Here is a 55484-nt window from a genome sequence, read left to right as displayed (position 1 = left end):
CCTGGTTCGGCTGCATGTCCGAATTGAGGAAGTTCTGGAAGTACGGCAGCCCGTAGCGCGCGGTCATCTCGAACAGGCGCTCGGCGTTCTCGCTGTCCCAGGGGAAGTCGTGGGTGATGTTGTAGGTCGGGATCGGGAAGGTGAACACCCGGCCGAGGCCGTCACCGGCCTGCATCACTTCTATATAGGCGCGGTTGATCAGCTCCATCTCGGCCTGCAGCTCGCCGTAGGCGAAGGGCATTTCCTCGCCGCCGATATAGGGGATCTGCTCGCGCAGGTCTTCCGGGCAAACCCAGTCGAAGGTCAGGTTGGTGAAAGGAGTCTGCGTGCCCCAGCGCGACGGCACGTTGAGGTTATAGATGAACTCCTGGATCGCCTGACGCACCTCATCGAAACCGAGCTGGTCCTTGCGCACGAACGGCGCGAGATAGGTATCGAAGCTGCTGAACGCCTGGGCGCCGGCCCACTCGTTCTGCAGCGTGCCGAGAAAGTTGACCATCTGCCCCAGGGCGCTGGACAGGTGCTTGGGCGGGCCCGCTTCGACCCGTCCGGGAATGCCGTTGAAGCCTTCATTGAGCAGCGTGCGCAGCGACCAGCCGGCACAGTAGCCGGCGAGCATGTCCAGGTCATGGATATGCAGATCGCCTTCGCGATGCGCGGTGCCGATCTCAGGACTGTAGACCTCGTCCAGCCAGTAGTTGGCGGTGACCTTGCCCGACACGTTGAGGATCAGCCCGCCCAGTGAATAGCCCTGGTTGGCGTTGGCGCGTACCCGCCAGTCCTCGCGCGACAGGTATTCGTTCATCGAGGCCGCCACGTCCACCACCGCCTTGCGATCGCGGCGCAGCCGCGCATGCCGTTCGCGGTAGACGATGTAGGCACGCGCGGTATCGAAGTAGCCGGCTGCCATCAGCGCGCGCTCTACGCCATCCTGCACCTGCTCGACCTCAACTGCCGTGCGATGCGCCAGTTGCTGACGAACGGCCTCGGCCAGCGCCTGCGCCATTTCGGCCTCGAATTCGCCAGTCGCCGCGCCTGCGGCGGCGATCGCACGCGCGATCTTGTCCACTTCGAACGTTGCCAACCGTCCGTCACGCTTGCGCAGCGAAACCGGTTTTGCCACTTCTGCCTGCCTGGGCATCGACGCCTCCATAACCATATGTAGTGTATTTTTTCTCAGGAAACACAATATGGTGTGACTTTAGAGGCGTAACGCCGTTACCGAATTGACCAGCGTCAAGCCTGTCCGAGCGACCGCCAAACGGCCTCCACGTGCCATGAGGGGCAGACTTGTCTCTGATCAAGGAAGCGCCGGATGCCTGCCTCCTAGGATGCAGGCTGATAAACCCGGTTCAGTCCGGGGGAGGACACATGCTCACCGAAAAAACCCTGGTGGCCGAGCTGCGCCGCCACCATCTGTTCAGCCGACTGCCCGAGGCCGCGCTACAGGAGGTGTGTACCTCTGCCAACCTGAAGCGCCTGCCGGCGGGGGCGTCGCTGTTTCATCAGGGCGACAAGGCCGATCGCTTCTATTTTCTCTTCAGCGGGCAGATCAAGCTGCACCGCGTCGTCTGCGACGGCCAGGAAAAGCTGGTCGAAGTGATGCGCGCCGGAGAATCCTTTGCCGAAGCCCTGCTGTTCAAGGGCACGCCAAGCTATCCGGTCAGCGCCACCGCGCTAAAGGCCAGCCTGGTGGCGAGCCTGAACGGCCCGCATTACCGGCGCATTCTCGAACAGCATCCGGACATCTGCCTGGACATCCTCGCCACCCTGAGCATCCGCCTGCATCAGCGCATGACCGAGATCGACACGCTCACCTTGGCCAATGCCAGCCATCGCGTGGTGCGTTTTCTCGCTCAATCGCAGCAGGACGACAGCGGCGTGGTGATGCTCGACGTACCGAAGCGGCTGATCGCCTCGAAGCTCGGCATCCAGCCGGAAACCTTCTCGCGCATCCTGCATCGGCTGATCGATGCCGGAACCATTTCGGTCCAGCGCCGGCGCATCGAAATTCTCGACAACCGCAAACTCGCTGCCTATGACGAGTGAGTTGCGGCACAGTTGTTCGTCATTCTTGATGGCTGTCCAAGCCTGTTGCCCGCGCGCCTCCAATGGCCCGCGTCACGCCACTGCCAGGAGAACGCGATGATCACCAGCACGCCCCTGCCCTTGGTCTATTCCTGCTCCGGTTGTTCGAATGTCGCTCAGCTGGCCAACACCCTGGCGGTGCGCCTCGATCGCGCCGGGCTCGCGGAAATGTCCTGCATCGCCGGGGTGGGCGGTCGCGTCGCCGCGCTGGTGAAGAAAGCCAACTCCGGCCGCCCTATTCTCGCCATCGACGGCTGCCCGATGCACTGCGCCCGCGCCTGTCTGGCGCAGCATGGCGTCACGCCGGACGTGCACATCACCCTCAGCAGCTACGGGCTGCGCAAACGCTATCGGGAAGACTGCAGCGAGGAAGAAATCACCGCGCTGTTCGAGGACATGAAGGACATCATTGCCAGCGACCGCATGCAAATGCACGCATTCTGAAGTGGTCGGGAAAACGCCAGCGCGCGACGCGCCTGGCCCGGCGTAACGAGATGCAGGGTTTGCCGCTGGCCACCACGCATCCACATGGAAACTCCAACCTCAGCGCTCTGCCCTGAAGCGTAGCGCGAGGTTCGACCAGGAAGAAAAGCAGCAGCTTTACCTCGGCAGCGGCAAACCGTGTATCAGGCGCCTGCTGCTTGCGCCCGACCGGCTGCAGCAACTTCCTCGCCGGCCCCCTGCAGCAGCTTCCACAGCCAGCTCGGCAGGGTATCGGGATCGAGGCTGTCGATCAGGTTCTTGATCGCCAGGCCCAGCTCGGTGTCGCCCTCGATGACCAGCCGGCGACGGAAGAACAGTGTGTCCGGGTCCTCCTGACGACTGGCCAGCAGCAGGAACTCGCGCCAGTTGCCGCGAATGGTCACCTCCACTGGCGCCTGCGCGGCAATGCGCAACTGCTCGCGCTCGCAGGTCAGGCACCAGGCCAGCCCAAGGTCGGCAACCTCGAGCCGCATCCAGTGGCCATCGAGCACATCGAAGGCACCGTCGCTCAGCGCTTCGGCGAAAACCTGATTCAGGCTGCGCTCCAGCGCCAGGCGCTGCAGGAGGAATGGTGTCTTGGCCGCCAGCGGCAGCAACCGGCCGCCGAGGTTCACCAGATGGGCACGCGGGTTCAGCATAATCCGGCCTCCTCGGCACGCAGCATGCCCGGCTGGCCATGCCAATAACCATTGCACCCATCCACCGCCAGGGGCGGCAGCGCGCCCTTGCGCACCGCGTCGAAGGCGCCGATCACCTCCTCCATGCCGGCGGCCCGCGGGCTCAGGCGCAGCAGGTCGGCGCCGCTGTCCACCAGCCCCTGATAGTCGGCGAGCAGGTTGCTGACCGAAGCGGACATGGTCTGGATGCCATTGATGGTGAACAGCGCCTCGCCCTCCTGGCTCAGCAACGCAATACCCTCGGGGTAGTTCTGGCAGCAGAACTGGCAGTCATCCTTTGGCCGGTTCTCGGCACGGGCGGTAAAGCAGCGCGCCGAATAGGCCAGCGGCAAGTGGCCGTAGGCGAAGATCTCGATTTCCGGCAACGGGATGCCCAGCTCCAGCATCTGCGTCCGAGCACTCCTGATCAGCTTGCCGGACGCTTCCACCGGCGGTACCCAGCGGCTCATCCCACTGGCCACCAGCTCGGCCAGCGCATGGCCGTTGTAGAGATTCAGCGCCGGCCCGCCGACGAAGGGCAGCTTGCGCTCGGACATCAGCTGCACTGCGCCCATGTCGTTGGCTTCGACCAGCAGTTCGCCGTTGTCGCACAGACGACGCAGGCTGGACAGCTCGGACGCCGCCTCGACCAGCGTCAGGCCGGACAAGACCAGCTGTGCCGACGAGGCTTCCGCGAGATCCCGGGCCAGCCCCAGCCAGTCATCGAGCATCAGCGCACGGCGCTTGGAGCACACCGTTTCACCAAGGTAGATCACATCCAGCGGCTGCTCCGCCATGTTGGCGTAGAAATCCAGCGTCTGCTGGCGATCCCAGTAGAACAGCACCGGGCCCAGAGAGAGTTTCATGCGTGGCTCCTCGTTCATTGCCAGGCCCGGTGGTAGGCACCCAGTGTGGTCTGCGAGCCTTCGGAAAGGCCATCGAGCACCTGCCGCCAGCCGGGTTCGACCGCATAGCGCTGCGGCGCCTTTAGGTAGCTGTCGAGCGCCGCGCGCCAGACCCGCGTGACCTGCTCGACGTAGGCCGGGCTGCGCTGGCGACCCTCGATCTTCATCGCGGTGACGCCGATGGCGGACAGTTCAGGAATCAGGTCCAGGGTGTTCAGGCTGGTCGGCTCCTCCAGCGCATGAAAGCGTTGGCCGTTGACCATGAAGCGGCCCTTGCACAGCGTCGGGTAACCGGCCGACTCGCCTTCGGCGTAGCGGTCGATCAGCACGTTGTTCAGGCGTGACGTGAGCCCTTCCGGCTCCTCGCTCCAGCGCACCGCCTTGGCCGGTGAACAGACGCCGCAGAGGTTGGGTGATTCGCCGGTGAGATAGGAGGACAGGTGGCAACGCCCCTCGGCCATGATGCACAGGCTGCCGAAGGCAAACACTTCGATCGGCACCGGGCTGCTTGCCGCAACCTGCTTGACCTGCTTGAGCGAGAGCACCCGCGGCAGCACCGCGCGGCTGATGCCGTAACGCTCCTGATAGAAGGCCAGCGCCGCGGCGTTGGTCGCCGAGCCTTGCACCGACAGGTGCAGCTTGAGCTTGGGATGGCGCTTGCTGGCATAACCGAGTACGCCGGGGTCCGCCGCGATCAGCGCATCGACGCCCAGGTCGGCGGCCTGATCGACGGCGCGCTGCCAGCGATTCCAGCCTTCCGGCTGGGCATAGGTGTTGACGGCGATATACAGCTGCCGGCCTTTCTCGCGAATCAGCTGCAGCCCCTTGTCGAGCTGCTTTTCATCAAGGTTGAGACCGGCGAAATGGCGGGCATTGGTGTCGTCGCGAAATCCGACGTAGATGGCATCGGCGCCCTGCTGGACGGCGGCCTTGAGCGCGGGCAGGCTTCCTGCCGGGCAGACCAGGTGCATGACAACTCCTAGACATTCGGGTACATGCGCGCCACGCGCCAATGGCGTGGCGGTCGTTCGGCTGAACGGAAAACAGCCGGCAGTCTAGGCAGCTGACCAGTGGCCAGCATTGATAGGGGTCAAGATTGGTCGGACGTCGCGACTGCGACGAAACGCAGCAGCGAGGCCTGCCTCGGCAGCGCCATTGCTGGCGCAGCGGCGGGTTCAGATGCCCTCGTCGCCCTCGAACTCCTCGGTGGCGCGGGCGACCATCTGGCGCCACGCACCGGACTCTTCACCCAGCAGGCGTATCGCCTTGAGGCTCGCCGCGAAGGCGTCGCGGTAGTGCAGCGGATTATTTTCGCTGGCGGCGCGTTCGGCGAAGGTCTGCGCCTCGCTGAGCAGCGCTTCGAATTGGTTCTGGTCCAGGGCCATTGGGCTCTCCTCGGGTGGTGATGTGAGGTTAGACCATGGCGCGGCGCCCGCGACTCTCGCGGGCCGACGGGCGCTACTTGAGCTTCAGTCGTCGCGCCAGTTTGTGCAGGTTGCTCGGGTCGACATCCAGCAGACGGGCGGCCTGCGCCCAGTTCTCGCCGCTGGCCTCCAGCGCCCGGACGATGGCCTGGCGCTGGGCAGCATCGACGGTGTGACGCAGCGGCAGCACCTCGTCGGTGGCCACCGGCTCGGCGGCCACCTGCGGCACGGTCACGCCGACGGCATGACTGTCCAGGTCCAGCAGATCGGGCTCGAGCGTGAGGATTTCGCTGCGCGACGCGCCGCGACTCAGCAGGCGCAGCGCCGCACGGCTGACCACGTGTTCCAGTTCGCGCACGTTGCCCGGCCAGGAATAACCGAGCAAGGCGCGCTCGGCGGCCGGCGACAGACGCATGCTGCGCAGCCCGAGGCGTGCGCGATTGAGCTCGAGGAAGTGCCCGGCGAGGATCAGCACGTCGTTGCCCCGCTCACGCAAGGGTGGAATCGGTGCCGGATAAACCGACAGCCGATGATAGAGATCGGCCCGGAAATGGCCGTCGCGCACGCTTTCGCGCAGGTTGCGGTTGGTCGCGGCGATGATGCGCACGTCGACCTGGCGCGGCTTGTCCGCGCCCAGGCGCTGAATCTCACCGTTCTGCAGCGTGCGCAGCAGCTTGGCCTGCACCGTCAGCGGCAGCTCACCGACCTCATCGAGCAGCAGCGTGCCGCCGTTGGCGGCATCGAAACGACCGGGCCGATCGGTGGTGGCACCGGAGAACGCGCCTTTGACGTGGCCGAACAGCTCGCTCTCGGCCAGGGATTCGGGCAGTGCCGCGCAGTTGACGTGCACCAGCGGCTTGTTGCGGCGCCGCGAATGCCGGTGCAGCCAGCGCGCGAAAAGCTCCTTGCCGACACCGGTCTCGCCGAGCAGCAGCACCGGCAGCTCGGAGTCGGCCACCACCTGCAATTCACGCAGCAGCTCGCGGATGACGTCGCTCTGGCCGAGGATTTCGCCGTCGCCGTGATCCAGCGCGGTTTCCATCACATCGCTGCGCGCCAGGCGCAGGCCGCGATTCTCGTGCTCCAGACGGGTCACGCGAACGGCAGCCTCGATCACCAGGGTGTAGCGCTGCAGGTCGCGCCGGGCATCGTCATCGAAGGTGCCGGCGTGCAGCGCATCCAGGGTCAGTGCGCCCCACAGCTTGCCCTCGACATAGAGGCTGACCCCCATGCAGTCGTGCACCGGCAGCGGCTCGCCGATATGAGCGTCGAGCAGGCCGTCGTACGGGTCCGGCAGGCGGCTGTCCGGCTCGAACCAGGTCGGCTCGCGCTGCGAGAGAATCGCGGCCAGCCGCGGGTGCTGGGCAATGACGAAACGCCGACCGAGCGCTTCCTGCACCAACCCCACCGCCGCCAACGGACGCAGGCTGTCCTCGTCGAGCCGCAGCAGCACCACGGCACCGCAACGAAAGCGCTGTTGCAGCGTATGAACCAGGCGCTGCAGGCGCACGGCGTTGGGTAGCTCAGTGGTCAGGTCGGCAAGCAGTGCGTCAGCCAGCATCATGGTTCCAGTTACCCTCCGGGTTTTCCTCACCATAACCGTTTCGGGTGTTTTTCACCACCAACCTGCCACAGTCGGCAGTTTTCGCCACATTCCGCCTGGCACGTCTGTTGCGATGGTCCTGACAAATTCACCAGGACTGTTGCGCATGACTACCGCACTTATCGACCAGACCCTCGGCAACCTCGCATGCTCCGTGCCAGGCGCGACACGGGTATTCCGTCAATATCGCCTGGATTTCTGCTGCGGCGGAGAGCTACCGCTGCGCGAGGCGGCACAGCGGATCGGCGTCGATCCGGAGACCATCGCCGCTGCGCTGCTCGCCCTCGAGCCGAACGCCGAGGAACAGGACTGGCGGACCGCGTCGGCCGGCCAGCTGATCGAGTACATCCTGGCGCGCTTCCACGAGCGCCATCGCGACCAGTTCCCCGAGCTGATTCGCCTGGCCAGCCGCGTCGAGCAGGTCCATGGCAGCCGTCCGGAATGCCCTAATGGTCTCGCCGAACACCTGTGGAACATGCAGCAGGAGCTGGAGAGCCATATGCTCAAGGAAGAACAGATCCTCTTCCCGATGCTGCAGCGCGGCATGGGCTTCCCACAGGCGCAGGGGCCGATCTCGGTGATGCGCTACGAACATCAGGAGCACGGCAATGCGCTGGAGCGACTGGCGACGCTCACCGATGACATTACCCCGCCGGCCAACGCCTGCAATACCTGGCGCGCCCTGTATCGCGGGCTGGAAGAAATGCGCAGCGACCTGATGCAACACATCCACCTGGAGAACAACGTGCTGTTCCGCAATGCCGAGGCGCCTGCGCGAATACCCATCGTGCAGGCCACCGAAAGCGCCGAGGAGGTCCGTCCATGAAGCAGTACCTGCAACCGATCGCCTGGGGCGTGGCAATGGCCTCCATCGTTGCCCTGGCCAGTAATTTCGCACTGAGCATGGTCGTCAGCACGGCCCACGCGGCGACTAGCCACGACCACAGTCAGCATGCCCCGGCCGCTGCGGCTCAAACCAGGCCGGGCGAGCGCTGGGCCACCGATGAGGCTCTGCGCGAAGGCATGACGCGGGTGCATGAATCCGTGCAGCGCAGCACGCCGAGCGACCCCCGCCAGCCGCTCAGCGACGAGTCGGCAGCGGCGCTGCAGCGCGACATCGAAGCGGCTACCAGCTACCTCATCGCCAACTGCCAGTTGCCGGAAGCGGCTGACGCGGCATTGCACGGCCTGCTGATCGATCTGCTCAAGGGTGCCGAAGCCCTGTCGGAAACCGACCAGCGCGAGCAAGGCCTGCAGCGGATCTTCGACGCGCTCGAACGCTATCCACAGACGTTCGCCGAGCCGGTATGGCGTGAGGGCTCCGTCGCCCATTTGCACTGATCTTGTGAAACAGCTCCCACCTGATATCGGTCCGACCTTGATGATCATCAAGGTCTGGCCTGCGCCATCCTCACCACATGCGCTAGGCTGAAGGCCGACGTTTGTTGTCATTGTTCAATTGAAACAGGACGCCTTGCATGGTGCTTCACCGCGTACACCACCAGATCCTCCGCAGCCACCACCTGTTCGAACCACTGAACGAAGAGCAGATGGAAGAGCTGCTCAATGCCAGCCAGCTGCTCAATCTCGACAAGGGCGACAACCTGTTCCACCAGGGCGAGCCGGCGCACAATTTCTACTTCGTCATCTCCGGCGCGGTGAAGGTCTACCGCCTGACGCCGGACGGCCAGGAGAAGGTCTTCGAGGTCATCGGCAACCGCCAGACCTTCGCCGAAGCCATGATGTTGATGGATACCCCCAACTACGTTGCCTCCGCCCAGGCGGTCTGCCCGTCCCAGGTCTATCGCTTCTCCAACGCGGCCTACATGCGCCTGCTGGAAGCCAACCAGCGGCTGACGTTCGCCCTGCTCGGCAAACTCTGCGTGCGGCTGCACCAGCGCATCAACGAGATCGAGACGCTGTCGCTGAAAAACGCCACGCACCGCGTGGTGCGCTATCTACTGACGCAACTGGCGCGGGTAAAGGACGAAAGCAACAGCTTCGAACTGCCGATGGCAAAGCAGCTGGTCGCCGGGCACCTGTCGATCCAGCCGGAAACCTTTTCGCGGATCATCCGGCGGTTGATCGACGAGGGCATCATTACCCAGGAAGGTCGGCAGATCGCCATCCTCGATCGCCAGCGGCTCGAGCAGTTCGAGTGAGTTGATTGTCATCAAAGCCCGCGGTTTTCCCGCCGTGTCAGACTCTACCGACCAAGAGGAAACCGCCATGCCCAGATGCCTGTACTGCCAACAGGACAACCCGCCGAACGAAGCCGAATGCAGCAACTGCGGCATGCCGCTGCCGGCACATGCCGACAGTGCACCCGAGCGCCGGCAACGGCGCTTCCTGTGGTTCTGCATCGGTCTGAGCATCTTCTGCGCGGTGATGATCGTATGGTTGCCGCGCTATCTGTTCTGACGGCCTTCCCGACAAGGCATAGCCCGTAGGGTGGATCACGCTTCACCGATCCACCGAACGGTGTGCACGGTGAAAGGCGACATCCACCCTACACGCCACCCACCTGCCCGACGAACATTCGTCGGTTGTAGGGTGGATCGCGGCTCACCGATCCACAGACCCACCGAACGGTGGGCACGGTGAAAAGCGACATCCACCCTACACGCCCCCCACCTGCCCGACGAACATTCGGCGGTTGTAGGGTGGATCGCGGCGCACCGATCCACAGACCCACCGCACGGTGTGCACGGTGAAAAGCGGCATCCACCCTACACGCCACCCCACCCGCCTACTGCCCCTCCCCGACTCCCGTCGGGTCGTAGGGTGGATCACGCTTCACCGATCCACGGAGTGGCCATCCACCGAGCGGTATGCACGGTGGATGCTGAAAGCGACATCCACCCTACGTGCACCGTCGCGTGTCCGTGGCACAGCGCTTACGACTGGGTCAGCTGCTTGTACAGCTGAGGCAGACGGAACGGCAGTTGCTGCGGTTCCTTGATCAGGGTGTAGCCATTGGCGCCGAACATGTACGGCAGGTAGTCGCCCGCCTCACGGTCGATGGTGATGCAGAACGGCAGCAGGCCCTGCTTGCGTGCTTCCATCACTGCCTGGCGGGTGTCCTCGACACCGTAGCGGCCTTCGTAGAGATCCAGGTCATTCGGCTTGCCGTCGGTCACCAGCAGCAACAGCTTGCGCCGCTGCTTGCAGTTGCCCAGCAGCTCGGTGGCGTGGCGGATGGCGGCGCCCATGCGCGTGTAGTAGCCGGGCTTGAGCGCCTGGATGCGGCCACGGGTTTCGTCGCCGTAGGGCTGGCGGAAGCTCTTCAGCTCCTGCATGCGCACCTGCTGACGACGCAGCGACGAGAAACCGTACAGGGCGAACGGATCGCCTACCGCCGACAGCGCCTCGCCGAACAGCAACAGGCTGTCCATCACCACGTCGATCACCCGGTGCTCGTTGTCCAGGTGCGCGTCGGTGGACATCGACAGATCGGCCAGCAGCAGGCAGGCCAGGTCACGGCGATTCTGCCGCTGCTCCATGAACAGGCCGCGCTCGGCGCACTGGCCGTTCTGCCGCTCGACGTGAAAATCGAGCCAGGCCTGCATGTCCAGCTCCGAACCCTGCGGTTGCTGACGCAGCCACTGGCGGTCGTTGCGCAGGTGCTCGAACTGCCGGCGCAGGCGCCGCGCCAACGGCGACAGATGCAGCGGCAGTGGCTTGGGTTCGGAGCCGCACGGCAGCATCAGCTGCAGGTTGACGAAATCCTTCTGCAGGCACTGCTTGCGATAGTCCCACTCGGGCAGCTTGATGCCCTCACCCAGCGGCACATCGTCGAAGTCCGCGGCCGGCAGGTCCAGATCGAGCTTCAGACCGCCGCCCTGACGCATGCGCTGACGCGACAGGGCCAGCTCGTCGAGATCCTCGGCGACGCGAGCCGCGTCCAGATCCTCGGTGTCGTCGCCGCAGCGATCCAGCTCGATGTGCTCGGACCAGCTGAACAGGTTTTCCAGACGGAACAGCAGCAGGCCGCCCTTGCTCGAGCTTTCATCGACCCGCCGGGCGCGCTTGCGCTGGCGGGATTCGCCGCCGGGTGGGGTTTCCAGATTGCCCTCGCCTTCCTCGGCGCGCTGGGCTGCCTGAGGCTCGCCAAGGTTGTCTGCCGGATAGAGCCACAGCGGCAACGGCCAGGGCGCGCGCTCGCTGCGCGGGAACTGGCTGACGCTACCCGGCTCGCGCAGGGCCTGGCACAGCGCCGTTTCCAGCGCGGCCTCGGCCTTGGGCAGCTGGCTTTGGTCCGGGCGCAACTGCAGATGGGCTTCGACCAGGCGCCGGTAACGCGCACGCATGGCCGGGAACTGCTCGAGGATCGCCTGGGTCCAGCGCTGGTTGTCCCGCGCCCAGTGGCGCATCGGGCCAGCCTGCGCGGCAAGCAGCGCCAGCCAGCGATAGAGATCCTGATTCAGCGATGCTTCCGGGTAGACCGCGAGGCTCTGCGGCAGCCGCAGATTGCTGCTGTCGCACCAGGCTACCGGCAATTGCTTGCAGGTGCCGGCGACCTGTTGCAGCAGGTTGCGCCTGAGCAGCAGATCGCGCGCGCTGGCGGCTTCAACGCCGACCCCGCTGGCGCCACCCATGGCGCGAAACAGCAGCGACAGCGGCCGCTGCATGCTTTCCAGATCGACCCGCGCCTCCGGAAAGTCCGGGCTGGCGCGACGGGTGATGAAGCGGTGCCAGACACTACCGACCCACTCTTCCACTTCGATGGTAAAGGCCATGGCGGTTACTCCGTACTGGCACTGAAAAAGCAAAACGGCCCGCTGTTACCAGCCGGGCCGTCGATACTCATTGCAACTCGTCTCAGGCCGCGGCGACAGCTGCGGCAACCGGTACGCGACCGCGCTGGCGGAAGCTGTACAGGTAGCAGATCAGACCGATCAGGAAGAACACCCCAGCGACCAGACGCAGCCAGAAGAAGATGGCCAGCTGATCCGAAGTCGCCATGAAGGACATGGCGGCCCCGTCGGCAGGGATGCGCTGCAGCCAGACCTGAACCACGCCAGCAGCGGTGAGGAACAGGGTGATGGCAACCATGGACAGGGTCATCAGCCAGAAGCCCCACACTTCGACGCGCTGAGCACGTGCATCCGGCGCTTCACCCAGACCACGCAGACGCGGCATGGCGTAGCTGATCATGGTCATCACGATCATGGCGTAGGCGCCGTAGAAGGCCAGGTGACCGTGGGCAGCAGTGATCTGCGAGCCGTGGGTGTAGTAGTTCACCGGAGCCAGGGTGTGCAGGAAGCCCCACACGCCAGCACCGAGGAAGGCCGTCACGGTGGTACCGATGGCCCACAGCGAAGCGGCCTTGTTCGGATGCTCGCGGCGACGACGGTTAACCATGTTCAGGGCGAACAGCACCATGGCGAAGAACGGCAGCGGTTCCAGGGCGGAGAAGATCGAGCCCAGCCACAGCCATACGGTCGGCGCACCGATCCAGAAGAAGTGGTGACCCGTACCGATGATGCCGGTGATCAGCGCCATGGCGATGATGACGTAGAGCCACTTCTCGACCACTTCGCGGTCCACGCCGGTGATCTTGATCAGGACGAAGGCCAGCATCGCACCCATGATCAGTTCCCACACGCCTTCCACCCACAGGTGCACGACGAACCACCAGTAGTACTTGTCGCGCGCCAGGTTCTCGGGGTTGTAGAAGGAGAACAGGAAGAACACCGCGAGGCCGATCAGACCGGTCATCATCACCGTGCTGACCACGGTCTTGCGACCCTTGAGCATGGTCATGCCGATGTTGTAGAGGAAGCCCAGGGCAACCACCACGATACCGATCTTGGTGATCGTCGGCTGCTCGAGGAACTCACGCCCCATCGTTGGCAGCAGCTCGTTCTTGGTCAGCTCTGCCAGTGCCGCATAAGGCACGAACAGGTAACCGAGAATGGTCAGCACGCCGGCAACGGCAAACACCCAGAACAGGATTATCGCCAGTTTCGGGCTGTGCAGTTCGCGGTCCGACTCCTCGGGGATGAGGTAGTAGGCCGCGCCCATGAAGCCGAACAGCAACCAGACGATCAGCAGGTTGGTGTGAACCATCCGCGCCACGTTGAACGGGATGAGGGGGAACAGGAAGTCACCGACGACATACTGCAGCCCCATGATCAGACCGAAGAGGATCTGACCGACGAACAGGATCAGCGCAAACACGAAGTAGGGTTTGGCAACGGCCTGCGATTGGAATTTGAGATGCGGATTGATACTGCTCATCTCGTGGCCCCTCCAGTGGATTCGGAAACAAAGACGTCCATCACTCAACCCTCCTTGTTTGGCGGCCAGTTGTTGGTATCGATCTTCGAAGTCCACTTGAGGAACTCCGCCATATCGTCAACTTGCTGCTCGGTCAGATTGAACTGCGGCATTGCACGGCGGCCGGGGGCGCCGAGTGGCTGGGCCTTCATCCAGGCATGCAGGAAGGGCTTGAAGGTCTCCTCTCCGCCGCGACGGACGTATACGTTACCCAGCTCCGGCGCGAAGTAGGCGCCTTCACCGAGCAGGCTGTGGCAGCCAACGCAGTTGTTGTTTTCCCAGACTGCCTTACCGCGCACGACCGCTTCGGTCATCTCTGACGCATTGGTTCGCTCGGGGAAAGTCTGCTCTGTGTGGTAAGTAAGACCGAGGAATACCAGGAAGAAGAAGACGCTTCCTCCGAAGTAGATATTCCTGGCCATACCCTTGGTGAAGGTCTCGGACATGGTCGCCTCCTCATGGCTTGGCGTGGCCAGTTTAAGAAGGCGCCTATCGAAACCTGCTTGATGGCAATCAAGAAAAACCCGAACGTGGCAGTAGGGCTTTATGAGGGGATGGAAGGGAGGGCGCAAAGCCTTGCAGGGCAAGGGCTGCAGCGTTCCGGGCGGTTTGCACCGGCCCCTTTTCCGCTGCTGCGATGGGTTTTATCGGCACCCACACCAGGGCGCGCAAGTGCAGCCGGGCGGCTGACGGCAATCAGGCCCGGCGCTGGCCCGCCAGGCGCAGGCCGGTCTTCTTCAGGATGCGGCTGGATACCAGCATCTCGTTCGCCCGGCAGGCACTGCCCAGCAACGCGCGGATCTGGTTGCGGTAGGCCTCGATATCACTGGCGTCGCGCCCGTGCACCATGGCGAACAGGTTGTACGGCCAGCCTTCCTGGCGCGGGCGGCGATAGCAATGGCTGACGAAGGGCTGCGCACCGATCAGCGCCCCCAGGCGCGCGATTTCGCCATCATCGACGTCCCACACGGTCATGCCGTTGTGCCGATAGCCGAGGCGGTAGTGGTTGGGTATCGCTGCAATCCGCCGGATCGCGCCAGCGGCCTGCAGGCGCTGCAGCAGCGCCAGCGTCTCGTCGACATCGATCCCCAGCTCCTCGGCAAGCCAGGCCCACGGATCGGCCACCAGCGGCAATCCGGCCTCGGTCAGCTCGATCAGGCGGCGGGTCAGGCCTTCATCAGACGGGGAAGTGCAAACCGACATGGAAGGTTTCCTCTTTCGGCAGATTCAGCACCGCCAGGCCGGTTTCGGCCTCGATGCGCGCAATGCTCTCGGCAATGCCCTGCGGGGTTTCGCAGCCGAGCACGAACCACATGTTCCAGCAGTGCTCACGGCGATAGTTGTGCGCAACCTCTGGCATCGCCGTGAGTTGCGCGGCGACCTCGTCGAAGCGCTCCTCGGGTACGGATAACGCAGCCAGGGTAAAGGCACCGCCGAGACGGTCGATATCGAACATCGGTCCGAAGCGGGTCAGCGTGCCATCCTCGAGCAAGGCCTGAACCCGCTCGCGCAGGGCCTCGGACGTGCTGCCAAGCTCCTCGGCAAGGGCTTCCCAGGGATGACGCACCAGCGGCAGGCCGTGTTGCAGGCGATTGATCAATTGGCGGTCGAGCTCATCCATTGGCGGTCTCCACCAACGGTGGTGCAAAGCGACCGCCGCACTGCTTGAACGCCCGCGTGCTGAACAGCAGCTGGTGCGGCACATTGCTCAGGCCGTTGTCGGCCAGCAGGCGCCCGATCAGCTGGCAGACCTGCTCGCGCTCGCGCCCATGCACCATGCAGAACAGGTTGTAGGGCCAATGCGGCAAACGCCGCGGGCGCTGATAACAGAGATTGACCCCGGCCGCCTGGCCAAGGCGCCGCCCGACCTCCTCGACCTGCGCATCCGGGATATCCATCACCAGCATGGCGTTGGCGCGAAAACCCAGCGCGCGATGCTTGAGTACCAGGCCGACGCGACGGAACAGTCCTTCCTCCTGCCAGCGCTGGATCTGCTCCAGCACGCGCTCCTCGACGCTGCCGATCTGCTCGGCGAGTCGCTGATACGGGCGTGCAGCCAGCGGCAGGCCGCCCTCGAGCAGCCGACGCAGCTGTAGCGCCTGCAGGTCGTTGAGGCAACCGGTCATGACGGGTCTCCCAGCGGAAAGCCAAGGTCGATACGAAAGGCGTGCAGCATCGGCAGGTCGAGCGGGGTGAGCCCGGTGTCGGCTTCGATCTCGGCCAGCAGCCGGTCGATGTGCGGGCGATCCGGCCCGGTCAGCACGAACCAGAGGTTGTAGCGATGCTCGCGCAGGTAGTTGTGATTGACCTCGGGAAAGCCGTTGATGCGCGCTGCAACCTGCTCCAGGCGCGCCTCGGGCACGGCCAGCGCGACCAGGGTGCTGGCGCCGGCACGGCTGTGTTCGAACACCGGGCCGATGCGCGACAGGCCACCGCCCTCCTGCAGCTGTCCAAGACAGGCGAGCACCTCGTCCTCGCTACAGCCAAGCTCTTCGGCCATAGCGCGGTAGGGTTCGGCACACAGCGGCATGCCATGCTGGTAGCGGTCGATCAGGCGGCGGCTGAGTGCGTCGATATGCATGTCACAACCCCGTCTCGTGGGCGCGGCTGCTGAAGAAGATGCCGCTCGGACTGTGCGCCGGCAGTCGCTTGAGCAGCTTCAGGGTATAGGGATCCCAGACCTGGATTTCCTCGCCATCGCGCACCGACAGCCAGAGCTGGTCGCCGCGGGCGGTGAACTCCATGTGCAGCACGGCCGGGCCCGGTTCCAGATCGGCGATGATCTCGTGGGTCTCGCTGTCGATGACCTGCACCTTGCCGTTGTCGGGATGGGCGAAGTTGACCCAGATCTGCCGCGCGTCCGGTCGCGCCATGACGAAGATCGGCTGACCGGCAACATCGATGGCCGCGGTCTGCTGCCAATTCTGCGAGTCCATCACCAGCACCCGGTGCTGGCCGACCGCGGGCACGAAGGTCTGGTTGCCGGCCACGGTCCAGCCTTCCAGATGCGGCATCTTGTACACCGGCAGTTTCTGCTGGCCGCGACCGTAGCCATCGAGAATGCGCTCGACGCCCCGCTCGGGATGCCAGAGGTCGATCTTGGCCATGCCATCCTCGCCGAACAGGCCGGCGATGTAGTAGCGGCCCTCCGGCGTCAGCAGGGCATCGTAGGGCTGGCGGCCGATACCCTCGAAACGGGTGATCTGCGGCTCGTTGCCCTGGCTGAAATCCAGCAGCCAGGTTTCGTCGGTGTCGAACAGGCTGTAGATGAAGCGCCGACCGGGTACGTCGATCACGCCGACGACGCGGGCATTGCGGCTGCCATCGGCCAGCGGCGTGGCGGGAATGTCGGCCACCAGCTCCAGGGTATTGGCGTCGAACACCTTGACCCCGCCCGGCTCGTAGTTGCCGACCGCGATCAGCGTGCCGTCCTGACTGATTGCGCCGCCGATGCTGTTGCCACCCTGGATCACCCGGCGATCGATGCGCTGGCGCAGCAGGTCGACCTTGGTCAGCCCGCCATCGCGGCCGAACACGTAGGCGTAACGCTGATCACGGGAGAACACCACCGAGGCGTGGGACAGATCGCCCAGTCCGTCGACACGGGCCAGCTGGCTCTGGTTGGTGCTCTCGATGATCTGCAGGCTGCCGGTGGCGCGTTCCACCACCACGCCCAGGTCACCGGTACCGCGCAGCGGTTGCTGTGCGCAGGCCGCAAGCAGGCCGGCCGCAGCCAGCAGCAGGAAAGGACGAATCATGGTTTGGGATATCCTTCGAGAAGGCGGTCGACCAGCCAGGCGATGTCCTGCTCGTCGAGCAGCGCATTCCAGCCAGGCATGGCGGTGCCGGGGCGGCCGTGGGTAACGGTAGCGATCAGGCTGTCACGGGGTTTGCCGGCGAGCGCCTCGCGGGTCAGCGCGGGGCCGAGGCCGCCAGTCATGCGCAGGCCATGGCAGGAGCCACAGTCCTGAAGTAACAGATGGTCGAGCTTCGCCTGGCGCTCGGCAGCGGGCGCTGCGGCCAGGGAAAGAGGAATCAGGAGAAAGGACGCCAGGGCCAGCCCCAGACGTGAAACGGCGTGTCGGGCAACTGTCATGGCGTCCTCCGGGGCGACTTACTTGAGGCTAAGAACCCACTCGGCGAGGGTCTTGGCTTCCTCTTCGGTAACTGGGTTTGGCGGCATCGGGATCGGACCCCAAACGCCTTGGCTGCCATTCTTGATGTGCTGGGCCAGGGTGTCGGCGGCGCCTTCGACGCCCGCGTTCTTGGCTGCGACTTCTTTCAGAGCCGGGCCAACCATCTTGGTGTCGACGCTGTGGCAGGCCGCGCAGGGCTTGCTCTTGAACAGCGCTTCACCGTCCTGAGCCAGGGCCGGCTGCAGGGTCAGCGCGCCACCAAGGGCGAGCATCGGGATAAGGATTTTCTTCATTAGAACTATTCCTCAAGGCTAAAGGGGTGAACGTTACCGCCCACCCAAAGGGTGCTCAGCAAAAACGCACTGAGCAAGTGCACGGTAAATTTACCGCTTGTGCTAGGCAACCTTTTGTCCTTGGTCATTGTTTGTGGGTTCCGGACCTCAAACGGCTGCGTCGCAACCGGTGCGGGCAAGCTCAGGATGAATGAGCCGCTGCAGCGCTTCCTTGACTGCAATCAAATCGTTCCTCCGGCGCGCTGCCGCTGCCTGCCGTTGGTCGGCGGCCGGAACGCACAGGGCCGGCATCATGCCGGCCCGTTGCCTCTCGCCTGGTTACTGCTTGGCGGCAGTGATGTCGCCCTGGGCGTCGATACCCAGCGTGTAGCCGAGCGACACGTGGTGGTAGCGACCAGTGGCACTGTCATCGTGGATGGCAAAGCCGAAGTTGTAGAGGTTGCCCGGAGCCAGCGTCACGTCGCCTTCGCCGCCGGCGAACTTGCGGGTGAACACCACGGACCAGGTATCCCCGTCGAGCTGCCCCTGGGCATCGACCAGCGCCTGACCACCTTCCATCACCCGCTCGGTAGCGACGTAGCCATCGAAGGCCTTGTTCTCGCCGCTGCGCCACTGGTTCAGGTCGTAGTACACGCCGTTGGCCAGCGAACCGTCCTTGACGTACTTGGTCTTGGTGTCCGCGGCACCGGGCATGGTGCGCGCATCGCCATGGCAGCTCCCCCAGCAGCCGCCCGCCTCGGCCAGCTCGACCTTGGAGCCGCCTTCGAGCATGTAGGCGATCTTCACCGGGTTATCGGCGTCCATCGGCGCTGCGCCGGAGGCAGCCGGCTGCTTCCAGGTGAAGCGCAGGTAGAGGTTCTCGCCGTCATTGGCGGCCTGGACCTTGGCATTGATGAACGGCGCCTTGCCGGCGATCGGGCTGGGCTCGAGCTTCTTGCCGCTGGCCATCTTGGCACCCATGTCACCGGCTTCCTCGGAGTGGCAGCCCGCACAGGTCTCGCCTTTCTTCAGGGCGCGCGCACCGCCGTGCTCGGTACCCTTGGTGATCCATTCCACCGGCGATACGCCCGGGTAGAACAGGGTGACATCGGTCGCAGCCACCGAATTCCAGTCGGCAGGCGCGGCGGCCATAGCACTCTGTGCACCGAAGGCGATTACCGCCCCCACTGCACTGGCGATCAGAGTCTTTTTCATAATCGGTTCCTCATCATCGATGGTGTGGCTGGCCCGCCAGGACCGTAGGTCAGTCTTCGTCTTCTTCGGTCATACCTTCGGGCAGATGGTGTGCGATGCCCTTGTGGCAAGCGATGCAGGTCAGGTTGTCTTCGCGCGCCATCTCGTGTTGCTTGCGGGCACGCTGCTTTTGCATATCGGAGCTCATGCTTTCCAGGCTGTGGCAGTTACGGCATTCGCGTGAGTCGGATGCCCTCATCCGCGACCATTCGCGACGCGCCAGGGTCAGGCGCTTGGCTTCGAATTTCTCGGCCGTGTCGATGGTGCCGACGATCTTGCCCCACAGCTCCTTGGAGGCCTCGACCTTGCGCACCATCTTGTGCGTCCAGTCGCGCGGCACATGGCAGTCCGGGCAGGTGGCGCGCACGCCGGTGCGGTTGGCGTAGTGAATGGTTTCCTTGTACTCGGGGTAGACGTTATCGCCCATCTCATGACAGGAAATGCAGAATGTCTCGGTGTTGGTGGCCTCCAGCGCGGTATTGAAGCCGCCCCAGAAGATGATCCCGGTAACAATGCCCACCACCAGAATGCCGCCGAGCGAATAGCGCGTGCTCGGCCGCCGCAGTAGCGCAAGGATGCCGCCCTTCTTTTGCTTGTTGCCGTCTTGATCTGTCATGGAATCTGTTCCCTTGCCAGGCCCACCGCGCCAGGCGCGGTGGGTGTTAACAGGCAATCCTCGGGCGGATTAGTACACGTCGTACATGGTGTTGAAGACGTTGAACTTGCCGGTCGGCGTGACGATTGCCGGGTCGGTGATCACCTTCTTCAGCTTCAGGGTCTTGTCGTCGTAGATCACGATCGCGGACTGGTCGGTCTTGCCACCCCACAGGGAGATCCACACCTCGTTACCCGCCTCGTTGTACTCGGGGTGGGTCGCGCGACGGATCGCCTTGCTTTCCGGCAGACCGGAGTCCTTGGCGACGTCGAGACGCTTGGGCTCCTTGCTCAAATCGGCCAGGTCGTAGACGTAGACGGACTCGGCGACTTCCCGCTCGGGGTTCATCGGCGCATCGGCCCAGAGGTTCTTCGACTTCGGATGGGTCTTGACGAACAGGTTGCCGGCACCCGGCATCTTCAGTTCCTGCACCACCTTCCAGTTGTGCTCCTTGTACTTGGCGTACTTCGGATCATCGGATGCGGTGGAGATCAGCGAGACCACGTCATCACCCAAGTGACCGGTAGTCCAGACCGGACCGAACTGCGGGTGGATGAAGTTGGCGCCGCGACCCGGGTGCGGGATCTTCGCGGTGTCGACCAGTGCGGCCAGCTTGCCGGTCTTGGTATCGACCGCAGCAACCTTGTTGGAGGCGTTGGCAGCAACCATGAAGTAGCGCTTGGAGTAGTCCCAGCCGCCGTCGTGAAGGAACTTGGCCGACTCGATGGTGGTGGTCTTGAGGTTCTTCAGGTCGGTGTAGTCAACCAGGATGATCTGCCCGGTTTCCTTCACGTTGACCACCCACTCCGGCTTGATGTGCGAGGCGACGATGGACGCCACGCGCGGCTCGGGATGGTATTCGCCGTCGACGGTCTGACCGCGGGTAGAAACGACCTTGATCGGCTCCAGGGTCTCGCCATCCATGATCGAGTACTGCGGCGGCCAGTAGGTGCCACCGATCAGGTACTTGTCCTCGTAGCCCTTGAACTTGGAGGTGTCCACGGAACGGGCATCGGAACCCAGGCGCACGGTGGCGACGGTGGTCGGCTCCTCGTACCACATGTCGATGATGGTGGTCAGACCATCTCGGCCCACCGTGTAGACATAACGCCCGGAAGCCGAGAGACGCGAGATGTGCACCGCGTAGCCGGTGTCCAGCACCTTCCAGATGGTATGGGTGTCGCCGTCCACCAGCGCCAGCTTGCCGGCATCGCGCAGGGTGATGGCGAAGACGTTCTTCAGGTTGATCTTGTTCATCTGCTTCTTCGGACGCTGATCAACCGGAACGATGAGTTTCCAGCTGTCCTTCATGTCCTGCAGGGAGAACTCTGGCGGCACATCCGGTGTGTTCTGGATGTAGCGCGCCATCATGTTGATTTCTTCCTTGGTCAGGATGTCGTCATAGTTGACCATCCCGCCCTCGGTGCCATAGGCGATGATGTTCTCCAGGCGCTTGGTGCCCAGATTGAGGGTGCCGCCCTCGGTCTTCTTGCCATCCGCATCGGTCTTGCTCCAGTGCGGTTCGAGATTCTTGCCCGTGGCTCCTTTACGCAGAACGCCGTGGCAACCGGCACAGCGTTCGAAATAGATCTGCTTGGCCGCTTCTTTCTCTTCGGCGGTCATCTCTGGGGCAGCAGCCTGGGCGACTGCCAGACCAAGCAACGATAGGCCGGCGATCAGGCCAGCCAGGATAGGTTTACCAACATTGCTCATCCTTCTCTCCTATGGGAGCGCTTCTGGCGACTCCTGCTAGTTACGGCGGTGTGGCAGTTCCCGGGGACTTCTTCTTTTTGCGATTTGGATGCTATGAGAGCGGCAATCCGAAAGCGCTTGACGGCAATCAAGAGAGCCCCCAGCACCCCCATGGCGTGACGCCTTGTCGCGGAGAGCACTGCCCGGCGGCGGACGAACGCCACCTTTTCGCCACTGATACGCGCCGTATCTCATCCAACTCTTGATCACAATCAAGCTTCGCCGGCGAGCGGCTTGAGACGCCCAGGAGGGATCGGTAGCGTGGCAATCGAAATAACCAACTGTTGCCGTGAGGTACTTGCCTGTGAATGCGTTTGAAATCCCGACTGCTGCCGGCACGCCTGACGCGCCCTTCTATCAACCGCTGGGCAACGAAGAACAGCTGTTCCAGCAGGCCTGGCAACACGGCATGCCGGTGCTGATCAAGGGCCCGACCGGCTGCGGCAAGACCCGCTTCGTGCAGCACATGGCGCATCGCCTGAACCTGCCGCTGTATACCGTGGCCTGCCACGATGATCTGTCCGCCGCCGACCTGGTCGGTCGCCACCTGATCGGTGCCCAGGGCACCTGGTGGCAGGACGGCCCGCTGACCCGCGCGGTGCGCGAAGGCGGCATCTGCTATCTGGACGAAGTGGTGGAAGCGCGGCAGGACACCGCCGTGGTACTGCACCCGCTGGCCGACGATCGTCGCGAACTGTTCATCGAGCGCACCGGCGAGGCGCTCAAGGCGCCGCCGGGCTTCATGCTGGTGGTGTCCTACAACCCCGGCTACCAGAACCTGCTCAAGGGCATGAAGCCGAGCACCCGCCAGCGCTTCGTGGCGATGCGCTTCGACTACCCGCCGGCCACCGAGGAAGAACGCATCGTCGCCAACGAGGCGCAGGTGGATGGCGAACTCGCCGCCCAGGTAGTCAAGCTTGGTCAGGCACTGCGCCGACTGGAGCAGCACGACCTGGAAGAGGTTGCCTCGACCCGCCTGCTGATCTTCACCGCGCGCATGATCCGCTCTGGCATGACGCCGCGTCAGGCCTGCCTGGCCTGCCTGGCCGAACCGCTGTCGGATGACCCGCAGACGGTCGCCGCGTTGATGGATGTGGTCGATGTCCACTTCGGCTGACCCCTTCTCCAGCCCGGCCCGGCGCCTGCCGGGTGATCTGGCGATGTGGTTCTTCATCCTCGCCGAGCTGACCGTCTTCGCCATCCTGATCCTGGCGTTCGCGGTCGCGCAGATGGTCTATGCCGAGCAGTTCGATGAAAGCCGCGCGGCGCTGGACAGCTCCATCGGCCTGGCGCTGACCCTGAGTCTGCTGACCTCGGGTCTGTTCGCCGCGCTGGCGGTGGAGCAGGTACGCCAGGCCCGCTCCGCACGCGCGACGCTGTTGCTGCTTGCCGCGCTGGGGTCTTCCTGCGTCTACGTGGTGCTCAAGCTCAACGAGTACAGCCATCTCGCCGGGCTTGGGCTGGGCATGGAGCACAACACCTTCTTCACCCTGTACTGGATCCTGACCGGCTTTCATTTCCTCCATGTGCTGCTGGGCATGGTGATTCTCGGCTGGCTGGCCGCGCGCTGTCGCCGGGGCGCGTACGGCCCCGACAACCACAGCGGGCTGGAGTCAGGAGTGCTCTACTGGCACATGGTGGATATGGTCTGGGTGCTGCTGTTCCCGCTGGTTTACGTGTTGAGGTAAGTCATGTCCGCTTCGAAGGTTCTGGTGGCCTGCTGGCTCGGCCTGGCCGTGCTGTCGGTATCCACCGTCCTGCTGGGCAACGCCGGCGCCACGCTGGCCTTGACCGCTGCTGTCCTGCTCACCGCTTTCGGCAAGGCCTGGCTGATCACCGACGGGTTCATGGAGCTGCGTCATGCCCCGCGGGCATGGCGTCTGCTGCTGCTCGCCTGGCCGCTGGTACTGGTGCTTGGCGTCCTGCTGACGCTGCTCTGACCAACGGTCTGCCTCCGCAAGAAGCTGACAAAGCGGTCAGCCCGCCCCCCGCGTCTTTTATTGTTTACGATCAAGGCCAGCCCTAACCCGCTCGGTGATCCTGCTGCCCAAGGAGCAGGCGGCCACCACGGCGCGCCCTGCGAAACACGCTGCCGAAGCGGAGCCGCCCCATGTTGAGAATCAGTCATTACCTGCGCGCCCTGGCCCAACCGGCCACACAGGTGCTGGGTGCCCGCAGCACCAGCGGCAAGCGCCCGCCCGTGGTGATCTGGAACCTGCTCAGGCGCTGCAACCTGACCTGCAAGCACTGCTATGCCACCTCCGCCGACAGCGAGTTTCGCGACGAGCTGGATACCGATGAGGCGCTGAAGGTCATCGATGACCTTCATGAAGCCGGCGTGCGGGTGCTGATTCTTTCCGGCGGTGAGCCGCTGTTGCGGCCCGATCTCTTCCTGCTGGCCGACTACGCCCGCGACAAGGGCTTCTTCGTCGCCCTGTCGACCAATGGCACGCTGATCGATGAGAACAACATCGGTCGTATCGCCGCAGCGCAGTTCGACTATGTCGGTATCAGCATCGACGGACTGGAAACGGTGCACGATGAATGGCGTCAGCTCAAAGGCAGCTTCGCTGCCTCCATGCATGCGATCGACCTGTGCCGTCAGCGTGACATCCGTGTCGGCCTGCGCACCACCCTGACCCAGAACAACTACCCGCAACTGCCGGCGCTGCTGGCGCTCATGCGCGAACACGACGTGCAGAAGTTCTACCTCTCGCACCTCAACTACAGCGGCCGCGGCAAGCGCAGCAGCAAGGCCGACGCCCATCATCAGATGACTCGCGACGCCATGCGCCAGCTGTTCGACCAGGCCTGGGATGACGTACAGCACGGCCGCGAGACCGACTTCGTCAGCGGCAACAATGACGCCGACGCGATTCTCCTGCTGCAGTGGGCCGAAGAGCGCCTGCCGGAACATCGCGACCGACTGGAAGGCATGCTGCGCGCCTGGGGCGGTAATGCCTCGGGCAGTGGTATCGCCAACATCGACAACATTGGTGACGTGCATCCCGACACCTACTGGTGGCAGCACACCGTCGGCAATGTGCGCCGGCAGCGCTTCAGCGACATCTGGCTGAACGAGCCGGCCCCACTGCTGCAGGAGCTGCGCCAGCATCCGCGGGCAGTAGGCGGTCGCTGTGCCGACTGCCGCTGGCTGGCGATCTGCAACGGCAACACCCGTACCCGCGCCTGGGCGCAGGGCAATCTCTGGGCCGAAGACCCGGGCTGCTACCTGACCGACGAAGAAATTGGTCGACCAGCCGCCGAGCGCATTCCCAGCATCGCCCTCTGATCAATCGAAGCGGCCAGCAAGCGCCGCAGCAAGCACTCCGTAAAGTCCGATGAGCATTCAGGAGCACCGCATGGACCAGCCATTCACACTTCCCGCTTCGCTGAGCGCCGCGTTCGCCCCCGGCGAAGTCGCCCTGGTCGGTGCCGGTCCGGGCGACCCGGGCCTGCTTACCCTGCGCGCCTGGAGCCTGCTGCAACAGGCCGATGCGGTGGTCTACGACCGTCTGGTCAGCGAGGGCCTGATGGAACTGCTGCCGACCAGCTGCAGCCGCCACTACGTCGGCAAGACCAGCGGTTACCACAGCCTGCCGCAACCGGAAATCAATCAGCTGCTGGCCGATCTGGCGCTGCAGAACAAGCGCGTGGTGCGCCTCAAGGGGGGCGATCCGTTCATCTTCGGCCGCGGCGCCGAAGAGCTGGAATTCCTCCTGCAACGCGGCATCGACTGCCAGGTGGTGCCCGGCATCACCGCCGCGGCCGGCTGCAGCGCCTATGCCGGCATTCCGCTGACCCATCGCGACCTGGCGCATTCCTGCCAGTTCATCACCGGCCACCTGCAGACCAACGGCGAACTGCATTTGCCCTGGGACGCCCTGGCCCAGGGTGGGCAGACGCTGGTGTTCTACATGGGGCTGGCCAGCCTCGGCGAGATCTCGCGCAATCTCATCTCCGCCGGCCTGCCGGTGGATACACCCGCCGCACTGATCGGCAATGGCACCCGTGAGAACCAGCAGGTGGTGCGCTGCACGCTACGGCAACTGCCGAGCATGGCCGACGAGCAGCACCTCACTCCACCGACCCTGACCGTCATCGGCCGGGTGGTCGGTCTGTTCGCAGAACGCCAGGTCCGGCACCCGGCACGCCTGCACGGTGACCCCACCCCGCAAACGGAGGCCTTATGCAACTGATGCCCGCCCTGCTGCTGGCCGCCGCATTGCCAGCAGCCACCTTAGTCGCCCTCGACATGGCCACTGCCGCCAGCCTGCCGGCAGACAGCCAGGCCCTCTACGAACAGCACTGCCAGAGCTGCCACGGCACCAACCGCCTCGGCGGCGCCGGCCCGGCCCTGTTGCCGGAAAGCCTCAGCCGCATCAAGCCGGCCGAAGCCCACGCGGTGATTCGTGACGGCCGCCCGGCGAGCCAGATGGCCGCCTATTCCCACGTGCTGAACGACGCGCAGATCACCGCGCTGGTCGACTATCTGTATCAGCCCTCGGCCGTACCGCCGACCTGGAGCGACGCCGATATCCGCGCCAGCCACCGCATCCTCAAGGACGTCGCCAGCCTGCCGAACACACCGCAACATGGTGCCGCCCCGCGCAATCTGTTCGTCGTGGTGGAAGCCGGCAATCATCACGTGCGGGTGCTGGATGGCGATCGCTTCGAGGAACTGGCCAACTTCCAGTCGCACTTCGCCCTGCACGGCGGGCCGAAGTTCTCGCCGGACGGCCGCTTCGTCTACTTCGCCTCCCGCGACGGCTGGGTCAGCGTCTACGATCTGCACAACCTGACCATGCTCGCCGAGGTCCGCGCCGGGCTGAACACCCGCAACCTGGCGGTCAGCAACGACGGCCGCTGGGTGCTGGTGGGCAACTACCTGCCGGGCAACCTGGTGCTGCTCGATGCCCGCGACCTGTCGCTGGTCAAGCACATCCCCGCCGTCGGCCAGGACGGCACGCCGTCACGGGTCAGCGCCGTGTACACCGCGCCGCCGCGCGACAGCTTCGTGGTCGCCCTGAAAGACGTGCAGGAAGCCTGGGAGCTGTCCTATGCCGGCGAGCCGACCTTCGAACCGCGACGGATCAAGGCAGCCGACTATCTCGACGACTTTTCCTTCACTCCGGATTACCGCTACCTGCTGGCCACCTCGCGCAAGGCACACGGCGGCCAGGTCATCGACCTGGATAGCGGCAAGGCGGTCACCGACATCCCGCTGCCGGGCATGCCGCATCTGGGCTCGGGCATCTACTGGAAGCGCGACGGCAAGTGGGTGTTCGCCACCCCCAACGTCAGCAAGGGACTGATCTCGGTGCTGGACCTGGAAACCTGGAAGCTGATCAAGGAGATCCCCACCGAAGGCCCGGGCTTCTTCATGCGCAGCCAGGCCAACTCGCCCTACGCCTGGACCGACGTATTCTTCGGCCCGAACAACGACGCCGTGCACCTGATCGACAAGCAGACCCTGGAAGTCGCCCACACCCTGCGCCCGATGCCGGGCAAGAACGCCGCCCACGTCGAATTCACCAACGACGGCCGCTACGCCCTGCTCAGCGTCTGGGACACCGACGGCGCACTGATCGTCTACGACGCCAACACGCTGGAGGAGGTCAAACGCATCCCGATGAACAAGCCCTCCGGCAAGTACAATGTCGGCAACAAGATCGAGTTCGCCGAGGGCACTTCGCACTAGAGAAACTGCCCTCTCCCCCAACGCGGACGCCAGTGCTACTGGTGTTCGCGCTGCCGCGCCAGCGCCTCCCCCCTCCCGCAAAACCTTGAACTGCGACACAAAAATTCGGCCTTTGTGACCAATCAGTCTATCTTTGACCGTGATGTCACAATAATATTTGTAAGCCATCACTGATCTGACATCACTTGTCGAAGTCGCGATGGCGGGAGTTCGCGCTCCCGACATGATCGGCCTCTCTTGGAGAAGTGATGTGGCTCGATATAAGGCGCGTGGTTTCACCCTGATCGAAGTGATGATCGTCGTGGTCATCATCGGCATTCTTGCCAGCATTGCGCTGCCGAATTATCGCCAATACGTCATTCGCAGTAACCGCACTGCGGCGCAGGCGCAGATGCTGGATATCGCCAACCGTCAGCAGCATTTTCTGCTCGCCAACCGCGCCTATGCCGATGCCGCGGCACTTACCGCCAGCGGTTTCAGCCTCTCGGGTGAAGTCAGCCCGCATTACAGCTTCGACGTTACCGTCGGCAGCGGTACGGTGCCGTCCTACCTGATCACCTTCACGGCCATTGGCAGCCAAGCCAGCGACGGCGACCTGACCCTGAACAACGAAGGCGTGAAAACGCCTGCAGACAAGTGGTGAGTGTCGTGCGCTCGGCAACCAGTCGGCAAACCGGAATCAGTCTGATCGAAGTGTTGATCACTCTGGTGATCCTGGCCGTTGGACTGCTTGGAGTGATGGCACTGCAGACACGCCTGCAGCAATCGGAGATGGAAACCTACCAGCGTTCCCAGGCACTGCTGCTGCTCGACGATATCGCTGCGCGCATGACGGCCAATCGCACTGCGGCTAGCAGTTATGTAACCGGTAGCGCGAACCCTCTGGGCGCCGGCATGACCTGCCCTACCTCGACCGCCACGCCACAACAACGCGACGCCGCCGCCTGGTGCGCGGCGCTGCAGGGCGCCAGCGAAAGCACCAGCACGGGCCTGGCTGGTGCATTGATTGGCGGACGTGGCTGTATCGAGTCGCTGGGCAGCAATCAGTACCTGCTCACGGTGGCCTGGCAGGGTTTGCTGCCGCTGTCGGCGCCCCCGTCCGATGTTGCCTGCGGCAGAAATGCATTCGATGGCGCGGCCGGCAGCCAGTGCAGCAACGATCGCTGCCGCCGTGTGGTAACCACCCTGGTGCGGGTGGCGCCGCTATGAGACGACCGGGGCCGATTCGCAATCGCACAACCATTGCAGGTTTCGGCCTGATCGAGCTGATGGTGGCAATGACCATCGCGCTGATCCTCAGCGCAGCCACGCTCACCCTTTACCTGAACATGAGTCGCAGCAACAGCGAGCTGGCCAAGACCAGCAGCCAGATGGAACATGGGCGACTGGCGATTCGCCTGCTGCGCGACGACTTGATGCATGCGGGGTTCCTCAACGGCTTCGTGCCGCAGTTCGAGGACCTGACCTACGCGGCCGTACCCGGCGACTATCCGGTAGCGGTACCGACCCCTTGTGCGCCGTATACCGACTGGAATGCCGCGTACAAGACGAACCTGATTGGAGTACCCGTTCAGCTTTACGCTGCCGTACCAGCCAGCTGCAGCGGAGCAATGCCCTCCGCGCTAGCCGGAAGTGACGTGCTGCTGGTACGCCGGGTGGCGAGCTGCGTAACCGGCTCGCCAAACTGCGAAGCCAACGTCAGCGGCAAACTCTATTGGCAAACCGGCTACTGCGACAGCGAACCTCGCTACGTGCTCGACAGCAGCGGTTTCACGCTGCACAAGCGCGACTGCACCACGCAGGCGGAGACGCGGCGTTTCCTCAATAACGCCTACTACATTCGCGACTATGCAGTGACCGCCGGGGATGGCATTCCAACGCTGATGCAATCCACATTCGATCTGGACAGCGGCGCGCTCGACCAGCAGGCAGCGGTCCCGATGGTCGAAGGTATCGAAGCGATGCGTTTCGTCTTTGGCGTAGACGACCTGAGCGACACTGGGATGCCGGTCGACTATGGACAACCCGTGCAATGGGCCAGCGAACTCAATCGCAACTCACCGACCAACCGTGGTGATGGCGCTCCGGACTCGACCTGCACCTCGGCGACACCCTGCGAGCTGGCGCACCTGACCAACACCGTGGTGGTGCAAGTTCATCTGCTGGTACGCAACATCGAGCCGACCCCCGGCTATCAGTCCGGCAAGACCTACAACCTGGGCGGCCAGACCTTCGGGCCGTTCACGGATGCATTCCAGCGCCACGTCTACTCCACGACCGTGCGCCTGACCAACGTTTCGGCTCGCAGGGAAACCCCATGAATGCATCCCGGCACCGGGGCTTCGCCCTCATCACGGCGCTGATCATGCTGCTGCTTCTGACAGTGCTGGTGACGTCGTCTTTCACCCTGAGCAAGGTCAACCTGGACGTGGTGAGCAATCAGCAGTGGCGTAACGAGGCACTGGCAGCAGCCGATGATGCGATCGAGCAGGTGATCCCGTCCCTGACCGGCTCCATTCCGGCCGCCCAGACGATCGGCGTCGATATCAATCGCGACCACATCGATGACTACGAGGTCGCCGTTGCCCAGCCCGAGTGCATCCGCGTCAGCGTCGCCACCCAGGTCGCGCCCAGCAGCCTGACCCTCGAAGGGATGTCCAGCTCCACCTGGAATACCGAATGGGAGCTGGTCGCCAGCGTGCTGGACCCCAGCACCGGCGCCTCGGTGAGGGTGCGCTCCGGCGTGCGCCTGCTGCTCTCCGATGCTCGCAAGAACCAGCTGTGCCCCTGAAGTCGGCCTCACGAGGTAAGCGCATGAAAACATATTTCAACCGGTTCCTGCTGGCGCTGGCCGCGAGTCTGGCCCAGGCCGCCAGCGCCGAGGACATCGACCTGTTCGTTGGCGTGCCGAGCAGTTCGACCGGCGCTCCCAACGTGCTGATCATTCTGGACAACACGGCCAACTGGAACGACGCCTTCTCCAACGAGATGGCGGCGTTGCGTTCGGTAGTCAGCGCACTACCGGAAGACAAATTCCGTCTGGGCATCATGATGTTTACCGAGACGGGAGGAAACAATTCGGGGCCGGACGGTGCCTACGTGCGCGCGGCGCTCCGCCCGATGGACGCTGCCAACAAGACCGCGATGGCAAACCTGGTGACCAGCTTCGACAAGCTCGGCGACAAGTCCAACGGTGGCAAGGTCAGCAAGGCCATGCAGGAGGCGTACCTGTACTTCGCCGGTGCTACGCCGCACGCTGGCAACAACAAGGCCAAGACCGATTTCGCTGGTAACCGCGGCGTATCCACAGCCTCCGATGCCGTCTATGCGTTGCCGAACAATGCCCTGGCCAGCAAGGACGCCACCAGCTATCGCTCCCCCATCGTCTCCGGTTGCGGCAAGAACTACATCATCTACATCAGTAACGGCCCAGCGCAGGACAACAGCTCCGATATCACCCAGGCCACCACGGCGCTTGCCGGTCTCGGCGGCTCGACCACCACCATTCCCATCACGCCCAGCGACTCGCAGGACAACGTGGCCGACGAGTGGGCGCGCTTCATGAAGAAGAGCGGCGAGCAGATCACCACTTACACAATCGATATCAACCGCACCACCAACCGCCAAGGACTCGGCTGGACGGCGTTACTGCAGAGCATGGCCCGTACCAGTGACGGCAAGTATTTCGACGTCACCAGCACCGGCAACCAGATTGTCGATGCGCTTAACGCGATCTTCTCCGAGGTCCAGGCGACCAACAGCGTATTCGCCTCGGTCAGCCTCCCGGTCAGCGTCAATGCCCAGGGCACCTATCTGAACCAGGTGTTTATCGGCATGTTCCGTCCCGACGCGGACGGTTTTCCTCGCTGGTACGGCAACCTCAAGCAGTACAAGCTTGGCTACATCGGCTCTGATCTGCGCCTGCTGGACGCCGATGGGGTCAGTGCGATCAACAGCAACACCGGGTTCATCACCGAGTGCGCGCGCAGCTTCTGGACTCCGACCGCAGCGGACAGCTACTGGAGCTTCAGTGCCCGCGGCAACTGCCTGACGGGCGCGGATTCGAGCGGATCCAACAGCCCGGACGGCAACATCGTCGAAAAGGGCGGCCAGGGCTATCTGCTACGAGCCTCCAGCACTCGCAACATGCTCACCTGTGGTACCGCGGGCGGCTGCACATCGCTGACCAGCTTCTCGACCGCCAACAACGGCATAAGCGCAACAGCCCTGGGTGCCACCAATGAAACCGAGCGCACTGCGCTGATCAACTGGGCCCGCGGTGTCGACCTCAAGGACGAAAATGGCAATGGCAACGTCAGCGAAATGCGCCCCTCGGTGCATGGTGACGTAGTGCATTCCCGCCCCGTGGCAATCAACTACGGCACGGCCGGGAACCCGAACGTCGTGGCGTTCTACGGCGGCAACGATGGTGCATTGCGCGCGGTGGTGGGCAACCGCACCAGCGCACTCGGCACCCACGCCGCAGGCAGCGAGCTGTGGTCGTTCATGCCGCCGGAGTTCTACGGCAAGATCAAGCGCCTCTACGACAACAATGTGCCGATCAGCTTCCCAGGCTATAGCGGAACCTCGACGCCCAAGCCCAAGGATTACGGCATGGACGGCCCGGTAGTGGCCTACCAGGACGAGTCGTCCGCCTGGATCTACGCCACCATGCGCCGTGGCGGTCGGGCTGTGTATGCGTTCAATGTCAACACACCAGCATCGCCGAGCCTGAAGTGGAAACGTGGCTGCCCGAACAACTTCGACGCCAACGGCGGGGTCGTCGACACCAGTTGCAGCGACGGATTTAGCGGCATCGGCCAGACCTGGGCACCGCCCAAACTACTCAAGGCCAGCGGATACGGGAGTGGCACGGCGCCGATGCTGATCATGGGCGGCGGCTACGACACCTGCGAGGATGGCGACCCACACACCTGCACCGACGCCACCAAGGGCAACAAGGTCTACGTGCTCGATGCCGATAGCGGCGAATTGCTCAGAACGTTCGATACCCAGCGCAGCGTGGTTTCAGACGTCACCTTGGTGCGCAATAGTGCCGGCCAGGCCCTCTACGGCTATCTCGCCGACCTCGGCGGTAACGTCTATCGCATCACCATGGGCGCGTCCGCCCCACTACAGTGGACCATGACGCGCATCGCCGCATTGGGCTGCGACACCGCTGGCACCTGCACACGAAACCGCAAGTTCATGTTCGCGCCGGATATCGTTGCCGATGGCGCGGACTACGTGCTCATGCTCGGTTCCGGCGACCGGGAAAAGCCTCTGCTTGACTACGACGACGCGGCGGCCACTACCAACTACTTCTTCATGCTGCGCGACCGTCCGAGTGACTCGACCTGGCTCACCAGCGAGGCAAGCAACTGCGGCGGGAACCTACTCTGCATGAACTCGCTACTGGGTGTGACCACCCAGAGCGCACCGACCACCACCAGCCTCGGACAGAAAAAAGGCTGGTATCTGCAACTGGACGCCACCGAGCAGGTGGTGACCTCGGCGATTACGGTGTTCGGCGATGTCACCTTCAGCACCCATCAGCCCCGCGTACCGACCACTGGGGTGTGTTCCGGACTCGGTGAGACACGCGTCTATACCGTCAACTACCTGACCGGCCAGGGCGTCTATCACGACGTGGTCGGCGATGGTCTGCCGCCCTCACCTGTGGCTGGCATGGTGACGCTGGACGATGGTGTGACCACCGTGCCGTTCGTCATCGGTGCCGATCCGTCCTCGCCACTGCAGGGCAGCCCGCCGATCAACCCCGCCTCGGTCATGCAGCCCACCTCCCGGGTGTTCTGGAACGTTGAGCAGTAGGTAAACGCATGCAGCATTGCAACCGGCTTCAGGTAAGCGCTGGCATTCGCCAGCGCGCTTTCACCCTGATCGAACTGATGGTGGCGCTGGCCGTCCTGGCGATACTGGCAGCGATCGCCGTGCCGGGTTACGACAGCGTCGTGCTCAGCAGTCGGCTGCGCACCTACACCACCGATTTCTCGGCCAGCGCCCAGTTCGCCCGCAGCGAGGCAATGAAACGCAACGCGCCGATCACCCTGTGCAGCTCCAGTGATGGTGCTAGTTGCGACAGCTCTGCCGGCTGGGAGCAGGGCTGGGTGATCCTAGCCGGCAGCACGCTGGTCAAGCACTACCCAGCGGCCAAGACCGGCTATCTGCTGTCCTCCTCGGTGCGTGAGCTGACCTTTCTGCCAAGCGGTTTTGGCTCGACGCCGGCCACACTGACGATTTGCCGCGCCACGCCGCTCGGTAATCAGGAGCGCTCGCTGACGCTATCGGTAACCGGGCGCATCACCATCACTCGAACCCATACCGGCAGCTGTTCCTGAGCGTAACTACCCGCCCCCGGCACCGTTGCGGTTGCTACAATCGTCCGCCCCACTCGCTCAGGGCTCGCACATGGACATCGATCTCGCCCGCACCTTTCTCGAGATCATCCGCAGCGGCAGCTTCATCGCCACTGCAGAGCGACTGCATATCACCCAGACCGCCGTCACGGCACGCATTCAGAATCTGGAAAGCCAGCTGAGCTGCAAACTCTTCGTGCGCAACCGTGCCGGCGCTCGGCTGACGGCCGATGGCGAGCGCTTCGCCTCGTACGCACGGCAGCTGGTGCAGACCTGGGAAGCCGCGCGGCGGGATCTGCCGTTGCCACGCGGCTATGGCGAGCTGCTCACGCTGGGCGCCGAGGTGAGCCTGTGCAATCCGCTGATGCTGGCCTGGATGCAGCGCCTGCGACAGGCGCTGCCCAGCCACGCCCTGCGCAGCGAAGTGGCCAGCGATACCGAACTGCAGCACAAGCTGGAGCTCGGCGCGCTGGATGCTGCACTGGTGCATCAGCCCGAGTACCGACCGGGTCTGCAGGTGGAACAGCTCCTGGAAGAAAAGCTGATCCTGGTGGCGCACAAACACCAGCCGGCTCCCTATCTGTACATCGACTGGGGCCCGGCATTCCGCAAGCAGCACGATCAGGCCCTGCCCGAACACACCCGTGCCGCGCTTACCTTCAGCCTCGGACCGCTGGCGCTGCAGTACCTGCTGCAATGCGGCGGGCGCGGCTACTTTCGGACCCGGGTGGTGCAGCGCTATCTCGATGAAGGCCTGCTCGAGCGGGTCGCGCACGCACCGGAGTTCAGCTATCCGGTGTATCTGGTGCACGCACGTGCCAGCGAATCACCGGCGCTGCTCAGGGCCGTGGAGGCTCTGCGCGATGTGGCCCGAGACGAGTATGACTGGTCGCGCTGGTACTACCCGCATTGAGGCCAACGCCTCAATCCGGCAGGTGTCGGAGCCAGTTGCGATAGAGCGCGGCGATCAGGTCGGTCTGGGTGATCATGCCGACCAGTCGCCGTTCTTCATCCACTACCGGCAGGCAGTGCAGGCCGCGATCGGAAAGCAGATAGACCAGCTCCACCATGTGCGTATCGGGCGTGACCGAAACCACCGGCGAACTCATGATGGCGCGCAGCTTGGTGCCGCGCAGGAATTTGAGCTGACCGAAGTTCAGCCGGCCTGGGCGCGGGTGAAAATGCTTGAGCAGGTCGACCAGGGTGACGATGCCGACCAGCTCACGGGCATCGCTCACTACCGGCAACGAGCGCAGGCGATTGCGCTGCAGTGTGTTCCAGGCCTGCTCGATGAAGGTATCGGGCGTATGCGAGTAGACATCCCGGGACATGATGTCCGCGGCGGTGACTTCGCCCATGCTGCGACGCAGCGCGTGCTTCTCGGTCTGCTTGATCAACCGCTCAAGGTCGTCACGGGTGACGTCGACATACTCGCCGAACTCGCGCAACGCACGGTCGACGTCGTCATGGCTGAAGCTCATGCGTTCGCTCGGCTGCGGATCTCGGGTGTGGTGAACGTTCTCCCGCGGCAACCGCGGTTTCGGGTAAGGGTGCCGGGTGAGGTTGTTGTAGAGCAGCGCAACAGCCAGCAGCAGCAGCGAATTGAACGCCACCGGATAGAGCAGCCCATAGCCCAGATGATGGATCTCGGGACTGCCGACCACCGCAACCAGGGCCAGCGCCGCCCCCGGCGGATGCAGGCAGCGCAGGCTGAACAGACCGACCAGCACCAGGCACACGCACAGTGCGGCAGCAGCCATCGACGGCAGGCTGGTCAGGCCGAGGCTGACCCCGATCACCGTAGCCAGCAGATTGCCGCCGAGCACCGACCAGGGCTGGGCGAACGGGCTGGATGACGCGGCGAAAAGCAGGACCGCCGAGGCTCCAGCCGGGGCGATCAGCTGCAGCGTCAGGGGCACGCCGAACAGCAAGAAGCCGCTGAACACACTGAGCAGCATGACGATGGCAATACCACCGGCAGCACGCAGCCATTCTTTCGGCGCGGCGTTGAACGGGGCGGGAACGAAGGAGCGGAACCAGTCGATGAGGTTGTCGTGCATGTGTCCTGCTTGGATCGATACGGCGAAAGGCACGCATCAACGCGCTGCGACTGAGCGCCCCGGCAGCAGGCTGCAACTGCCGCCTGTGCGGAACAGCGGCAACCGGTCGCAGCCGCTGCGACGCAATGCCACAGCGCGTGAATGCGGCCGGCATTGTCGACGGGGCATCGACCAATCTCTAACGAATACTTTTGAGCAGATAGTGCAATATAAATGCACTAAAACCGTGCATGCGCTTCGCTAAGGAAGCAGAGCCGGTGAAGCAGCCAGACCTGGAGCGCCCTGACTGCTCGGGGAGGTCGGCGCCACTGGGACGCCATGGCAAGCCACCTGGATCAGCTGATGGTGTAGCCGTTGTCCACCACCCAATCCTGGCCAAACACGCCGCGCGCACCTTGTGAAAGCTGGAACAGGATGACGTTGGCCACGGCCGCGGACTCGAGAAAGTGTCCGGGCAACAGGCGTTTTGTCACGCCTTCGGCAACGTTCTCGAGCTGATCGTCGCTCAGCCCCAGCGAGCCCCAGATGGCCGTGGCGGTAGGTCCCGGCGATACCATGTTGATACGCACGTCCAACGGTGCGAACTCCACCGCCAGCGTGCGCGCCTGCGCCGCCAGTGCGGCCTTGCTCGCGATATAGGCGGCCAGACCGGGGAAGCTCGAGCGGATCAGAAAGGTCCCAACGAATACCACCGAGGCGGGCTTGGCCAGCTCGTTGCGCAGCGCAGCGAACGTATTCAGCGCGCCCGCACCATTGACCGCCCACTGCCGGTCGAATGCCGCCATGTCCAGCCCGTCGGCCAGTTCGGCGATGCCGGCATTGGGCACCAGGTAGTGCACCGGCCCCAGCTGTGCGGCGCGCCGAGCCAGCTGGGCCAGGTCTTCGGCCGAAGTGACGTCGCCGCCCAGCCACTGCAGCTGCTCGGCATGGGTTTCCAGCAGCGGCTCGAGCCCGCCGATGGTGCGCGACATCGCCAGCACCCGCGCGCCACGCTGCAGCAGCGCCGAACACAATGCCAGACCGATCCCGGAGCTGGCTCCGGTGACAACAGCCAGACGATCCTGAAACTCGCTTTTCATCATCATCTCCGAGCTCGACGCATGCCGAGTCACAGGCCACCCCGCAAGGCAGCGTTTTTTGGGCTAGGTAATTTGGCGGACAGGTGCAGACGTGCACCCGCCCGATTCACGCTCCGGGTTCAGCCCGGATGACCGTCTACACGTGCGGCGACCAGCATCGGCGCATAGCGCCAGACATAGAGTGCAAAGGCCAGGCCCCAGCAGGTTGCTGCAAGCCACAGCCCGCCAACCGGCCAGGCGACGGAGAGAAAAACCCGCGCCGCCGTACCGAGATTGAACAGAACGAACGCCCCGACGATTCCCGCTGGCAGCTGCAGTGGCCGACCGGTATGGCCCAGGGTGACCCGCGCAATCATCGCCAGGATCAGCCCGCTCATGGAGCCCACGCTCAGCGCATGCAGGGATGGGCTGGACTGTGCCAGCAGACCGAAATGCCAGAGCGCCAGGCCGAACGCTGCGACCACCAGCCAGAGCATCGCCATATGCAGCGACCAGAGCAGGCCGACCTTCCAGATGCCCTTGTCGTACCAGCGCGCCAGGCGCAGCAGGTGGCCGACGCCGATAGCAACGAACAGCAGGCCCAGCAGCGGCTGTGGCCGCATGGCGACCCCGAAGGCATGCAGCAAGGCGATCACCCCAGTGCCCACCAACAAGGCGATATCCAGCCAGACCCAAGGCTTGACCGCCTCGACCTTGCCCAGCCCGCGCTGAGTGAAGAATGGAATCACCCGGCCGCCAATCAGGGCCATCAGCGCTGCGACCAGCCACAGGCCGGCCAGTACGCCCTGGCGCTGCAGCGCATCGTTACCTTGCAGCAAGCCGGTCAGCACCAGCACATCGGCACCGAACATCAGCGACAGCACCACCACGATGGGGTAGTTACGCTTCTGCCGCACCGCCCAGAGCATCCGCGCCATCATCCACGCCAGCGCCAGCAGAAACAGCAGGTCCAATGGCGCCAGCCACTCGGCGGGCAGGCCGAACAGCCAGCCCAGGCGCGCCGCCAGCCAGACCAGCGCCAAGCCCATCAGTCGTTTGCCGGATGGCGCCGTCTGGCCGGTCCAGGTCTGTACCGCGGTGAGCAGAAAGCCGGCGACGATGGCCATGGCGAAACCGAACAGCATCTCGTGACGATGCCACGCCAACCAGCCACCCGTGGGCTGAAAGCCCGGCCAGTGACCGGTCCAGGTCGCTACCCAGAGCGGAATCGCCAACAGCGCGTAAACCGCGCCGGCGAGAAAGAACGGGCGAAATGCGAGTCGCCAGATGGGCGGAATACTCAGGGCTTTTCGCCGATCGATTACTTGCACGGAAGGACCTCCAGACTTGCCATATCCGGCGGCTACACAAAACCTGCACGCCGGATCGATGAACGCTCCCATATCGGGGAGCCAGGACTACTTTCTACAGGGTAGAAGGCTTCGACAGACTTGATTGCGATCAGATTTTCTTCGAGGCGGAATACAAGTGACGACCGGAGCTGCGAGCCGCGCCCCGACGCACCATTGCAGTGCGCCGCGACCGACTTTTCCACGCGTTTACAGCGATCGATCCGTCAACCGGCAGGGTGCGGCAAAGCCCTGCGGCCGGATGCCGACACGCTGGGCGGGTGCCTGCCGGAGCGGCCTCGGTGGGGCGGGGTTACTTCAATTCCTGCTTGACCGTCTCGGCCTGGGCCGTGGTTTCGCCGTCACTGACTGACTTGCGGAACCCGCTGATCGCGCCGCCCAGGTCGGACCCCAGGCCTCGCAGGCGCTTGGTGCCGAACAGCATGACCACGATCAGGAGAATGATCAGAAGTTGCCAGACGCTGATACCCATCATTGTGCTTACCTCGGATGTGCCGAAAATCGATTGCAGCCCTGAGCTCAGTGACCGCTGTGTGCGTTGTGTGAATCGCTGGGCATGTGCCCGTGCATGCCACCGTGCTGCATGCTCGCGGCTTCCTGCAGCAGCGCCTGATCGATCTGATCGAAGCGCAGCACGCGACCGCCGTGTTCTTGCGCCAGACGCAGGGCCGTCTGCTCCTCGGCAAACGTCGCCAGGGAGGCGCCCATGGCGCCCTTGAGCGAAGTGCCGACCACATAGTAGGCGCTGGTTGCGTCGATCAGATGACCATCGTCCGGGTGCTCCCAGACGCTGCGTCCCATGTCATGCACGTACAGCTTGGCATTGAGCAGACGGTTCTCCGGCTGCAGCCACCAGCCGAGCATTTCTGCCGTCGAGCAAAACTTCCTCACCCCGCCCTTCTCCACCGCTTGCCCCTTGGGGCCGGGGAAATCGGTGATGATCATGCCGCAGACGTGGCATTCATCGCTGTCATGGAAGGCCACCGGCTCGAGCGACTGCTGGACCTCCTCCTTTTCCCCACAGCCGGCCAGCGCAAAGGCCAGCGCCAGGGCGAAGAGCGTTCCGGCGCCGATGCGATGCAGTGCGTTCATAGTTCGTTTCCTCGGATCTCGATATTCAGGTCAGACGACGGCGGAAGATGCCGTAGGCCAGCAGCAGCGAAGCCCCGATCCAGGCCAGCAGGCATAGCCAAAGCACCGAAGCCGGCACCGGCAGATCGGCACCCAGTGACAGCACGCCCATGGCGCTGCCGCTGCCCTCGAAGCCGGACAGGTTGATCAGCCGGTAGATGTCGGTGGGGTTGAGCAACAGCAGCCAGGGCAGCAGCTCCGGATTGAACTTGCCTTCGCTGAGCACCAGCAACGCCAGCAGCACCAGGTCGAACACCAGTACGAAGAGAAACCACACCCCGAGCGCAAGGCCCGCGGCGCTTGATTTTTCGTTGACCTTGCCACTGAGCACGTAGGCGAAGGCGAGAAACACCCAGCCAAGCAGCGTCGAGGAAATCATGAAGCGGCCGAAGGCCCAGAGCAGCAGGCCCAGCTCGACACCCTCGACCAGCAGGGCGATGGCCAGCGCTGCGCAGCCGAAGCCGATCAGCACAGCCAGGGCCAGGATCAGCCCGTGGCCGACGAACTTGCCCAGCAGGATCTGTCCGCGGCCCAGCGGATAGGTCAGCAGCAGCATCAGCGTGCCGCCCTCGTCCTCGCCGACGATGGCGTCATAGGCCAGCAGCAGCGCGATCAGCGGCATCAGAAAGGTGGCCAGGCTGGCCAGGCTGGCGATGGTCGCCGGGATCGAGGTGAAGCCCAGCTGGCCGGAGGCCGCGGCACCGAGCCAGGCGATACCCACCGCGAGCACCGCGAAGAGCAGGCTGATGGCGAGCAGCCAGCGGTTGCGCAGACCGTCGCTGAGTTCCTTGCGGGCGATGTTCCAGACCTGGTTCATGGGCGACCCTCCTGGGCGCGTACGTCACCGGCGCGCTCCATGTAATAGCGATAGAGGTCTTCCAGCGATGGCTGGTGGATCTCGATGTCCTCCGGCTCGCTCTCACCGAGCAACTGGCGCAGCAGCACCAGCTTGTGGCCGTTGACGGCCACCACCTCCAGACTCGATTCGCTGAGTCCGCGGGCGCTGTGCCCGGCATCGGTCCAGCGCTGCAGCCAGCTGTCCCGCTCGCTGACGCCGCTGGCGCGAATGCGCACCGGCAAGCCGGCTTCGGCACGCAGTTGCGACAGGCTACCGACGGCCTGCAGGCGGCCCTTGGCGAGGATCGCCGCGCGGTTGATATGGGCCTCGACGCCCGGCAGCACGTGAGAGCAGAGAATGATGCTGGTGCCACGCTGACGCAGGCGGTCGATCAGCTGGTAGAGATCCTGCGTGGCGATCGGGTCAAGACCCACGGTCGGCTCGTCGAGCAGCAGCAGCCTCGGTTCGCCGAGCAGCGCCTGAGCCAGGCCGAGGCGCTGGCGCATGCCCTTGGAATAGGTCTTCACCCGGCGATCGGCGGCATGGGCCAGGCCGACCTGCTCGAGCAGCTCATCCACCTGGCTTAGCGCCGCGCCCTTGAGGCGAGCAAAGTGGCGCAGGGTTTCGCGGCCGCTGAGCTGCGGATAGAAGGTGACGTTCTCCGGCAGATAGCCGAGCTGGCGGCGCACCTGCGGATCGTTCGGCGCGCGGCCAAGCACCTTGACCTGCCCTTCGCTCGGCGAGAGCAGGCCGAGAATCAGTTTCATGCTGGTGGTCTTGCCCGCACCGTTATGGCCGAACAGCCCCAGCACCTCACCTTCACCGAGGTTCAGGTTCAGATCGTGCAGCACGGTCATGCTGCCGTAACGCTGGCTTACGCCCTGGATCTCGACGGCGTTCATGACGTTGGTTCCTGCTTTTCGGTAAGGAGTTTTTCAGTGGGCAGCTTCATCAGCGGATGGCTGTCCTGTACGCCCGGCGACTTGACGACCGGGAAGGCACGCTGCACCCAGCGCAGCACTTCGATGCTCGGGCTGTTCATCAGCAGGCGCACCTGCGGATACAGCCAGAGCAGGCGGTCGACGTTGTCGTTGGGTTCGTAGGCGACATCGCCGAGGCCGTCGTTGTTGCGGTCCCAGCCGAGGTAGTCGCTCCAGTAGTTGCCGCGGCCGTCTACCGACCACTCCTGGGTGCGGCTGGCCACATACTTGACCTGCTGCTGATTGCCGACGAAGGCGTTACCGGAAATCCGGTTGTCTTCCGAACCCGCAGTCAGGTGGATACCCAGCGAGCTCTTTTCGAAGTGGTTGTTCTCGATGGTGTTGAACAGCGAGTTGTAGATGAACAGCGCCTTGCCCTCGCCACCGCTGATCATGCTGTCGCCGCCGGTATCGCCGCGCTGCACGTCACTGACGAAGTTGTCCTTTATCGTCGAGTAGGTGATGTAGTTCAGCAGGATGCCGTAGTTCTGATCCTGCTCGGAGCGGTTGCCGGTCACGATCAGCTTGCGACTCTGCATCAGCGCGTAACCGGTACGGGTCCGCCGGGTGATGTTGTCGATCACGCTGTTGTCGTTGGCGAACATGTAATGCACGCCGTAGCGGACATCCTCGATGACGTTGCCTTCCAGGTGATTGCCGTTGGAGGTATCGATGTAGATGCCGTCGCGCACGTCACGCACCTGGTTGCCGACGATCCGCGCCCCCTTCACCGCAAACAGGTGGATGCCGTTGCCGCGGTCCTGCGAGCGGACGCTCGGCTCACCGTCGATCTGGTTGCCGATCACCTGCACGTCGCTGGTGCCGTCGACGAATACGCCAAACCCCGGACCCCGCATCCGGTTGTTGCTGATCTGCGTGCGCACGGCGGCTGGCAGGATGAATACCGCAGAATCCATGGCGGTGAGGTCGGCGCCCCATTCGCGCAGCGTGCAGCCGTCGACGAGCACGTCGGGCGCGCTGATGAGCAGGCTGCTGCCCTGCCCTTGCGACTGGATGATTGCACCCGGCTCGCAACGCAGCTGCATGGGCTGCTCGATGGTGAACTGCCCCTGATATTCGCCGGCAGGCAAGCGCCAGCGGTTCTCACCGTCGGACTGCAGCGGCAGGGTTGTGATCGATTGCGGTGCCGCCTGGGCCGCACCACTGAATAAAAGCAGCAGTGCAACTGCCGCCGAGTACCGCGAGAAAATAGCCTGAGCTTTGAACACTGCGTTTTGACCTTCTTCAGCTTCCAGGCGGGTAACACTGCGGCAAGAGCCTCGGCAGCACCGAGGCTCATTGCGCAATCACTGAACCATCACCTGGTCTACAGGCGATGGCTCGACCAGCTTACGCAGGCTCGACCAGCATGCGTCCGACCATTTCCATGTGCAGGGCATGGCAGAACCAGCTGCAGTAGTACCAGTGCAGGCCGGGCTTGTCAGCCACGAAGGTAATGGAGGAGGTCTGCTGCGGGCTGATCTCCATGCTCACACCATGGTTGACCATGACGAAGCCGTGGGACACGTCCTCGATCTGGTCGATGTTGGTGATGGTCACGGTGACTTCGTCGCCCTGCTTGACGGTGAACTCCTGCACACCGAACGCCGGCGCCATGGAGGTCATGTACACGCGCACCTTGTTGCCGTCACGGATGACCTTGTTGTCGGCGTCCAGGTTGATGCCGTCTTTCTTCGCCCGTTCCAGCGTCGGCGCGAAGAACGGGTCGTTGCGGTCCCAGATCTTCTTGGTCTTGATCTGGTCGCGGCGGGCCATGATGCAGTCGTGCGGCTCGGCATAGGTCGGGCCGTCATGCACCAGTTTCATCTCGTCGCCGGAAATGTCGATCAGCTGATCGTTCTCCGGATGCAGCGGGCCGGTCGGCAGGAAGCGGTCCTTGCCGAACTTGCACAGCGCCACCAGCCATTTGCCATCGGCCTCGCTGGTTTCGCACAGCGAGGCATGGATGTGGCCCGGCTGATAGTGCACGTCCAGCTTCTGCTTGATGTAGTTGACCTTCTCGCCGTTGTAGGCGCGTACCGCGTCGGCCATGTTCCACTTGACCACCTGGCTGTCGATGAACAGCGTGGTGTAGGCGTTGCCGCGACCGTCGAAGGTGGTGTGCAGCGGGCCGAGGCCCAGTTCCACTTCGGCGGCGATGGTGTCGCGCGGGTCCTTCAGCTTGCCGGCGAACAGATCGGGCAGCTTGGCGATCTCGATCATCGACACGGTCGGCGAGAGCTTGCCGTTGGCGATGAAGTACTTGCCATCGGACGAGGTGTTGCAGCCGTGCGGGTTCTTCGGCACCGGGATGTAGCGGGTGAACTCGCTGTCCTTGTCGCCCTTCTTGCGGCCGTCGAGCACCGGCACCTTGGAGTCGCCGAGGGTGGTGAACTTGCCGGCCTTGACCGCTTTCTCCGCCGCCTCGATGTCGAACACCACGACCCAGTCGCGCTCGTTGCGCATCATGCCGCCGAGGTCGTAAGCCTTCTCCGAGTTGTAGCAGGTGGCTGCGGTGAAGCGGCCGGTGTAGTCCATGTCGGTGTTGTCGAGGTTGCCGTCGACGATGATCTGGAAGGCCATCTCCATGGTTTCGGCATCGATGGCGTTGTACATGGTGTAGCTGTTCTCATCCTGCAGATCGAAGACCTTGCCGTCGTTCGGGTGCGGGATGACGAATTCGGCGTTGGCGAACACGTACTTGGTATAGGGCACCTTCTGCAGACGCAGACCGTGGATCGCCTGGCAGTTGGGCACGGTCAGCATCTTGTCGCACTTCATGATATCCAGGCGGATACGTGCGACGCGGGTGTTGGCCTTGTCGTTGATGAACAGGTACTTGCCGTCGTACTTGCCGTCGGTCATCGAGATGTGCGGGTGGTGGCAGTCGCCGTTGAGGAACTTGGCACTGTCGCCCATGATCGCGCGGCTTTCGTTGGTCAGGCCCCAGCCGGTGGCGGAGTCGACGTTGAACACCGGGATGCGCATCAGTTCGCGCATCGACGGGATGCCCATCACGCGGACTTCGCCCTGGTGGCCGCCGCTCCAGAAGCCGTAGTAGTCATCCAGCTCGCCCGGGGCGACGTGGATGTTCTGCTGCGCATTCTTTACCGCTGCAGCCCAGGACTCGCGGCTCATTACCGCGCCACCGAAGGCAGTGGCCGCGACGGCCGCGCCAGTTACCGCGCTGGCACCGAGGAAACCGCGACGGCTCATGCCGCCCTTCTCCAGTACCTCGGGATTGTTCTTGCTCTTGTCACTCATGGGGTTTCGCTCCTTTGGGACATCTGCTTCAAACACATCGATCGAGCACCTCGCCAGCGGCGACGGCTCAGGGTTCCACCACTTGCACCACGGGAATCAGCTCGGCGGAGGCCGGCGCTTTCTTGCCGCGCTTGTTGCGCTTGTTCTTGTTCACCAGCGGCGGGCACTTGTTCTCGTTGTGATAGGTCATCTGGCAGTCGAGACAGTAGTGGCACTCGTTGGCATTGATGCGGCCGTCCGGATGGATCGCCTGGATCTCGCACTCCTTGGCGCAGAGCTGGCATGGGTCGCCACACTCCTTGCGGCGCTTGAGCCAGTCGAACAGACGCAGCTTGGTCGGAATCGCCAGCGCCGCGCCCAGCGGGCAGACGTAGCGGCAGTACACCTTGCGGGTGAAGATGTTGATGACCAGCAGGAACACCGCGTAGGTGACGAACCACCACTGGCGGTCGAACTTGAGGGTGATGGCGGTCTTGAACGGCTCAACCTCGGCGGCCTTCTCGGCCATCATCATCGACTCGAGGGAGATGCCGAACAGCACCAGCAGGACGATGTATTTGATCGCCCAGAGCCGTTCGTGCACCGCGAAGGGCAGCTCGTACTGCGGAATCTTCAGCTTGCGCGCGGCCTCGTTGATCAGCTCCTGCAGCGCGCCGAACGGGCACAGCCAGCCGCAGAACACGCCACGACCCCAGAGCAGGATGGTGGCAGCGGTGAAGGTCCAGATGATGAAGATCACCGGATCGGAGAGAAACAGCTCCCAGCGGAAATCCTGGAACAGCGCATGGACGAAGGTCAGCACGTTGACGACCGACAGTTGCCCCAGGGCGTACCAGCCAATGAACACCACGGTGAACACCAGATAGCCACGGCGCAGCCAGTGCAGGAAATGCGGCTTCTGGGTGAACTTGTCCTGCAGGAACAGGATGACCGTCAGCAGGCCGAGAGCCGCGAGAATGACGCCGATCTGGAAGGTCTTCTGGTACCAGATGTTGACCCACATCGGCCGGTTGGCTTCCTCGATTGCAGCCAGCTCGTCGGCGGTGGGCTGCGGCCGCTCGATGTACTCGTCGAGCATCTGGTAGGGCAGCTCGAAGCTGGTGAACATGCCGCTGACCGGCCCGATCTGCCGGCGTACCAGCAGCTCCAGCACCCAGGGCGAGCCCGGATCGAAACGCGCCGCCTCGCGGACGATGAAGATCGCCATCTCGCTGAAGCGCGGTGCACCGTCGATGTAGATATCGTTGAGTCGCTGGAAGTCGAGATCGCGGAAACTGATGATGTCGCCGAACTGGCGCAGCTGAACCCGATCGAAGATGCCGCCGCGCACGTAGCCCGAGCCCTTGAACGAATACTCACCGCTGCCCAGCACGGCGATGGCGTGCTCGCCCGGCTTGAGTTCTTCCATCAGAAAGCGGTACTGGTTGTCGCCCAGCAGGTTGCGGCCGATGGTCGGCGGATTCAGTTCCGTCACGTAGAGATCGATGAAGGTATCGTCGGCGGTTTCCGGAGAAGCTTCGTCGATACCTTCGGCCTCGGTCCCCTTGAAGGCTTCGTCGATCTGCCCGCGAGTCAGGTGCAGCCGTCGAATCGCCCCATTGCCGGTCAGCTCGGTCCAGTCGGCCGGCTGGTAAACGTCTTCGCGCACCAGTGCGATTTTCGGCCGTGCCGTGTTGCCCGCCTCGATCAGCCCCAGCGATACGGCCACCTCATGGGCGGCGCGCATCACCACCTCGTTGACCACCATCACCGTCACGGTGGCGCCGGTTACCGCATCGATGGTCACCGCATTGCTGTCGCTGGAGCGGCCGACCACCACGCGCTGGTCAGCCTTGATGCCCTCGTACTTGGCATTGAAATCGTGGAGCTTCTGCTCGGGGATACCGATCAGCAGGATCGGTTCATGGTGTTCCAGCACATAGGCGTCGCGGATCACGCCCTGTGGATCGAGCAGCACCTGCATGTTGATCGGCTTGCCGGAATAGGCCGGAATCTTGGTGACGTTGATGCTCTGGAAGGCGTAGCCGAGGACCTCGTCGCCCTTGCGCAGCGTTCGAACCTGATAGTCGCCCTCGGGCTCGGAAATGCTCGCACCGGGAAAAAACTGCTCGATGCGCTGTCGTTCGACTTCGTACTCAACGGCCTGCACCGACACTGAGCAAACTGCCAGGCTCAGGAAAATGAGCAAGCTACTGATCCAGGTACGCGCGGTACCGGTCAGCGACGAATGTCCACGGGAAACCATCAGATCACCTAAATCCACTGTCGACGTGGGGCGAATGGTAGGTGACCGCTGACGGGACTCCCCTTGATTGCAATCAAGGACGCGCCGGGCCGCCACTTTCGTTGTTCCATGTCAAAGAAACACCCTGACGGAGAACGAAGACGTCGTTATGACCAAGCCTAGGTCAGTACCGGGCAAATGCGAGAACGGCGCCGTGGCAGTGTGCGTTAGCGCAAGAAGGCGGCGGCGCGGCGATCGCGTCCGCGCCGCCTGCGGAGCGGCGCGTTCAGTGACGGCCGGGCGGGGTGAGATAGGCTGCCGTCGCGCCCCGGGTGGCTTCACTGGCCTTGATTTCCATCTTCGCAATGCTGCGCAGATGCACCTGGTCCGGGCCGTCGGCAAAGCGCAGTGCGCGGCCGCCGGTCCACATGTCGGCGAGCGGCGTGTCCGGCGTAAGCCCCATCGCGCCGTAGACCTGAATCGCACGGTCGACCACGTTGGTGTGCATGCGCGGCACCAGCGCCTTGATCATCGAGATTTCCTTGCGCGCCGCCTTGGCGCCGACCTCGTCGATCATCCAGGCGGTCTTGAGCACCAGCAGGCGCGCCTGTTCGATCTCGATGCGCGATTCGGCGATCCAGTCGGCGACGTTGGAATACTGCTGCAGGTATCTGCCGAACGCCTTGCGTTCCTGGCAGCGCTCGACCATCAGCTCCAGCGCCAGCTCGGCCATGCCGATCGAGCGCATGCAGTGATGGATACGACCCGGGCCGAGGCGCGCCTGGGCCATCATGAAACCGTCGCCCTCCCTGCCCAGCAGATTGCTCGCCGGCACCCGCACGTTGCGCAGCAGCAGCTCGCTGTGGCCCTCCGGGGCGATGTGGTTCATTACCGGAATGTTGCGCACCAGCTCGACGCCGGGCGTGTCGAACGGCACCAGGATCATGCTCTGTTGCTGATGGGTCTCGGCGTCAGGGTCGGTCTTGCCCATGACGATCAGGAGCCTGCAGTTGGGGTGCGAGGCGTTGGTGATGAACCATTTGCGGCCGTTGATCACGTAGTCGTCGCCGTCGCGGCGGATCAGCGTCTGGATATTGGTGGCGTCGGAAGACGGCACGTCCGGCTCGGTCATGGCGAAAGCCGAGCGGATCTCGCCTTCGAGCAAGGGCACGAGCCAGCGCTGGCGCTGTTCCGGCGTGGCGAACATGTGCAGCAGCTCCATGTTGCCGGTGTCCGGCGCGTTGCAGTTGAACACTTCGGAAGCCCAATGCACGCGCCCCATGATTTCCGCCAGCGGCGCGTACTCCAGATTGCTCAGGCCCACGCCCGGCTCGTCTTCGCCGAGCGATGGCAGGAACAGGTTCCACAGCCCTTCCGAACGTGCCAGCGCCTTGAGGTCGTCCATGAACGACACCGGATACTGCCCGGCCGCCACCTCCGCGTGCCAGGCGCCGATGCGCGGCACGATATGCTGGTCCATGAAGGCGCGCAGCTGGTGGCGCAGCGCCTCGACGCGTGGGCTGTAGGCGAAATCCATGGGTAACCTCTGCTGATCGGAAAACGATGCAGCCACCATAGACCCCGCTGCCGCTAAAGCAACGAGGCTGCGGTGACTGAATCAGGCCCGATAAGCAGGAAGCGAAGCGTCAGCCGAATTGACCGTGGTCATGACTGTCGCTGGTGAAACTGGTATGTGCGCAGCCTTACCAGTGCACGTAGAACATGCCCTTGGCCAGCAGCACGATACCGATCATCTGCAGCAGGATTGCCCAGTGAATGGCCCGGTAACGCGGCGGCGTCATCCGGCCTTTGCGCAGCAGAACCGCCACCAGGCCGAAGGTGAAGAACACGCCGATAGCCAGCAGAACCTTCAACGACAGAAGCGTGGCGAAACTGCTGGCGAACGGGTCGGCCAGCGCCTGGCGGTGATACCAGCCCAGGCCGATACCCGCGCCGTAGACGAACAGCACCACCCAATGCAGCACCACCCGCGAGCGGGCGCCGACGGCGCGCTCCACCAGCGGCATGGTCTGTTCACCAATCTGCTGGCGGATACGGCTGAGGATCATCACTTCGAAGAACAGCGTACCGATGAAGAAAATCGCGGCCAGCAGATGCACCACATGCAGAACGGAATAACTCATCGGTACCTCCAGGATGACTGTCAGCGGCGATCATCCTCCATCCGCACGCCAGCAGACTACCCACTCGGTCATTTCGCCGACGCGGTAACCTGCGCGCCATTGCGCTCGATGTGCTGACCTTGCAGGAATCCGCCGTCGGAGGTGCGGATGCGGCTGATGCTGCCATCGTCGCGTTTTACCACGTACAGCGTCTGCTCCAGCCCGGCAGCCTGCTGGGCACCCTGCCCGACCAGATAGCCGATGCCGCCACCGACCAGCGCGCCGATCGGACCACCCGCCGCCGCACCGAGCATGAAGCCACTGAGCCCACCGAAACCGCCGCCAACCGCACGATCTTCGTGCACCTCAAGAACCTCGTCCGCGCTGGCCATAGTGCTCGCCAGAACTACCGCTGCCGCCATCAGAACCGTTGCGCTTTTCATGTCATCGCTCCTTTCGCGAATGGGGGTAACCAGCATTCCCACTACAGGAACCGTGCCGTTCGGATAGACCAATGAAATCAAGGTGATATCAAACACAAGGGTGAATAGAACCCTACGAAGAATGGTGCTTTATACACCCTACAAAGTGATATACACCCTAATCAGTGCGGCATATTCACCTAAGCTTTTCGCAAGAAAGAAGAGGTGCAACACGATGATCCGCTGTAAACGCGCATACCAGCCAACCGCGCAGGAAGACGGGCAACGTGTACTGGTCGATCGGCTATGGCCACGCGGCTGCCGCAAGGACAGCCTGGCGCTGCACGCATGGCTAGCGGACCTCGCGCCCTCGGCCGAGCTGCGCAAGGCATTCAAGGGCGGAGCGATGCAGTTCGACGAGTTCAGGCAGCGTTACCGCGGAGAGCTGGCGGCACATCCCGAGCATTGGTGGCCGCTGCTGGAGATCGCCGAAAGGGGCACCCTGACACTGGTATATGCCGCGCGCGACGAGCAGCAGAACAATGCGCGCGTGCTGGCCGAATGGCTGGAACAGGAGGGAGAGCGGCTTGAACGCCCCAACTCGCCGGCCTGCATGGGCGGCGAGCTGGGAATTTGTCTCAGCGACGACGATTGACCGTCATCGCAGCGCGGATCAGATCGGCGCCGATGTCCGCTTCGTAGGTTTTCCAGACCGGCAGCATCTGCTCGCGCCACGCCTGACGCTCCTCCGGTGTAAGGGTGATCAGCTGGCTGCTGCCGCTGGCAAGAATGCGCTCGCGATCGCGCCGGTTCACCGCTGCGGCTTCGCGGTTCACCGCCTGGGTCACTTCAAGGATGATGCCTTCCAGCTCGGAGCGCACGGCGAAGGGCATGCTCAGCCAGAAATCGTTGTTGGTGATCAGCATGTAGTCGAGCACACCGTGGTTGCTCTCGGTGATGTACGGCTGAACGCTGTGCATGTTCTGGCTGAGGATGTTCGACCAGGGATTTTCCGCGCCCTGCACCACACCACCCTTGAGCGACTCGTAGACCTTGGCGAATGGCAGTACGACGGACTTGGCGCCGACCGCCGCGAACTGCGCCTCGAGCACGGGCGAGGGCTGGATGCGGAACGCCAGGCCATTGGCATCGCTCGGCTTGCGCAGCGGTGTCGTAGCGGAAAGCTGCTTCAGACCGTTGTTCCAGTAGGCAAGTCCGTAGACGCCGTGATCGGCCATCGAGCGCAGCAGCTGACGCGCCGCTTCGCGCTTCTGAAAGCGTTGCAATGCCTCGGCATCGTCAAACAGGAATGGCAGGTCGAAGACCTGCAGCTTCTTGGTGTAAGGCGCGAACTTCGACATCGAGGGCGCCAGCAACTGGACCTTGTTGTCGAACAGCGCCTGCATCTCCTCGGCATCGCCGACCAGCGTCGAATTCGGATACACCTCGACCTTCACCTTGCCGGCCATGCGCTCTTCGACCAGCTGCTTGAGCAGCAGCGCGCCCTTGCCCTTGGGCGTGTCGTCCGCCACCACGTGGGCGAACTTGATGACGATCGGCGCGGCCTCGGCGGCGATGGCCGGAGCACTCAACCAATACAGGGCTGCAACCAGCGCAGCGACACAAGACTTGTACATCTGACCCCCAATGGGAAATGCCCGAAGGCGCCTCGTGAGCACCGTTCGAGTGGTTAGTCGAAATGGATAAAGGTCCGGCTCACACATCGCGCAGCCGGTCTTTTCTGAGGTGGCCCGATCGACGCGTTTGCAGCAGTCGCCACTGGCCTTTATTGGAATGCGGCTGCGGCAACAGGAAGGCGCGAGGGCCATCCGCAGCTATACGAAAGTCTTAGTGAACGCCGCCGATGGCACAAGGCCAGAAAGTGCGACCAGCTCTCAAAACAGCGTTTTGCCCGCGCGGGAAAACCCTGCGACGAGTGTGGCAAGGCCCGTCGCAGAGCGCTCCGATGACAGCTCCGGAGGCAGGGCCGGAGCTGACAGCCTCAACGACGGTTGACGGCCAGCGCGGCGCGCATGATGTCTGCGCCGATATGCGCTTCAAACGACTTCCACACCGGCTGCATCTTCGCGCGCCAGGCCTGGCGCTGCTCCGGGGTCAGGGTGACCAGTGTGGTATTGCCGCTGGCGAGAATCTGCTCACGCTCATGCTGGTTGATGGCCGCAGCCTCGGCATTCACCGTCTGGGTCACTTCAAGCACGATGTTTTCCAGCTCCGACCGTACGGCGAAGGGGATGCTGGTCCAGAACTCGGAGTTGGTCACCAGCATGTAGTTGAGCACGCCATGATTGGTCTCGGTGACATAGCTCTGCTTGAGCCCGGCGTTCTGCCCGCGGATATTCGACCACGGCCCCTCGGTGCCCTGCACCGTACCGCTCTGCATCGCCTTGGACACCTCGGAAAACGGCAGTCGCACAGCCTTGGCATCGACCGCGGCGAACTGCGCCTCGAGCACCGGTGATGGCTGGATGCGGAACGCAAGCCCCACCGCATCGGCCGGACTGCGCAGCGGCTGGTTGGCCGACAACTGCTTGAGACCGTTATTCCAGTAGGCCAGCCCGTAGATGCCGCGCCCAGCCATCGAGCGCAGCAGGTCCCGGCTTGCTTCGCGCTTCTGGAAGCGTGCGACCGCTGCATCGTCATCGAACAGGAACGGCAGGTCGAACACTTCCAGCTTCGGCGAGTATTCGATGAACTTGGACAGCGACGGCGCCAGCATCTGCACCTTGTTGTCCAGCAAGGCCTGCATCTCGTCAGCGTCGCCTACCAGCGTCGAGTTCGGATACACCTCGACATCCACCTTGCCAGCCAGACGCTGGCGCACCAGCGTCTGGAAAAGCAGTGCGCCCTTGCCCTTGGGCGTGTCGTCCCCCACCACGTGGGCGAACTTGATGACGATGGGTTCCGCGGCCTGCGCAACCAGCGGAGAAAGAGTGAGAACCAGCGCCGCGAAAGGCGCAACAACCAGAGACTTGAACACGTTTACCCCCACGGGAAATAAGCTCGGCACGGCGCCTCGTGAGCTCCGTTCGAGTGGTGTTTGCGATTCGATGTGGTTCGGCCGTCACCTGGTGAGGCGTGGCCGACGTTTGTAGCGAGGCGACCAGTGCACCGCGAGCGAAGCCGCAGGCTGGCCTTTATTGGAATGGCGGTGACCGATCAGTACGGACTGGACCCGCTTGGTCACCGAGCCGCGCAGTGTTGGCTATCAACGGCTCTGGCACAAGGGCGGAAGGTCCGACCAGCTCGCAAAACGGAACATTGCATCCATCGGCTGGACCGAACTTTCCCGCCGGCACTGCCTTCTACTGGCTACCACCGCCCCGGGCAATGTAATGACTACCGACCAAGCGAACCCCTCCTCAACGGTGACCGACTGCCTGATTGTCGGCGGCGGGCCCGCCGGCCTCACCGCCGCGCTGTATCTGGCGCGCTTCCGGCGCAGTTGCCTGGTGGTAGACGCCGGCTCGAGCCGCGCGTCATGGATACCGCGCTCACGCAACTACCCGGGCTTTCCGCCGGGCATCAACGGCAACGACCTGCTGACGAGGCTGCGCGAACAGGCCAGCGGCTACGGCGCGCGCCTCGAACACGGCCGCGTGGAGCATATCGAGCCCCATGCCGAGGGCTTCAGCGTGCGCTATGGCGAACGCACCTGCCTCACGCGGCGGATCATTCTGGCTACCGGCATCGAGGACAGCCTGCCGGACATGCCAGACGTCGAGACGGCGATCGCCGAGGGCAAGGTGCGGCTGTGCGCGATCTGCGATGGTTATGAGGTCGACGGCGACAACGTCGCCGTGTATGGCGAAGCGGAAAGCGCCATCACCCACGCGGTGTTCCTGCGCACCTTCACCGACCGGGTCACCGTGGTGGTGCACGGCGAGCAGGACGCCTGCGATCAGGCCATCGCCCTGGCCGAGCATTACGCCATCCGCGTGATCAGCGACCGCGTCGAGTCCCTGCACCCCTGCGAGACCGGCATCGACCTGCTGACCTGCCGCGGCGACCGACACAGCTTCGACATCATCTATCCGGCCCTGGGCGCGCACTTTCGCTCCGAACTTGCCGTGCAGCTTGGCCTGGACTGCGACGAGTGCGGCGGGGTGAACGTGGACGAGCATCGGCAGACGTCGCTGCGCGGCCTCTATGCCATCGGTGATGTGACCATGGGCCTGAAGCAGATCAGTGTCGCCATCGGCCAGGCTGCCCAGGCGGCGACCGCCGTGCACAACAGCCTGGAGGCCAACCCCTGGGGTGGATCGACAGTGGCCGCGAGATAGACCTGGCGCAAAGACAACGGTCGATCGTCACCGTCTGCGCCGCGCGATCAACATTCGCGTGCGGCGGAAGGTCTAGGCTTATACGAGCCCTTGTCTCCGGAGCACCTCATGTCACTCAGCGTCTTCGACCTGTTCAAGATCGGTATCGGCCCGTCCAGTTCACACACCGTGGGGCCGATGCGGGCAGCCCTGCTGTTTGCCGAGGGGCTGCGGCAGGACGAACTGCTGGCGACCACAGATCATCTGAGGGTCGAGCTATACGGCTCGCTCGGCGCTACCGGCAAAGGCCACGGCAGTGACAAGGCGGTGCTGCTCGGCCTTGAAGGCGAGCGCCCGGAAAGCGTGGATACGACGAACATTCCTCCGCGCGTGGCGGCGATACGCGAGACCTGCGAGCTGCGCCTGCTGGGCGAAAAGACCATTCGCTTCGATGTCGGTCATGATCTGCAGTTCATCCGCAAGCCGCTGGCGTTCCACCCCAACGGTATGGTTTTCCGCGCGTTCGATGCGGCCGGGCTGCAAGTGCGCAGCCGCGACTACTACTCGGTAGGTGGCGGTTTCGTCATCGATGAAAACGCCACCGGCGGCGACCGCATCGTCGAGGACGCGACGCCGCTGCCCTATCCCTTTCATAGTGCTGCGCAGCTGCTTGCCCACTGCACGGCGCACAGCCTCACCATCAGCGAACTGATGCTGGCCAACGAAACGGTCTGGCGTCCGCAAGGCGAAACCCGTGCAGGGCTGCTGCGCATCTGGCAGGTGATGCAGGACTGCGTCGATGCCGGCTGCCGTACCGAAGGCGTGATGCCCGGCGGGCTCAAGGTGCGCCGCCGCGCGGCGGACCTGTATCGCCAGCTCAGCGAGCACCCGGAGGCCAACCTGCGCGATGCGCTCAACGTGCTCGACTGGGTCGACCTCTACGCGCTGGCGGTCAACGAGGAGAACGCCAGCGGCGGCCGCGTGGTCACGGCGCCCACCAATGGCGCGGCCGGCATCATTCCGGCGCTGCTGCATTACTACATGCGTTTCGTCCCGGGCGCAGACGAGGATGGCGTGGTGCGCTTCCTGCTCACCGCCGCCGCCATCGGCATCCTCTACAAGGAGAACGCCTCGATTTCCGGCGCCGAGGTGGGCTGCCAGGGCGAGGTGGGCGTGGCTTGTTCGATGGGTGCTGGCGCGCTGTGCGAGGTGCTCGGCGGCACGCCGCAACAGGTGGAGAATGCCGCCGAGATCGGCATGGAGCACAACCTCGGGCTGACCTGCGACCCGGTTGGCGGGCTGGTCCAGGTGCCCTGCATCGAACGCAATGCCATGGGCGCGGTGAAGGCGATCAACGCCGCGCGCATGGCACTACGCGGTGATGGCAAGCACTTCATCTCGCTGGACAAGGTGATCCGCACCATGCGCCAGACCGGCGCCGACATGAAGAGCAAGTACAAGGAAACCGCCCGTGGCGGGCTGGCGGTCAATATCGTCGAGTGTTGAGCCACGGGCAGGCCTGTGGCTTGCATTCGCCGCGAGAGCGCGCCTCCCACTCGCTATGCATCGCAGTGCAGAGGGGATGCTCGCGGAACGGCCGACCTCGGCGCGAAGCTTTTAAGGAAGCAACAAACGCCTGTTAGCGAACGGCATGCTCATTGACCGCAACCGTCCTAGGCGCGCGCGGAACGCCCGCACCGATCACGCCTCCGCCTTGCCCACCCCATGCTCGCGCAGCTTGTTGGCGATGGTGGTGTGCGATACACCGAGCCGCTTGCCCAGCTGGCGGCTGCTCGGGAACTGCTTGTACAGCCCTTCGAGCACGGCCTTCTCGAAGCGCCCGACGATGCTGGCCAAGTCGCCCTCCAGCGAGAAATCGCCCAATGGCTGCGCCGCGCCGTAGCCCGGCAGACGGATGTGCTCGGGCTTGATGATGCCGCCCTCGCACAGCGAAACCGCCTGGAACAGGGTGTTCTCCAGCTGCCGCACATTGCCCGGCCAGTGGTAGCCGGCCAGTCGCTCCAGCGCCTGCGGCGAGAGCGCCGGCAGCGCGCAGCCAATCTGCCGGCTGGCCTGGTCGATGAAGTGCAGCGCCAGCGGCTGCAGGCCGTCCAGGCAATCGCGCAGCGGCGGGATGTGCAGCGAC

57 protein-coding genes (2 of these 57 cut by a window edge) are annotated in these 55484 nt (G+C 63.9%); 22 read left to right on the top strand and 35 right to left on the bottom strand.

Translation table 11 applies throughout. The features are described 5' to 3' along the window. Window positions 1–1141 carry the 5' portion of a ribonucleoside triphosphate reductase gene (locus EA798_RS03650; RefSeq protein WP_122098081.1) on the bottom strand. The gene continues 878 nt to the left of window position 1, outside the view, so the window shows 1141 of its 2019 coding nt (coding positions 1–1141); the start codon lies at window positions 1139–1141; its stop codon lies beyond the left edge, outside the window. A gap of 230 nt (window positions 1142–1371) precedes the next feature. Between EA798_RS03650 and EA798_RS03645 the strand changes: the two genes are divergently transcribed. Together EA798_RS03645 and EA798_RS03640 are read left to right on the top strand one after the other, a co-directional pair. Continuing rightward, window positions 1372–2049: a Crp/Fnr family transcriptional regulator gene (locus tag EA798_RS03645; protein WP_015275777.1), complete on the top strand. Its 678-nt coding sequence runs from the start codon at window positions 1372–1374 to the stop codon at window positions 2047–2049. Window positions 2050–2145: 96 nt separating this feature from the next. After that, window positions 2146–2532 carry a putative zinc-binding protein gene (locus tag EA798_RS03640; protein ID WP_106157678.1) on the top strand — a complete coding sequence of 129 codons (387 nt, stop codon included), beginning with the start codon at window positions 2146–2148 and terminating at the stop codon, window positions 2530–2532. Between the two features lie 182 nt (window positions 2533–2714). Here EA798_RS03640 and ubiT read toward each other — a convergent pair whose 3' ends face one another. The 5 genes from ubiT to norR form a co-directional block, all read right to left on the bottom strand. After that, a complete protein-coding gene (gene ubiT, locus EA798_RS03635) occupies window positions 2715–3209 on the bottom strand; it encodes a ubiquinone anaerobic biosynthesis accessory factor UbiT (protein ID WP_038656963.1) in 495 nt (164 codons plus the stop codon). Continuing rightward, window positions 3203–4093 (bottom strand): U32 family peptidase, encoded by an 891-nt coding sequence (locus tag EA798_RS03630; RefSeq protein WP_042921606.1) that lies wholly within the window; start codon window positions 4091–4093, stop codon window positions 3203–3205. Before EA798_RS03630 ends, ubiT begins: the two co-directional genes overlap by 7 nt. A 14-nt stretch (window positions 4094–4107) precedes the next feature. Continuing rightward, on the bottom strand, window positions 4108–5103 hold the full coding sequence (gene ubiU, locus EA798_RS03625; protein WP_042921605.1) for a ubiquinone anaerobic biosynthesis protein UbiU: 996 nt from the start codon (window positions 5101–5103) through the stop codon (window positions 4108–4110). A gap of 204 nt (window positions 5104–5307) precedes the next feature. Next, window positions 5308–5517, bottom strand: coding sequence for a hypothetical protein (locus tag EA798_RS03620; protein ID WP_038656957.1), 210 nt, complete (start codon window positions 5515–5517; stop codon window positions 5308–5310). A 73-nt stretch (window positions 5518–5590) separates the two neighbouring features. Then, a complete protein-coding gene (gene norR / locus EA798_RS03615) occupies window positions 5591–7117 on the bottom strand; it encodes a nitric oxide reductase transcriptional regulator NorR (protein WP_106157675.1) in 1527 nt (508 codons plus the stop codon). 148 nt (window positions 7118–7265) lie between these two features. Between norR and ytfE the strand changes: the two genes are divergently transcribed. From ytfE to EA798_RS03595, 4 genes are all read left to right on the top strand, one after another. Further along, window positions 7266–7985, top strand: a complete 720-nt coding sequence (gene ytfE, locus EA798_RS03610) for an iron-sulfur cluster repair protein YtfE (RefSeq protein WP_122098080.1) — start codon at window positions 7266–7268, stop codon at window positions 7983–7985. Continuing rightward, window positions 7982–8500, top strand: coding sequence for a DnrO protein (locus EA798_RS03605; RefSeq protein ID WP_122098079.1), 519 nt, complete (start codon window positions 7982–7984; stop codon window positions 8498–8500). The genes ytfE and EA798_RS03605 overlap by 4 nt, the downstream gene beginning before the upstream one ends. A 137-nt stretch (window positions 8501–8637) precedes the next feature. Then, entirely contained in the window at window positions 8638–9321 is a 684-nt protein-coding gene (locus EA798_RS03600; RefSeq protein WP_106157672.1) for a Crp/Fnr family transcriptional regulator, read from the top strand. 67 nt (window positions 9322–9388) lie between these two features. Further along, window positions 9389–9580, top strand: a complete 192-nt coding sequence (locus tag EA798_RS03595) for a DnrP protein (RefSeq protein WP_122098078.1) — start codon at window positions 9389–9391, stop codon at window positions 9578–9580. 476 nt (window positions 9581–10056) lie between these two features. Here the strand turns inward: EA798_RS03595 and EA798_RS03590 are convergent, their stop codons facing one another. The 13 genes from EA798_RS03590 to EA798_RS03530 all read right to left on the bottom strand — a co-directional run bounded on the left by EA798_RS03590 (window position 10057) and on the right by EA798_RS03530 (window position 21471). Further along, entirely contained in the window at window positions 10057–11898 is a 1842-nt protein-coding gene (locus EA798_RS03590; RefSeq protein WP_122098077.1) for a nitric oxide reductase activation protein NorD, read from the bottom strand. A gap of 82 nt (window positions 11899–11980) precedes the next feature. Continuing rightward, the gene (locus tag EA798_RS03585) at window positions 11981–13402 is read right to left on the bottom strand and encodes a cbb3-type cytochrome c oxidase subunit I (RefSeq protein ID WP_106157670.1); all 1422 of its coding nucleotides are present in this window, start codon (window positions 13400–13402) and stop codon (window positions 11981–11983) included. A gap of 44 nt (window positions 13403–13446) precedes the next feature. Next, on the bottom strand, window positions 13447–13887 hold the full coding sequence (locus tag EA798_RS03580; RefSeq protein ID WP_106157669.1) for a c-type cytochrome: 441 nt from the start codon (window positions 13885–13887) through the stop codon (window positions 13447–13449). A 250-nt stretch (window positions 13888–14137) separates the two neighbouring features. After that, the gene (gene ahbB, locus EA798_RS03575) at window positions 14138–14644 is read right to left on the bottom strand and encodes a siroheme decarboxylase subunit beta (RefSeq protein ID WP_122098076.1); all 507 of its coding nucleotides are present in this window, start codon (window positions 14642–14644) and stop codon (window positions 14138–14140) included. Next, the gene (locus tag EA798_RS03570; RefSeq protein WP_122098075.1) at window positions 14619–15062 is read right to left on the bottom strand and encodes an Lrp/AsnC family transcriptional regulator; all 444 of its coding nucleotides are present in this window, start codon (window positions 15060–15062) and stop codon (window positions 14619–14621) included. Before EA798_RS03570 ends, ahbB (EA798_RS03575) begins: the two co-directional genes overlap by 26 nt. After that, complete coding sequence (gene ahbB / locus EA798_RS03565; protein WP_122098074.1) at window positions 15055–15567, bottom strand: siroheme decarboxylase subunit beta; 513 nt, start codon at window positions 15565–15567, stop codon at window positions 15055–15057. The genes EA798_RS03570 and ahbB (EA798_RS03565) overlap by 8 nt, the downstream gene beginning before the upstream one ends. Beyond that, the gene (locus EA798_RS03560) at window positions 15564–16022 is read right to left on the bottom strand and encodes an Lrp/AsnC family transcriptional regulator (RefSeq protein WP_106157665.1); all 459 of its coding nucleotides are present in this window, start codon (window positions 16020–16022) and stop codon (window positions 15564–15566) included. Before EA798_RS03560 ends, ahbB (EA798_RS03565) begins: the two co-directional genes overlap by 4 nt. Before the next feature lies 1 nt (window position 16023). Next, the gene (locus tag EA798_RS03555) at window positions 16024–17199 is read right to left on the bottom strand and encodes a cytochrome D1 domain-containing protein (RefSeq protein ID WP_122098073.1); all 1176 of its coding nucleotides are present in this window, start codon (window positions 17197–17199) and stop codon (window positions 16024–16026) included. Further along, entirely contained in the window at window positions 17196–17537 is a 342-nt protein-coding gene (locus tag EA798_RS03550; RefSeq protein ID WP_015275759.1) for a c-type cytochrome, read from the bottom strand. The genes EA798_RS03555 and EA798_RS03550 overlap by 4 nt, the downstream gene beginning before the upstream one ends. Before the next feature lie 18 nt (window positions 17538–17555). Beyond that, window positions 17556–17870 (bottom strand): c-type cytochrome, encoded by a 315-nt coding sequence (locus EA798_RS03545; protein WP_015275758.1) that lies wholly within the window; start codon window positions 17868–17870, stop codon window positions 17556–17558. A 318-nt stretch (window positions 17871–18188) separates the two neighbouring features. Further along, window positions 18189–19064: an ethylbenzene dehydrogenase-related protein gene (locus EA798_RS03540; protein ID WP_106157663.1), complete on the bottom strand. Its 876-nt coding sequence runs from the start codon at window positions 19062–19064 to the stop codon at window positions 18189–18191. Window positions 19065–19113: 49 nt separating this feature from the next. After that, on the bottom strand, window positions 19114–19719 hold the full coding sequence (locus EA798_RS03535; RefSeq protein WP_122098072.1) for a cytochrome c3 family protein: 606 nt from the start codon (window positions 19717–19719) through the stop codon (window positions 19114–19116). Window positions 19720–19788: 69 nt separating this feature from the next. Continuing rightward, entirely contained in the window at window positions 19789–21471 is a 1683-nt protein-coding gene (locus EA798_RS03530; protein WP_122098071.1) for a nitrite reductase, read from the bottom strand. 343 nt (window positions 21472–21814) lie between these two features. Between EA798_RS03530 and EA798_RS03525 the strand changes: the two genes are divergently transcribed. The 13 genes from EA798_RS03525 to EA798_RS03465 all read left to right on the top strand — a co-directional run bounded on the left by EA798_RS03525 (window position 21815) and on the right by EA798_RS03465 (window position 34501). Then, window positions 21815–22627, top strand: a complete 813-nt coding sequence (locus EA798_RS03525; RefSeq protein ID WP_015275753.1) for a CbbQ/NirQ/NorQ/GpvN family protein — start codon at window positions 21815–21817, stop codon at window positions 22625–22627. Next, window positions 22611–23198: a cytochrome c oxidase subunit 3 gene (locus EA798_RS03520; protein ID WP_106157661.1), complete on the top strand. Its 588-nt coding sequence runs from the start codon at window positions 22611–22613 to the stop codon at window positions 23196–23198. Before EA798_RS03525 ends, EA798_RS03520 begins: the two co-directional genes overlap by 17 nt. 3 nt (window positions 23199–23201) lie before the next feature. Next, window positions 23202–23450, top strand: a complete 249-nt coding sequence (locus tag EA798_RS03515; protein WP_015275751.1) for a cytochrome C oxidase subunit IV family protein — start codon at window positions 23202–23204, stop codon at window positions 23448–23450. Between the two features lie 170 nt (window positions 23451–23620). Beyond that, on the top strand, window positions 23621–24802 hold the full coding sequence (gene nirJ, locus EA798_RS03510) for a heme d1 biosynthesis radical SAM protein NirJ (RefSeq protein WP_122098070.1): 1182 nt from the start codon (window positions 23621–23623) through the stop codon (window positions 24800–24802). A gap of 70 nt (window positions 24803–24872) precedes the next feature. Continuing rightward, window positions 24873–25709, top strand: a complete 837-nt coding sequence (cobA, locus tag EA798_RS03505; RefSeq protein ID WP_122098069.1) for a uroporphyrinogen-III C-methyltransferase — start codon at window positions 24873–24875, stop codon at window positions 25707–25709. Beyond that, window positions 25700–27211: a nitrite reductase gene (locus EA798_RS03500; protein WP_122098068.1), complete on the top strand. Its 1512-nt coding sequence runs from the start codon at window positions 25700–25702 to the stop codon at window positions 27209–27211. The genes cobA and EA798_RS03500 overlap by 10 nt, the downstream gene beginning before the upstream one ends. 250 nt (window positions 27212–27461) lie before the next feature. Beyond that, window positions 27462–27854: a type IV pilin protein gene (locus tag EA798_RS03495; RefSeq protein WP_015275747.1), complete on the top strand. Its 393-nt coding sequence runs from the start codon at window positions 27462–27464 to the stop codon at window positions 27852–27854. Further along, on the top strand, window positions 27851–28420 hold the full coding sequence (pilV, locus tag EA798_RS03490) for a type IV pilus modification protein PilV (protein WP_242504371.1): 570 nt from the start codon (window positions 27851–27853) through the stop codon (window positions 28418–28420). The genes EA798_RS03495 and pilV overlap by 4 nt, the downstream gene beginning before the upstream one ends. Beyond that, window positions 28417–29532: a PilW family protein gene (locus EA798_RS03485; protein ID WP_122098066.1), complete on the top strand. Its 1116-nt coding sequence runs from the start codon at window positions 28417–28419 to the stop codon at window positions 29530–29532. Before pilV ends, EA798_RS03485 begins: the two co-directional genes overlap by 4 nt. Continuing rightward, window positions 29529–30002: a PilX N-terminal domain-containing pilus assembly protein gene (locus tag EA798_RS03480; protein WP_106157656.1), complete on the top strand. Its 474-nt coding sequence runs from the start codon at window positions 29529–29531 to the stop codon at window positions 30000–30002. Before EA798_RS03485 ends, EA798_RS03480 begins: the two co-directional genes overlap by 4 nt. Before the next feature lie 23 nt (window positions 30003–30025). Continuing rightward, window positions 30026–33043 (top strand): pilus assembly protein, encoded by a 3018-nt coding sequence (locus EA798_RS03475; RefSeq protein WP_122098065.1) that lies wholly within the window; start codon window positions 30026–30028, stop codon window positions 33041–33043. 8 nt (window positions 33044–33051) lie between these two features. Further along, complete coding sequence (locus EA798_RS03470; RefSeq protein ID WP_122098064.1) at window positions 33052–33570, top strand: GspH/FimT family pseudopilin; 519 nt, start codon at window positions 33052–33054, stop codon at window positions 33568–33570. A gap of 70 nt (window positions 33571–33640) precedes the next feature. Next, window positions 33641–34501 (top strand): LysR family transcriptional regulator, encoded by an 861-nt coding sequence (locus EA798_RS03465; RefSeq protein WP_106157653.1) that lies wholly within the window; start codon window positions 33641–33643, stop codon window positions 34499–34501. A gap of 10 nt (window positions 34502–34511) precedes the next feature. On the opposite strand, the gene EA798_RS03460 is transcribed toward EA798_RS03465, so the two are convergent. The 13 genes from EA798_RS03460 to EA798_RS03400 all read right to left on the bottom strand — a co-directional run bounded on the left by EA798_RS03460 (window position 34512) and on the right by EA798_RS03400 (window position 49079). After that, complete coding sequence (locus EA798_RS03460; protein ID WP_122098063.1) at window positions 34512–35648, bottom strand: HPP family protein; 1137 nt, start codon at window positions 35646–35648, stop codon at window positions 34512–34514. A 335-nt stretch (window positions 35649–35983) separates the two neighbouring features. Then, the gene (locus EA798_RS03455; RefSeq protein WP_106158808.1) at window positions 35984–36727 is read right to left on the bottom strand and encodes an SDR family NAD(P)-dependent oxidoreductase; all 744 of its coding nucleotides are present in this window, start codon (window positions 36725–36727) and stop codon (window positions 35984–35986) included. Between the two features lie 119 nt (window positions 36728–36846). Then, window positions 36847–38037 carry an NnrS family protein gene (locus EA798_RS03450; RefSeq protein WP_122098062.1) on the bottom strand — a complete coding sequence of 397 codons (1191 nt, stop codon included), beginning with the start codon at window positions 38035–38037 and terminating at the stop codon, window positions 36847–36849. A 331-nt stretch (window positions 38038–38368) separates the two neighbouring features. Then, window positions 38369–38551, bottom strand: a complete 183-nt coding sequence (gene tatA, locus EA798_RS03445; protein WP_015275737.1) for a twin-arginine translocase TatA/TatE family subunit — start codon at window positions 38549–38551, stop codon at window positions 38369–38371. A 44-nt stretch (window positions 38552–38595) separates the two neighbouring features. Beyond that, window positions 38596–39168 carry a nitrous oxide reductase accessory protein NosL gene (locus EA798_RS03440; protein WP_122098061.1) on the bottom strand — a complete coding sequence of 191 codons (573 nt, stop codon included), beginning with the start codon at window positions 39166–39168 and terminating at the stop codon, window positions 38596–38598. 25 nt (window positions 39169–39193) lie between these two features. Beyond that, window positions 39194–40024, bottom strand: a complete 831-nt coding sequence (locus EA798_RS03435; RefSeq protein WP_122098060.1) for an ABC transporter permease — start codon at window positions 40022–40024, stop codon at window positions 39194–39196. Next, on the bottom strand, window positions 40021–40947 hold the full coding sequence (locus EA798_RS03430; protein ID WP_122098059.1) for an ABC transporter ATP-binding protein: 927 nt from the start codon (window positions 40945–40947) through the stop codon (window positions 40021–40023). Before EA798_RS03430 ends, EA798_RS03435 begins: the two co-directional genes overlap by 4 nt. Further along, window positions 40944–42254, bottom strand: a complete 1311-nt coding sequence (locus EA798_RS03425) for a nitrous oxide reductase family maturation protein NosD (RefSeq protein WP_122098058.1) — start codon at window positions 42252–42254, stop codon at window positions 40944–40946. Before EA798_RS03425 ends, EA798_RS03430 begins: the two co-directional genes overlap by 4 nt. Window positions 42255–42375: 121 nt before the next feature. After that, on the bottom strand, window positions 42376–44289 hold the full coding sequence (gene nosZ / locus EA798_RS03420; protein ID WP_015275732.1) for a TAT-dependent nitrous-oxide reductase: 1914 nt from the start codon (window positions 44287–44289) through the stop codon (window positions 42376–42378). A gap of 67 nt (window positions 44290–44356) precedes the next feature. Next, the gene (gene nosR / locus EA798_RS03415; protein WP_122098057.1) at window positions 44357–46534 is read right to left on the bottom strand and encodes a transcriptional regulator NosR; all 2178 of its coding nucleotides are present in this window, start codon (window positions 46532–46534) and stop codon (window positions 44357–44359) included. A gap of 265 nt (window positions 46535–46799) precedes the next feature. Next, entirely contained in the window at window positions 46800–48050 is a 1251-nt protein-coding gene (locus EA798_RS03410) for an acyl-CoA dehydrogenase family protein (protein WP_122098056.1), read from the bottom strand. 166 nt (window positions 48051–48216) lie between these two features. Continuing rightward, window positions 48217–48657 (bottom strand): CopD family copper resistance protein, encoded by a 441-nt coding sequence (locus EA798_RS03405; RefSeq protein ID WP_106157646.1) that lies wholly within the window; start codon window positions 48655–48657, stop codon window positions 48217–48219. 68 nt (window positions 48658–48725) lie between these two features. Beyond that, window positions 48726–49079: a hypothetical protein gene (locus EA798_RS03400; protein WP_122098055.1), complete on the bottom strand. Its 354-nt coding sequence runs from the start codon at window positions 49077–49079 to the stop codon at window positions 48726–48728. Between the two features lie 214 nt (window positions 49080–49293). Here EA798_RS03400 and EA798_RS03395 point away from each other — a divergent pair, with 214 nt between their 5' ends. Further along, on the top strand, window positions 49294–49713 hold the full coding sequence (locus tag EA798_RS03395) for a DUF488 domain-containing protein (protein ID WP_122098054.1): 420 nt from the start codon (window positions 49294–49296) through the stop codon (window positions 49711–49713). Here EA798_RS03395 and EA798_RS03390 read toward each other — a convergent pair. Together EA798_RS03390 and EA798_RS03385 are read right to left on the bottom strand one after the other, a co-directional pair. Then, window positions 49697–50695, bottom strand: coding sequence for a TRAP transporter substrate-binding protein (locus EA798_RS03390; RefSeq protein WP_122098053.1), 999 nt, complete (start codon window positions 50693–50695; stop codon window positions 49697–49699). The genes EA798_RS03395 and EA798_RS03390 overlap by 17 nt on opposite strands. A 365-nt stretch (window positions 50696–51060) precedes the next feature. Further along, window positions 51061–52056 carry a TRAP transporter substrate-binding protein gene (locus EA798_RS03385; RefSeq protein ID WP_122098176.1) on the bottom strand — a complete coding sequence of 332 codons (996 nt, stop codon included), beginning with the start codon at window positions 52054–52056 and terminating at the stop codon, window positions 51061–51063. Window positions 52057–52411: 355 nt separating this feature from the next. Here EA798_RS03385 and EA798_RS03380 point away from each other — a divergent pair, with 355 nt between their 5' ends. Further along, entirely contained in the window at window positions 52412–53359 is a 948-nt protein-coding gene (locus EA798_RS03380; RefSeq protein WP_122098052.1) for an NAD(P)/FAD-dependent oxidoreductase, read from the top strand. A 108-nt stretch (window positions 53360–53467) separates the two neighbouring features. Next, entirely contained in the window at window positions 53468–54844 is a 1377-nt protein-coding gene (locus EA798_RS03375; protein WP_122098051.1) for an L-serine ammonia-lyase, read from the top strand. Window positions 54845–55039: 195 nt separating this feature from the next. On the opposite strand, the gene EA798_RS03370 is transcribed toward EA798_RS03375, so the two are convergent. Next, window positions 55040–55484, bottom strand: the end of a protein-coding gene (locus EA798_RS03370; protein ID WP_122098050.1) for a sigma-54-dependent transcriptional regulator. Its footprint extends 1115 nt past the window's final position; 445 of the gene's 1560 nt are visible here — the last part of the coding sequence; its start codon lies beyond the right edge, outside the window — the gene reads right to left on this strand; its stop codon occupies window positions 55040–55042.

The organism is Pseudomonas songnenensis (genome assembly GCF_003696315.1).
In the GTDB taxonomy this organism is placed as follows: domain Bacteria; phylum Pseudomonadota; class Gammaproteobacteria; order Pseudomonadales; family Pseudomonadaceae; genus Stutzerimonas; species Stutzerimonas songnenensis.
This window is presented reverse-complemented; position numbering and strand designations above follow the sequence as displayed.

What these genes read in the sequence shown, in the direction of transcription:
- EA798_RS03645 (WP_015275777.1), top strand. Translation starts at nt 1,372, where the DNA reads ATGCTCACCGAAAAAACCCTGGTGGCCGAGCTGCGCCGCCACCATCTG.
- EA798_RS03640 (WP_106157678.1), top strand. Translation starts at nt 2,146, where the DNA reads ATGATCACCAGCACGCCCCTGCCCTTGGTCTATTCCTGCTCCGGTTGT.
- ubiT (WP_038656963.1), bottom strand. Translation starts at nt 3,209, where the DNA reads ATGCTGAACCCGCGTGCCCATCTGGTGAACCTCGGCGGCCGGTTGCTG.
- EA798_RS03630 (WP_042921606.1), bottom strand. Translation starts at nt 4,093, where the DNA reads ATGAAACTCTCTCTGGGCCCGGTGCTGTTCTACTGGGATCGCCAGCAG.
- ubiU (WP_042921605.1), bottom strand. Translation starts at nt 5,103, where the DNA reads ATGCACCTGGTCTGCCCGGCAGGAAGCCTGCCCGCGCTCAAGGCCGCC.
- EA798_RS03620 (WP_038656957.1), bottom strand. Translation starts at nt 5,517, where the DNA reads ATGGCCCTGGACCAGAACCAATTCGAAGCGCTGCTCAGCGAGGCGCAG.
- norR (WP_106157675.1), bottom strand. Translation starts at nt 7,117, where the DNA reads ATGCTGGCTGACGCACTGCTTGCCGACCTGACCACTGAGCTACCCAAC.
- ytfE (WP_122098080.1), top strand. Translation starts at nt 7,266, where the DNA reads ATGACTACCGCACTTATCGACCAGACCCTCGGCAACCTCGCATGCTCC.
- EA798_RS03605 (WP_122098079.1), top strand. Translation starts at nt 7,982, where the DNA reads ATGAAGCAGTACCTGCAACCGATCGCCTGGGGCGTGGCAATGGCCTCC.
- EA798_RS03600 (WP_106157672.1), top strand. Translation starts at nt 8,638, where the DNA reads ATGGTGCTTCACCGCGTACACCACCAGATCCTCCGCAGCCACCACCTG.
- EA798_RS03595 (WP_122098078.1), top strand. Translation starts at nt 9,389, where the DNA reads ATGCCCAGATGCCTGTACTGCCAACAGGACAACCCGCCGAACGAAGCC.
- EA798_RS03590 (WP_122098077.1), bottom strand. Translation starts at nt 11,898, where the DNA reads ATGGCCTTTACCATCGAAGTGGAAGAGTGGGTCGGTAGTGTCTGGCAC.
- EA798_RS03585 (WP_106157670.1), bottom strand. Translation starts at nt 13,402, where the DNA reads ATGAGCAGTATCAATCCGCATCTCAAATTCCAATCGCAGGCCGTTGCC.
- EA798_RS03580 (WP_106157669.1), bottom strand. Translation starts at nt 13,887, where the DNA reads ATGTCCGAGACCTTCACCAAGGGTATGGCCAGGAATATCTACTTCGGA.
- ahbB (WP_122098076.1), bottom strand. Translation starts at nt 14,644, where the DNA reads ATGTCGGTTTGCACTTCCCCGTCTGATGAAGGCCTGACCCGCCGCCTG.
- EA798_RS03570 (WP_122098075.1), bottom strand. Translation starts at nt 15,062, where the DNA reads ATGGATGAGCTCGACCGCCAATTGATCAATCGCCTGCAACACGGCCTG.
- ahbB (WP_122098074.1), bottom strand. Translation starts at nt 15,567, where the DNA reads ATGACCGGTTGCCTCAACGACCTGCAGGCGCTACAGCTGCGTCGGCTG.
- EA798_RS03560 (WP_106157665.1), bottom strand. Translation starts at nt 16,022, where the DNA reads ATGCATATCGACGCACTCAGCCGCCGCCTGATCGACCGCTACCAGCAT.
- EA798_RS03555 (WP_122098073.1), bottom strand. Translation starts at nt 17,199, where the DNA reads ATGATTCGTCCTTTCCTGCTGCTGGCTGCGGCCGGCCTGCTTGCGGCC.
- EA798_RS03550 (WP_015275759.1), bottom strand. Translation starts at nt 17,537, where the DNA reads ATGACAGTTGCCCGACACGCCGTTTCACGTCTGGGGCTGGCCCTGGCG.
- EA798_RS03545 (WP_015275758.1), bottom strand. Translation starts at nt 17,870, where the DNA reads ATGAAGAAAATCCTTATCCCGATGCTCGCCCTTGGTGGCGCGCTGACC.
- EA798_RS03540 (WP_106157663.1), bottom strand. Translation starts at nt 19,064, where the DNA reads ATGAAAAAGACTCTGATCGCCAGTGCAGTGGGGGCGGTAATCGCCTTC.
- EA798_RS03535 (WP_122098072.1), bottom strand. Translation starts at nt 19,719, where the DNA reads ATGACAGATCAAGACGGCAACAAGCAAAAGAAGGGCGGCATCCTTGCG.
- EA798_RS03530 (WP_122098071.1), bottom strand. Translation starts at nt 21,471, where the DNA reads ATGAGCAATGTTGGTAAACCTATCCTGGCTGGCCTGATCGCCGGCCTA.
- EA798_RS03520 (WP_106157661.1), top strand. Translation starts at nt 22,611, where the DNA reads ATGTCCACTTCGGCTGACCCCTTCTCCAGCCCGGCCCGGCGCCTGCCG.
- EA798_RS03515 (WP_015275751.1), top strand. Translation starts at nt 23,202, where the DNA reads ATGTCCGCTTCGAAGGTTCTGGTGGCCTGCTGGCTCGGCCTGGCCGTG.
- nirJ (WP_122098070.1), top strand. Translation starts at nt 23,621, where the DNA reads ATGTTGAGAATCAGTCATTACCTGCGCGCCCTGGCCCAACCGGCCACA.
- cobA (WP_122098069.1), top strand. Translation starts at nt 24,873, where the DNA reads ATGGACCAGCCATTCACACTTCCCGCTTCGCTGAGCGCCGCGTTCGCC.
- EA798_RS03500 (WP_122098068.1), top strand. Translation starts at nt 25,700, where the DNA reads ATGCAACTGATGCCCGCCCTGCTGCTGGCCGCCGCATTGCCAGCAGCC.
- EA798_RS03485 (WP_122098066.1), top strand. Translation starts at nt 28,417, where the DNA reads ATGAGACGACCGGGGCCGATTCGCAATCGCACAACCATTGCAGGTTTC.
- EA798_RS03480 (WP_106157656.1), top strand. Translation starts at nt 29,529, where the DNA reads ATGAATGCATCCCGGCACCGGGGCTTCGCCCTCATCACGGCGCTGATC.
- EA798_RS03475 (WP_122098065.1), top strand. Translation starts at nt 30,026, where the DNA reads ATGAAAACATATTTCAACCGGTTCCTGCTGGCGCTGGCCGCGAGTCTG.
- EA798_RS03470 (WP_122098064.1), top strand. Translation starts at nt 33,052, where the DNA reads ATGCAGCATTGCAACCGGCTTCAGGTAAGCGCTGGCATTCGCCAGCGC.
- EA798_RS03465 (WP_106157653.1), top strand. Translation starts at nt 33,641, where the DNA reads ATGGACATCGATCTCGCCCGCACCTTTCTCGAGATCATCCGCAGCGGC.
- EA798_RS03460 (WP_122098063.1), bottom strand. Translation starts at nt 35,648, where the DNA reads ATGCACGACAACCTCATCGACTGGTTCCGCTCCTTCGTTCCCGCCCCG.
- EA798_RS03455 (WP_106158808.1), bottom strand. Translation starts at nt 36,727, where the DNA reads ATGAAAAGCGAGTTTCAGGATCGTCTGGCTGTTGTCACCGGAGCCAGC.
- tatA (WP_015275737.1), bottom strand. Translation starts at nt 38,551, where the DNA reads ATGATGGGTATCAGCGTCTGGCAACTTCTGATCATTCTCCTGATCGTG.
- EA798_RS03440 (WP_122098061.1), bottom strand. Translation starts at nt 39,168, where the DNA reads ATGAACGCACTGCATCGCATCGGCGCCGGAACGCTCTTCGCCCTGGCG.
- EA798_RS03435 (WP_122098060.1), bottom strand. Translation starts at nt 40,024, where the DNA reads ATGAACCAGGTCTGGAACATCGCCCGCAAGGAACTCAGCGACGGTCTG.
- EA798_RS03430 (WP_122098059.1), bottom strand. Translation starts at nt 40,947, where the DNA reads ATGAACGCCGTCGAGATCCAGGGCGTAAGCCAGCGTTACGGCAGCATG.
- nosZ (WP_015275732.1), bottom strand. Translation starts at nt 44,289, where the DNA reads ATGAGTGACAAGAGCAAGAACAATCCCGAGGTACTGGAGAAGGGCGGC.
- nosR (WP_122098057.1), bottom strand. Translation starts at nt 46,534, where the DNA reads ATGGTTTCCCGTGGACATTCGTCGCTGACCGGTACCGCGCGTACCTGG.
- EA798_RS03410 (WP_122098056.1), bottom strand. Translation starts at nt 48,050, where the DNA reads ATGGATTTCGCCTACAGCCCACGCGTCGAGGCGCTGCGCCACCAGCTG.
- EA798_RS03405 (WP_106157646.1), bottom strand. Translation starts at nt 48,657, where the DNA reads ATGAGTTATTCCGTTCTGCATGTGGTGCATCTGCTGGCCGCGATTTTC.
- EA798_RS03400 (WP_122098055.1), bottom strand. Translation starts at nt 49,079, where the DNA reads ATGAAAAGCGCAACGGTTCTGATGGCGGCAGCGGTAGTTCTGGCGAGC.
- EA798_RS03395 (WP_122098054.1), top strand. Translation starts at nt 49,294, where the DNA reads ATGATCCGCTGTAAACGCGCATACCAGCCAACCGCGCAGGAAGACGGG.
- EA798_RS03390 (WP_122098053.1), bottom strand. Translation starts at nt 50,695, where the DNA reads ATGTACAAGTCTTGTGTCGCTGCGCTGGTTGCAGCCCTGTATTGGTTG.
- EA798_RS03380 (WP_122098052.1), top strand. Translation starts at nt 52,412, where the DNA reads ATGACTACCGACCAAGCGAACCCCTCCTCAACGGTGACCGACTGCCTG.
- EA798_RS03375 (WP_122098051.1), top strand. Translation starts at nt 53,468, where the DNA reads ATGTCACTCAGCGTCTTCGACCTGTTCAAGATCGGTATCGGCCCGTCC.